The sequence below is a fragment of the Massilia agri genome, from assembly GCF_024753255.1.
In the GTDB taxonomy this organism is placed as follows: Bacteria; Pseudomonadota; Gammaproteobacteria; order Burkholderiales; family Burkholderiaceae_D; genus Telluria; species Telluria agri.
Window position 1 is genome coordinate 1 of sequence record NZ_JANUHA010000025.1, and the last position, 56412, is coordinate 56412.

The 56412-nt window shown below is 66.0% G+C and carries 50 protein-coding genes and 3 tRNA genes; 17 read left to right on the forward strand and 36 right to left on the reverse strand.

All coding sequences use genetic code 11. The features are described 5' to 3' along the window. The first annotated feature begins 42 nt into the window (after positions 1 to 42). Both NX780_RS23025 and NX780_RS23030 read left to right on the forward strand, forming a co-directional pair. Complete coding sequence (locus NX780_RS23025; protein ID WP_258830228.1) at positions 43 to 660, forward strand: hypothetical protein; 618 nt, start codon at positions 43 to 45, stop codon at positions 658 to 660. A gap of 138 nt (positions 661 to 798) precedes the next feature. Further along, positions 799 to 1047: a hypothetical protein gene (locus NX780_RS23030; RefSeq protein ID WP_258830229.1), complete on the forward strand. Its 249-nt coding sequence runs from the start codon at positions 799 to 801 to the stop codon at positions 1045 to 1047. Between the two features lie 34 nt (positions 1048 to 1081). On the opposite strand, the gene NX780_RS23035 is transcribed toward NX780_RS23030, so the two are convergent. The 5 genes from NX780_RS23035 to NX780_RS23055 form a co-directional block, all read right to left on the reverse strand. Next, positions 1082 to 2215, reverse strand: coding sequence for a PA0069 family radical SAM protein (locus NX780_RS23035; protein WP_258830274.1), 1134 nt, complete (start codon positions 2213 to 2215; stop codon positions 1082 to 1084). Between the two features lie 106 nt (positions 2216 to 2321). Continuing rightward, positions 2322 to 2939 carry a tRNA-uridine aminocarboxypropyltransferase gene (locus tag NX780_RS23040; protein WP_258830230.1) on the reverse strand — a complete coding sequence of 206 codons (618 nt, stop codon included), beginning with the start codon at positions 2937 to 2939 and terminating at the stop codon, positions 2322 to 2324. Further along, entirely contained in the window at positions 2936 to 4306 is a 1371-nt protein-coding gene (locus NX780_RS23045) for an efflux transporter outer membrane subunit (RefSeq protein WP_258830231.1), read from the reverse strand. Before NX780_RS23045 ends, NX780_RS23040 begins: the two co-directional genes overlap by 4 nt. Beyond that, entirely contained in the window at positions 4303 to 5388 is a 1086-nt protein-coding gene (locus NX780_RS23050) for an HlyD family secretion protein (RefSeq protein ID WP_258830232.1), read from the reverse strand. The genes NX780_RS23045 and NX780_RS23050 overlap by 4 nt, the downstream gene beginning before the upstream one ends. A 5-nt stretch (positions 5389 to 5393) precedes the next feature. Then, positions 5394 to 7064: an MFS transporter gene (locus tag NX780_RS23055; protein ID WP_258830233.1), complete on the reverse strand. Its 1671-nt coding sequence runs from the start codon at positions 7062 to 7064 to the stop codon at positions 5394 to 5396. A gap of 233 nt (positions 7065 to 7297) precedes the next feature. On the opposite strand from NX780_RS23055, the gene NX780_RS23060 reads away from it, so the two are divergent. After that, positions 7298 to 8551, forward strand: a complete 1254-nt coding sequence (locus NX780_RS23060) for a dienelactone hydrolase family protein (protein ID WP_258830234.1) — start codon at positions 7298 to 7300, stop codon at positions 8549 to 8551. 121 nt (positions 8552 to 8672) lie between these two features. Here the strand turns inward: NX780_RS23060 and modC are convergent, their stop codons facing one another. The 3 genes from modC to modA are packed head-to-tail and all read right to left on the reverse strand — an operon-like array spanning position 8673 to position 11176. After that, positions 8673 to 9755 carry a molybdenum ABC transporter ATP-binding protein gene (gene modC / locus NX780_RS23065; RefSeq protein ID WP_258830235.1) on the reverse strand — a complete coding sequence of 361 codons (1083 nt, stop codon included), beginning with the start codon at positions 9753 to 9755 and terminating at the stop codon, positions 8673 to 8675. Next, positions 9752 to 10435: a molybdate ABC transporter permease subunit gene (gene modB, locus NX780_RS23070; protein ID WP_258830236.1), complete on the reverse strand. Its 684-nt coding sequence runs from the start codon at positions 10433 to 10435 to the stop codon at positions 9752 to 9754. Before modB ends, modC begins: the two co-directional genes overlap by 4 nt. 3 nt (positions 10436 to 10438) lie before the next feature. Continuing rightward, positions 10439 to 11176: a molybdate ABC transporter substrate-binding protein gene (gene modA, locus NX780_RS23075; protein WP_258830237.1), complete on the reverse strand. Its 738-nt coding sequence runs from the start codon at positions 11174 to 11176 to the stop codon at positions 10439 to 10441. 108 nt (positions 11177 to 11284) lie between these two features. Here modA and NX780_RS23080 point away from each other — a divergent pair, with 108 nt between their 5' ends. From NX780_RS23080 to NX780_RS23090, 3 genes are all read left to right on the forward strand, one after another. Further along, positions 11285 to 12031 (forward strand): TOBE domain-containing protein, encoded by a 747-nt coding sequence (locus NX780_RS23080; protein WP_258830238.1) that lies wholly within the window; start codon positions 11285 to 11287, stop codon positions 12029 to 12031. A 123-nt stretch (positions 12032 to 12154) separates the two neighbouring features. Further along, positions 12155 to 13801, forward strand: coding sequence for a diguanylate cyclase (locus NX780_RS23085; protein ID WP_258830239.1), 1647 nt, complete (start codon positions 12155 to 12157; stop codon positions 13799 to 13801). Positions 13802 to 13967: 166 nt separating this feature from the next. Further along, the gene (locus tag NX780_RS23090; protein WP_258830240.1) at positions 13968 to 15155 is read left to right on the forward strand and encodes an esterase/lipase family protein; all 1188 of its coding nucleotides are present in this window, start codon (positions 13968 to 13970) and stop codon (positions 15153 to 15155) included. A gap of 15 nt (positions 15156 to 15170) precedes the next feature. Here NX780_RS23090 and NX780_RS23095 read toward each other — a convergent pair whose 3' ends face one another. Continuing rightward, positions 15171 to 17075, reverse strand: coding sequence for a hybrid sensor histidine kinase/response regulator (locus tag NX780_RS23095; protein ID WP_258830241.1), 1905 nt, complete (start codon positions 17073 to 17075; stop codon positions 15171 to 15173). Positions 17076 to 17261: 186 nt separating this feature from the next. Between NX780_RS23095 and NX780_RS23100 the strand changes: the two genes are divergently transcribed. Further along, entirely contained in the window at positions 17262 to 19508 is a 2247-nt protein-coding gene (locus NX780_RS23100; protein ID WP_258830242.1) for an ATP-binding protein, read from the forward strand. A gap of 12 nt (positions 19509 to 19520) precedes the next feature. Next, on the forward strand, positions 19521 to 19976 hold the full coding sequence (locus tag NX780_RS23105; protein ID WP_258830243.1) for a response regulator: 456 nt from the start codon (positions 19521 to 19523) through the stop codon (positions 19974 to 19976). On the opposite strand, the gene NX780_RS23110 is transcribed toward NX780_RS23105, so the two are convergent. Beyond that, on the reverse strand, positions 19958 to 21604 hold the full coding sequence (locus NX780_RS23110; protein WP_258830244.1) for a response regulator: 1647 nt from the start codon (positions 21602 to 21604) through the stop codon (positions 19958 to 19960). The genes NX780_RS23105 and NX780_RS23110 overlap by 19 nt on opposite strands. Positions 21605 to 21759: 155 nt before the next feature. Between NX780_RS23110 and NX780_RS23115 the strand changes: the two genes are divergently transcribed. From NX780_RS23115 to NX780_RS23135, 5 genes are read left to right on the forward strand one after another with little or no spacing between them, the layout of a single operon-like run. Further along, on the forward strand, positions 21760 to 22095 hold the full coding sequence (locus NX780_RS23115; RefSeq protein ID WP_258830245.1) for a hypothetical protein: 336 nt from the start codon (positions 21760 to 21762) through the stop codon (positions 22093 to 22095). Positions 22096 to 22137: 42 nt separating this feature from the next. Continuing rightward, complete coding sequence (locus NX780_RS23120) at positions 22138 to 22512, forward strand: metalloregulator ArsR/SmtB family transcription factor (RefSeq protein ID WP_370663645.1); 375 nt, start codon at positions 22138 to 22140, stop codon at positions 22510 to 22512. Further along, positions 22502 to 22933: a YeeE/YedE family protein gene (locus NX780_RS23125; protein ID WP_258830246.1), complete on the forward strand. Its 432-nt coding sequence runs from the start codon at positions 22502 to 22504 to the stop codon at positions 22931 to 22933. The genes NX780_RS23120 and NX780_RS23125 overlap by 11 nt, the downstream gene beginning before the upstream one ends. Continuing rightward, the gene (locus NX780_RS23130; RefSeq protein WP_258830247.1) at positions 22930 to 23355 is read left to right on the forward strand and encodes a DUF6691 family protein; all 426 of its coding nucleotides are present in this window, start codon (positions 22930 to 22932) and stop codon (positions 23353 to 23355) included. Before NX780_RS23125 ends, NX780_RS23130 begins: the two co-directional genes overlap by 4 nt. Before the next feature lie 51 nt (positions 23356 to 23406). Then, positions 23407 to 24927 carry an amidase gene (locus NX780_RS23135; RefSeq protein WP_258830248.1) on the forward strand — a complete coding sequence of 507 codons (1521 nt, stop codon included), beginning with the start codon at positions 23407 to 23409 and terminating at the stop codon, positions 24925 to 24927. Between the two features lie 39 nt (positions 24928 to 24966). On the opposite strand, the gene NX780_RS23140 is transcribed toward NX780_RS23135, so the two are convergent. Beyond that, positions 24967 to 25042, reverse strand: a tRNA-Asn gene (locus tag NX780_RS23140). 124 nt (positions 25043 to 25166) lie between these two features. On the opposite strand from NX780_RS23140, the gene purT reads away from it, so the two are divergent. From purT to NX780_RS23155, 3 genes are all read left to right on the forward strand, one after another. Continuing rightward, positions 25167 to 26375, forward strand: a complete 1209-nt coding sequence (purT, locus tag NX780_RS23145; RefSeq protein ID WP_258830249.1) for a formate-dependent phosphoribosylglycinamide formyltransferase — start codon at positions 25167 to 25169, stop codon at positions 26373 to 26375. Between the two features lie 99 nt (positions 26376 to 26474). Then, a complete protein-coding gene (locus NX780_RS23150; RefSeq protein WP_258830250.1) occupies positions 26475 to 28595 on the forward strand; it encodes a TonB-dependent siderophore receptor in 2121 nt (706 codons plus the stop codon). A 13-nt stretch (positions 28596 to 28608) separates the two neighbouring features. Next, positions 28609 to 29751: a PepSY-associated TM helix domain-containing protein gene (locus NX780_RS23155; protein WP_258830251.1), complete on the forward strand. Its 1143-nt coding sequence runs from the start codon at positions 28609 to 28611 to the stop codon at positions 29749 to 29751. Between the two features lie 52 nt (positions 29752 to 29803). Here the strand turns inward: NX780_RS23155 and NX780_RS23160 are convergent. The 4 genes from NX780_RS23160 to NX780_RS23175 form a co-directional block, all read right to left on the reverse strand. Next, positions 29804 to 29879, reverse strand: a tRNA-Asn gene (locus NX780_RS23160). A gap of 68 nt (positions 29880 to 29947) precedes the next feature. Further along, positions 29948 to 30706 carry an alpha/beta fold hydrolase gene (locus NX780_RS23165; RefSeq protein WP_258830252.1) on the reverse strand — a complete coding sequence of 253 codons (759 nt, stop codon included), beginning with the start codon at positions 30704 to 30706 and terminating at the stop codon, positions 29948 to 29950. 122 nt (positions 30707 to 30828) lie between these two features. Next, a tRNA-Asn gene (locus tag NX780_RS23170) sits at positions 30829 to 30904 on the reverse strand. 115 nt (positions 30905 to 31019) lie between these two features. Further along, a complete protein-coding gene (locus NX780_RS23175) occupies positions 31020 to 32231 on the reverse strand; it encodes an amino acid aminotransferase (protein ID WP_258830253.1) in 1212 nt (403 codons plus the stop codon). A gap of 105 nt (positions 32232 to 32336) precedes the next feature. Between NX780_RS23175 and uvrB the strand changes: the two genes are divergently transcribed. Further along, entirely contained in the window at positions 32337 to 34433 is a 2097-nt protein-coding gene (uvrB, locus tag NX780_RS23180) for an excinuclease ABC subunit UvrB (protein WP_258830254.1), read from the forward strand. 115 nt (positions 34434 to 34548) lie between these two features. Here the strand turns inward: uvrB and NX780_RS23185 are convergent, their stop codons facing one another. The 21 genes from NX780_RS23185 to ndk all read right to left on the reverse strand — a co-directional run bounded on the left by NX780_RS23185 (position 34549) and on the right by ndk (position 56336). After that, on the reverse strand, positions 34549 to 35301 hold the full coding sequence (locus NX780_RS23185) for a DUF6090 family protein (protein WP_258830255.1): 753 nt from the start codon (positions 35299 to 35301) through the stop codon (positions 34549 to 34551). Between the two features lie 75 nt (positions 35302 to 35376). Then, the gene (locus tag NX780_RS23190) at positions 35377 to 35841 is read right to left on the reverse strand and encodes an RES family NAD+ phosphorylase (RefSeq protein WP_258830256.1); all 465 of its coding nucleotides are present in this window, start codon (positions 35839 to 35841) and stop codon (positions 35377 to 35379) included. Positions 35842 to 35914: 73 nt separating this feature from the next. Beyond that, positions 35915 to 37930 (reverse strand): hybrid sensor histidine kinase/response regulator, encoded by a 2016-nt coding sequence (locus NX780_RS23195; RefSeq protein ID WP_258830257.1) that lies wholly within the window; start codon positions 37928 to 37930, stop codon positions 35915 to 35917. A gap of 91 nt (positions 37931 to 38021) precedes the next feature. Continuing rightward, on the reverse strand, positions 38022 to 38618 hold the full coding sequence (locus NX780_RS23200) for a MarC family protein (protein ID WP_258830258.1): 597 nt from the start codon (positions 38616 to 38618) through the stop codon (positions 38022 to 38024). A gap of 160 nt (positions 38619 to 38778) precedes the next feature. Then, the gene (locus tag NX780_RS23205) at positions 38779 to 39246 is read right to left on the reverse strand and encodes an Lrp/AsnC family transcriptional regulator (RefSeq protein WP_258830259.1); all 468 of its coding nucleotides are present in this window, start codon (positions 39244 to 39246) and stop codon (positions 38779 to 38781) included. 294 nt (positions 39247 to 39540) lie between these two features. Continuing rightward, complete coding sequence (locus tag NX780_RS23210) at positions 39541 to 40080, reverse strand: phosphoribosyltransferase (protein WP_258830260.1); 540 nt, start codon at positions 40078 to 40080, stop codon at positions 39541 to 39543. Positions 40081 to 40112: 32 nt separating this feature from the next. Continuing rightward, the gene (locus NX780_RS23215; RefSeq protein ID WP_258830261.1) at positions 40113 to 41429 is read right to left on the reverse strand and encodes an adenylosuccinate synthase; all 1317 of its coding nucleotides are present in this window, start codon (positions 41427 to 41429) and stop codon (positions 40113 to 40115) included. Between the two features lie 3 nt (positions 41430 to 41432). Next, positions 41433 to 42587, reverse strand: coding sequence for an ATP phosphoribosyltransferase regulatory subunit (locus tag NX780_RS23220; RefSeq protein WP_258830262.1), 1155 nt, complete (start codon positions 42585 to 42587; stop codon positions 41433 to 41435). Between the two features lie 304 nt (positions 42588 to 42891). Further along, entirely contained in the window at positions 42892 to 43764 is an 873-nt protein-coding gene (hflC, locus tag NX780_RS23225; protein ID WP_258830263.1) for a protease modulator HflC, read from the reverse strand. After that, positions 43764 to 45059 (reverse strand): FtsH protease activity modulator HflK, encoded by a 1296-nt coding sequence (gene hflK / locus NX780_RS23230; protein ID WP_258830264.1) that lies wholly within the window; start codon positions 45057 to 45059, stop codon positions 43764 to 43766. The genes hflC and hflK overlap by 1 nt, the downstream gene beginning before the upstream one ends. A 3-nt stretch (positions 45060 to 45062) precedes the next feature. Next, entirely contained in the window at positions 45063 to 46262 is a 1200-nt protein-coding gene (hflX, locus tag NX780_RS23235) for a GTPase HflX (RefSeq protein ID WP_258830276.1), read from the reverse strand. A gap of 32 nt (positions 46263 to 46294) precedes the next feature. Continuing rightward, on the reverse strand, positions 46295 to 46531 hold the full coding sequence (gene hfq, locus NX780_RS23240; protein WP_026354376.1) for an RNA chaperone Hfq: 237 nt from the start codon (positions 46529 to 46531) through the stop codon (positions 46295 to 46297). Between the two features lie 140 nt (positions 46532 to 46671). Then, positions 46672 to 48015, reverse strand: coding sequence for a ribosome biogenesis GTPase Der (gene der / locus NX780_RS23245; protein ID WP_258830265.1), 1344 nt, complete (start codon positions 48013 to 48015; stop codon positions 46672 to 46674). A gap of 9 nt (positions 48016 to 48024) precedes the next feature. After that, the gene (bamB, locus tag NX780_RS23250) at positions 48025 to 49197 is read right to left on the reverse strand and encodes an outer membrane protein assembly factor BamB (RefSeq protein WP_258830266.1); all 1173 of its coding nucleotides are present in this window, start codon (positions 49195 to 49197) and stop codon (positions 48025 to 48027) included. 85 nt (positions 49198 to 49282) lie between these two features. After that, a complete protein-coding gene (locus NX780_RS23255) occupies positions 49283 to 49960 on the reverse strand; it encodes a YfgM family protein (RefSeq protein ID WP_258830267.1) in 678 nt (225 codons plus the stop codon). 46 nt (positions 49961 to 50006) lie between these two features. Further along, on the reverse strand, positions 50007 to 51365 hold the full coding sequence (gene hisS, locus NX780_RS23260) for a histidine--tRNA ligase (protein ID WP_258830268.1): 1359 nt from the start codon (positions 51363 to 51365) through the stop codon (positions 50007 to 50009). Between the two features lie 139 nt (positions 51366 to 51504). Next, positions 51505 to 52782 (reverse strand): flavodoxin-dependent (E)-4-hydroxy-3-methylbut-2-enyl-diphosphate synthase, encoded by a 1278-nt coding sequence (gene ispG / locus NX780_RS23265; RefSeq protein WP_258830269.1) that lies wholly within the window; start codon positions 52780 to 52782, stop codon positions 51505 to 51507. A gap of 15 nt (positions 52783 to 52797) precedes the next feature. Then, entirely contained in the window at positions 52798 to 53802 is a 1005-nt protein-coding gene (locus NX780_RS23270; protein ID WP_258830270.1) for a RodZ domain-containing protein, read from the reverse strand. Positions 53803 to 53812: 10 nt separating this feature from the next. Next, positions 53813 to 54613 carry a type IV pilus biogenesis/stability protein PilW gene (pilW, locus tag NX780_RS23275; RefSeq protein WP_258830271.1) on the reverse strand — a complete coding sequence of 267 codons (801 nt, stop codon included), beginning with the start codon at positions 54611 to 54613 and terminating at the stop codon, positions 53813 to 53815. Further along, positions 54613 to 55782 (reverse strand): dual-specificity RNA methyltransferase RlmN, encoded by a 1170-nt coding sequence (rlmN, locus tag NX780_RS23280; protein WP_258830272.1) that lies wholly within the window; start codon positions 55780 to 55782, stop codon positions 54613 to 54615. Before rlmN ends, pilW begins: the two co-directional genes overlap by 1 nt. 128 nt (positions 55783 to 55910) lie before the next feature. Beyond that, positions 55911 to 56336, reverse strand: coding sequence for a nucleoside-diphosphate kinase (ndk, locus tag NX780_RS23285; RefSeq protein ID WP_224942622.1), 426 nt, complete (start codon positions 56334 to 56336; stop codon positions 55911 to 55913). Positions 56337 to 56412 lie beyond the last annotated feature (76 nt).

The following is a 56412-nucleotide window of genomic DNA, read 5'->3' on the forward strand; positions in this document are numbered from 1 at the left end:
AGACGCTGCACACTTTTGTGCACGTTTTTGCTAGCAGCAATCATGCATCGCTTCACGCACGCCCTGGCGGCGCTGGTACTGGCTGCGCCCGCCGCCCTCGCCTTCGCCGGCGACACGAACGCCTTCAGTAATCCGACGGCCGGCTTCGCACTGACCAAGCCCGCCGGCTGGCATTACCTCAGTGCGGCGCAGAACATGGACAACATCAAGCGGATGAAGCTCTGCGACGAGGAGTTTCACGCGATGATGAAGCAGTATGCCAGCGCGCCGCTGGTCGCGATGAGCAAATACCAGGAACCCTTCGAGGACGTCAATCCCAGCTTCAAGGTCAACCTCAAGACCTATGGCCAGCTGAAGGGCATCCCGGCGACGGAACTCATCAAGCTGATCCTGCCGCAGTTCCAGAAGACCTTCAGGGACTTCGTCCTGGTCCAGGCCCCGGTCGAGGTGCAGGTGGCAGGGATACAGTCGGCCTACGCCCGGATCGACTACACCATGGAATTGCCCGATGGCCGCAGCTTTCCCACTTCGTCCGAACTCTGGATCGTCCCGCGTGGAGACTATTTCTTCATGATCGGCGCGGGAACGCGGCAGGACGAAAAGACGGGTACGCGAGCGGAAATCCAGGGCATCCTCGACACCGTCAAGATCACACAATAGACATCGCCGCCGCGCCCTGCTGGAGAGGCTGAAGGCACGAGCGGCCGCTCATGAGCTGCTGCCAGCGCCGCCAGCCCTCTCCTCCCTGGTCCCAAGGCCGTACAATGGCGCCTGCCTTCCCACTTACAGAGCGTTCATATGGAAAACAAGGACCAGCGTTACCTCGTGCAGCAAAACAAAATCGCCGACGGCGAGAAAAAACCTCCCGTGTTTGCCAAGGTCATGCGCAGTAAGGAAGGCAAGTTCGAAGGCGTTTCCTTTATCAAGAACAAGGAAAAGGCCACGGTCATGACGGTCGCCGAGGCGCAGGAAGTCATCGACTGGGCTGCCAGCAAGAAGAGCAATGCCTCTGAGTACGCGACGAAAATCATCTGCCTGGGCCAGTAAGAACCTATCCCCGCAGCACCGGCCCAGACCCGTCTCAGAACAGATCCAGCTGCCCCGCCCCTTTCGCGCCTGACTTGCCGTTCTTCGTCTGCAACGCCGCCGGCACCACCAGCGGGCGCCGGAACTGGCTCGCATCGAGCCGGTCGAAGCGGCTACGCAACTTGCCAAGGCCCAGGCGTTCGACGGTCTTGGTGAAGCGCTGGTGGATCAGGTCGGCCCAGACGCCCTCTCCCTGCATGCGCTTGCCCCACTCGCTGTCATAATCCTTGCCGCCGCGCATATCGCGCACGCGGTTCATCACGCGCTGCGCACGCTCCGGGAAATGCGCCTCCAGCCACTGCTGGAACAGCGGATTGACCTCGAATGGCAGGCGCAGCACCACGTAATGCGCGCTGACTGCGCCGGCATCGCGCGCCGCTTCCAGGATGCGTTCGATCTCCGGTTCCGTAACGAAGGGGATGATCGGCGCCACGCTCACGCTGACCGGGATGCCCGCCTCGGTCAGGGTGCGGATGGTGCGCAGGCGCCGGGCCGGGGCCGCCGCGCGCGGTTCCAGCGTGCGCGCGATCTGGGGGTCGAGGGTGGTCAGGGTGATGGCGGCGCAGGCCTGCCCCTTCTCGGCCATCGGCGCGATCAGGTCGATGTCGCGCTCGATGAGGGAGGACTTGGTGATCAGGCCATAGGGATGCCGGCATTCCTTGAGCACTTCCAGCACCTGGCGCGTAAGACCCCGCTCGCGCTCGCAGGGTTGATAGGCGTCGGTGTTGACGCCAATGGCGATGTGCTCGGGCACATAGCCCGGCTTGGCGAGTTCGCGCCGCAGCAGCTCGGCCGCATTGACCTTGGCGAACAGGCGGCTTTCGAAATCGAGGCCGGGCGACAGGCCGAGATAGCTGTGGGTGGGGCGGGCGAAACAATAGATGCAGCCATGCTCGCAGCCGCGGTAGGGGTTCAGCGAGACGTTAAAGGGAATGTCGGGCGAACTGTTGCGCGAGAGGATGGTCTTGGCCAGCTCATCGCTGACGACGGTGCGGATACCCGTCGCTTCGTCCTCGTCACGCTCCCAGCCGTCGTCGAATTCCTCGCGGCCATTGACCTCGTAGCGACCCTGCAGATTGGACACGGCGCCCCGTCCCTTGCGCGCGGCGAGCGGGCGCGGGCCGAGCATGGGCTGCTCGTCCAGGCGTTCTCGTTCGGTCGGATGTTGGCGGTCGGGCACGTCTGCTCCAGTACTGTACATTTATACAGTATATTACGCCGCTCACATCCGGAATTCAAGTGGACCGGACGTGCGGCATGAAGGCAGCCTGCTGTTCCACAAAGCCAGCGAAGGCATCGAACAGGGGATGGAACTTTTCCGCATTCCTCTCCAGCTGGGCCAGCGCCAGGGCGGCGGCTTCCAGCGACGAAAGCTGGTGCGGTGCGTGGGCCTTGCGGATGCGGTAGCCGGACGGCGACACGTCGAGCAAGGCCAGGCGCGGCAGGCGCTGGAGAAGCGGATTCAAATACAACATCTTGCGGCTCTTGCGCCAGGTGGCGTCGAGCACCACCAGGCGCAGCGCCTGCGCCGGCAGCGGGGTCAAGGGCGGCGGTGCGGGCAAGGCGGCATCCCCCGGGGTGTCCGGATACAGCAGCACGGGCGCGCGGCCATCCGCATGCAGCAGCGCCTCCAGTTCGGCCGTGTCAAATGCCTCCCCCACCGCCAGCGCGCTGCCGCTCACGCACAGGTGCAGCAGGCGCGCGCTGTTCTTGGCGTTCCCGACCTCCAGCGGATGCTGCAGCACCAGCAGGGCCGCTCCGGATTCGACCGGCCGGATCCACCGGCAGATGCAGTTCGAACCCGCACGCAGGCACACCGCGCAGCGCGCCCGTTTCACGATCGCTTCGCTCATGGCGCCGGCGTCCAGCCGCCACCCAGGGCGCGGTACAGGTCGACGTGGGCCGCAAGCAGGCCGGCGCGCAGCTGCAGGACATTGGTTTCGGCGCTGAAGGCGGTGCGCTGGGCGTCCAGCTCTTCGAGGTAGGAAGCGTAGCCGTTGGCGTAGCGGTTGCGCGCCACCCGCAGCACCTCGTTCGCCGCCCGGCTGCGCGCCTCGGCCTCCAAGAGCTGGCGCCGCAGGCCGTCGATGCCGGCCAGCGCATTCTCGGTCTCGGCAAAGCCGGCGCGCACCGCGTTCTCGTAGGCGAACAGGGCGCGGTCGCGCACGGTGGCGGCGATATCGGCCTGGGCGCGCAGGCGGCCCGCGTCGAAGATCGGCGCCAGCACGCTGCCGCCCACGCTCCACAGCTCCACCGGATCGCGCAGCAGGCGCGCGACGCTTCCTCCCTGCGCGCCGAGCGAGGCGCTGAAGCGGATCGACGGCAGCAGCTGGTCGCGCGCCGCGGCCAGGCTGGCATCGGAGGCAAGCACGAGGCGCTCGGCCTGGGCGATGTCGGGACGGCGGCGCAGCAGTTCCGACGGCAGCCCCGGCGCGGGCGCCGGCAGGCGCACCTCAAGCAGCGGCAGGCCGCGCGCCACCGGTCCGGGGCTGGCGCCCACCAGCAGGCTCAGTGCCTGTTCCTGCTGGGCGATGGCGCGCTCCAGCTGCGGCACCACCGCGGCGGTCGCGTGCAGCTCGGCCTCGGCTTGCGACATCTCCAGGCGCGAGCTGTAGCCGACCTCGAACTGGTGGCGCGCCAGCGCGAAGGAGCGCTCGCGCGAAGCCAGGGTTGCACGCGCCAGCGCCAGCTGGGCGTCCAGGCCGAGCAGGTTGAAGTAGCCGGATGCCGTGTTCGCGGCGATGGACAGCGCGGCCGCGTCCGAGGCAGCTTCCTGCGACAGCGCCTCGAAGCGGGCTGCGTCAAGCGTTGCCGCGATGCGGCCGAACAGGTCGAGTTCGTAGGAGGCCTGCACCGAGCCTGCCACCGACGTCACCTCCACCGGCTGGCCGAGCGGACCGATGGCGCGTGCACGGCTCGGACCGAACGACAGGTTCAAGGCAGGCAGGCTCGCGCTTTGGGCCACACGCACGCGCGCCCGGTATTCTTCCAGCCGGCTGCGCGCGATGCGCAGCTCCCCGTTATTGTCCAGCGCGCGGCGCACCAGGGCATCGAGCGCCGGGTCGCCGAAGGAGCGCCACCAGTTGCGCGCCACCACGCCCTCCCCGCCGGGTGCGGCCCGCCACGCAGCCGGGACCTGCAAGGTCGGCGCGGGCTTGTGATGGGGCGCCACCGAGCATCCCGCCACCAGCAGCAAGGTAAGCAGCCGCGCCGCCCTCATCGCGCTTCCCTGACCGCGGACGCGGTGTCGATCGTCGCCACCACCGACATGCCCGGCCGCAGGCGCTGGGCCAGCGGCTGGTTCGGGTCGATCCTGACACGCACCGGGATGCGCTGGGCGATCTTGACGAAGTTGCCGGTGGCGTTGTCCGGCGTGATGACCGAGAACTCGGAGCCCGTGGCCGGCGCGATGCGTTCGACGTGGCCGCGCAGTGTCGCATTGTTGAGCGCGTCGACCGTGAAGCTGACCGGCTGGCCGAGGCGCACGTCCGCCATCTGCGTTTCCTTCATGTTCGCGATGATCCAGAGCTGGGCCGGGACCAGCGCCGTCAGCTGGGCGCCGGCATTCACGAAAGCCCCCTGGCGCACCGTCACCTGCCCCAGCTGGCCGTCGCGCGGGGCCAGGATGCGGGTGTTCGACAGGTCGATCTCGGCCAGGCGTACCTGGGCCTCGGCGTTCGCGACCGCGGCCTCGAGCGAGGCGCGGTTCACGCCCACCGAACGCAAATTCGTGCGCGCGATCTCCAGCGCGGCGCGGGCCTGGTCGCGGCTCGCCACCGCCTGGGCGTTGGCCGCGCGTGCGGCGTCGCGTTCGCGCGCGGACAGCGAGCCGTCGGCGGCCAGCTCCTCCACGCGGCGCAGGTCGAGGGCCGTGCGGCGCGCCAGCGCTTCCGCACTGGCCAGCGTCGCCCGGTTCTGCTCGATGGTGGCCTGGGCGCCGCGGTTGGCCTGGGCGAAGTTCTCGAGCGCAGCAACGCGGTTCGCCAGCTCGGCGCGCGCCTGCTCCAGGCGCTGGGTCGGAATGCGATCGTCGATACGGATCAGGAGCTCGCCCTGCTTCACCTGCTGGAAGTCCTGTACCAGCACCTCGACCACGTAGCCGCTCAGCTGGGGGCTGATGATGGTCACCTGGCCGCGTACAAGTGCGTTCTCGGTGGCCTGCAAGGTACTGCGGAACGGCGGCAGCTTCCAGGCGTAGAGCACGACCAGCACGCCTGCAAGGGCGATGGCGCCGAACAGGGCGGCGCTGACGAGGATGCGGCGCGAACGTTTGTTGGCCGGGGACGGGGTCTGGTCTGGCATGGCGCTCAATCGGTGACGGGTTCGGGTGGTGGCGGCGCGCCCGGCGCGGGCGCGGCGGGTACGGGCTTGGGCGCGGCGAAGTACTGCAGCCAGACGGCGTGCAGGAAGATCCAGAGGGCGCTGGCGGCGGCGATCGCCGCCAGCACGAGGAAAACGTCGTTATAGGCCAGGATGTTGGCCTCGCGCGTGGCGCTGGCCGCCAGCGAAGCCGCGCCCTGGCGGGTGCGCGCGGCCGGGTCGGCGACCAGCTGGCCGACCGCGGCGGCGCCGGCCTGGATGCGGTTCGCGACCAGCGGATCGAGGCTGCTGAGGTGTTCGGTGATGATCGAGGAATGGTATTTCTCGCGCAGCACCTGGAAGGTGCCGACCAGCGAGGAGCCGAGCAGGCCGCCGAGGTTCTGGGTCAGGCCGAACAGCACCGAGAAACTGATCAGGTTGGCCGGGTTGGCGATCACGGTGCCGATCAGCGAGATCACCAGGGGGCCCAGGAACAGGGTGCCGCCGAAGGCAAGCAGGCTCTGGCTCAGGTACATCTGCTCGGGACGGGTCTGGTTGGTGGCGTGGGCGTCAATCCAGGCGCCGATCGCCATCAGGACCAGCGATATGACCTGCGGCGCCATCAGGTGGTTCACGTTGACGGTCAGCGCGGAAACCACGATGCCGGACACGGTGGCGCACAGCACGATGCCGTACAGGGTCTGCAGCTGGGTATTGTCCAGGCCCACGGAACGTAGAAAGCCAACGGCGCCCACGCTCTGCTCCGACAGCACGATGCGCACCAGGATCATCGACACCGCCAGGCGCACGATGTTGGCGCTCGTGAAAAAGCGGATGTTCAGCAGCGGGTTGGCGCGGTTGTGCTCCACGCAGAAGGCCGCCGCCAGCAACAGGATCGCGCCGGCCAGGGCCACGCCGATCCAGGGCTGCTCGAACCACCACAGCACGCGTCCGAAACTCAAGGCCGCGCACAGCAGCGCCATGCCGGGCGCGAACAGGGCGAAGGTGACGAAGTCCATCGGCCGGAAGGCCTGGAAGCGGTCGCCCGGCGGGAGCTTGAGCATCAGCACCGCGCCCAGCGAGACCAGGGCCAGTCCCAGCTCGAACATGTACAGCCCGCGCCACTCGGCGATCTGCAGCAGGTCGCCGGAAAAGAGATAGGCCAGCGGCAGCGCCAGCTGGGCCGTGCCGAGCGCCAGGGCCACGCCGCGCAGGCGCCATTGCTTCTTGAAGGCCTGCAGCACGTAGTACAGGCCGAGCGGCGAGATCGCCGCCGCCAGCATGCCGTGGGCGGCGCGCACCGCGATGGCCGAGCCGAGGTCGTTCACGAACAGGTGGGCGAAGGTCACCAGCGCATACAGCACCAGGAAGAACTCGGTGAACAGGCGCAGGCCGAACTGCTGGCGGAACTTCACCAGGAGCAGGTTCATCGAGGCGTTCGCCATGACGTAGGCGGCCGGCAGCCAGGCGGTTTCGGTGGAATAGGCGCCCAGCGTGCCCTGCAGGTTGACGAGGTTGACCGAGACCAGCGCATTGCCGAGGCCCCCGGTGATCGTGATCAGGATGCCCACGAAGAGGTAGGCAAAGCGCAGCGGCGTCGGATGGGCGGGCGTCGACGGCGAGCCTGGGAGCATCGGCTTTTCATCCGGCGCCCACTCGCGCGGCGCGTACTTGCTCATCCGGCCACTCCCTCCCTGTTCTTGTCACCTTCGCATGATAACCGGACAAGAAAAAGCACGTCGGCACGACTCGCAGGCGTTCAAGATGTGGTCACCTTGACACGCCACGAAAATTTACCTTCGGAATTGGCAAAACCGATATTGCTCTGTCGATTCAGCATACCTAGAATCAATTTGTGCCTCACGGAAATTGTTCCAGAACTGTTCAGGCACACAGTTTTGACAGAGTCGCCATGCACCCACGCCGTACGCTCCGCCAGCTCTTCGCCGCCACCCTTGCCGTCGCCGCCATGTACCCGGGCGTCGCCGTCCAGCAGGAGTTGCAACTCGACCATCGGATGAACGAACACATCGAGCAGGTGCCCGCCGGCCCGCAGGGGCGCGCCATGCTGGAAACCACCGTGTTCCAGCCGAACGGACCGGGCCCCTTCCCGCTCATCATCATCAACCACGGCAAGGACCCCGGCCGGCCAAATCTGCAGCCGCGCGACCGCTTCTACCACATGGCCACCGCCTTCGTGAAACGCGGCTATGCGGTGATGGTGCCGATGCGCCAGGGCTTCGCCAACTCCACCGGCCGCTACCGCGACTTCGGCTGCGACATGAAGGCCAACGGCTACACCCAGGCCGAGGACATCCTCTCCACCCTCGCCTACGCGCGCAAGCAGCCCTGGGTCGACGGCAACCGCATCGTCATCGCCGGCCAGTCCTACGGCGGCCTGGCGACCATCGCGGCCGGCACCAGGGATCTGCCGGGCGTGCGCGGCCTGATCAACTTCGCCGGCGGCCTGCGCGACGACAGCGACCGCTGCGCCTGGCGCTCGGCCCTGGTGACCGCCTTCGCCGACTACGGCACCAAGGCCAAGCTGCCGACCCTGTGGATGTATGGCGAGAACGATTCCCTGTTCGGCCCCGAGCTGGCGCAGCGCATGCACGCCGCCTTCGAGGGCGCGGGCGGCCGCGGCAAGCTGGTCGAATTCCCGGCCTTCAAGCGCGATTCGCACGGCATGCTGGCCAGCCGCGACGGCGAGAAGGTCTGGCTGAACGACACCATGGCCTTCCTGCAGCAGGTCGGCATGCCGACCAAGGTGATCCATGACGTGCCGCCGCCGCCGACCCCGGCCCGGACAAGCTACGCGAAGGTGGACGACGTCGAGGCCGTGCCCTTCCTGTCCGAGAACGGCCGCCGCGCCTACCAGGAATACCTGACCAAGTTGACCCCGCGCGCCTTCGCGGTCTCGCCGAGCGGCGCCTGGACCTGGGCCGAGGAAGGCGAAGACCCGGACGGCCGCGCCCTGGCCACCTGCACCGCCAAGAGCACCGAGCCGTGCCGCCTGTATTCGGTGGACGACTATGTGGTGTGGACGGGTGATCTCGACCAGGCGGAGGAAGCCGCGGTGACGGCATCCGTCACGCCGGCGCCGAAGGTGGATGCGGCGAATTCGGTGCCGACGACCTCGATCGGTAGCAACAAGGCCACGAACTGACGCGCTGACGAATTTGTAGGGTGGTCGGCTTTGCCGACCGCGCGTTCAAACAGTACGTGATCAGCAAGCATCGCATCCGTTCACGCGGTAGTGGAACGCGCGGTCGGCGAAGCCGACCACCCTACGAGAGCAATGCCACCGACTTGACCTGGGCCCACGCCCGGCTTCCCTGTTCGAGCTTCAGATCAAACAAGGCCCTGCGCGTAATCCGCGCCAGCAGCACCGTCTCCCCACACCTCAGCCTGAGCAGCACCTGCGAAGGATGGCTATCCACCGCGATCGACTCCACCACGCAGGGGAAGTGATTCTGGATGCTGGTATCCACCGGCTCGCGCGTGGTCAGGCTGACGTCGCGCGCCAGGATCCGCAGGCGCACCTGGCTTCCCACGTCGACGCCGCTGTCGCGCAGCCATAGCGAACCCCCGTCGAAGTCCACCCGGATCAGCTGCCACTGGGCGCTGCGCTCCGCAACCACGCCATGCACCAGCGCGCCCGCATCCTCCCCCATGGCCCCGGGCCCATCGAGGGCCAGCAACACATCGTCCACCGGCCCCGCCGCCCTGACGCTTCCCTGCTCCAGCATGACGACATGGTCCGCGAGCCGCGCCAGCTCGTCGGCGGAATGCGTCACGTAGAGCATGGGCAGCTCGAGCTCGAGGTGCATCTTCTCCAGCCAGGGCAGGATCTCCTGCCTGCGCGCGGCGTCGAGCGCGGCCAGGGGTTCGTCCAGCAGCAGCAGGCGCGGCATCGTGGCCAGGGCGCGCGCGATGGCCACGCGCTGGCGCTCGCCGCCAGACAGCTGGGCCACCTGCCTGCCGAGCAGGTGGCCGATGCCGAGCAGCTCGATCGCGTCCGCCAATGTGCGCGCCGCCTCGGGCGAAGGGATGCGCTTCCTGCCGAAGTCGAGGTTGCCCCGCACGTCCAGGTGGGCGAACAGGCTCGCCTCCTGGAATACGTAGCCGAGCGCGCGCCGGTGGGTCGGCACATAGACGCGCGCCGCATCGTCCTGCCAGGTTTCCTCGCCCACCTTGATGCGCGCTCCCCGCGCCTTTTCCAGTCCGGCGACGCAACGCAGGATGCTGGTCTTGCCGGAACCCGAAGGGCCGAACAGCACGGTGATGCCGCTGCCGGGCAGGCGCAGGTCGACGTCGAGCGTGAAATCGGCGCGCGGCAGTTGCAGGCGGACCTGCAGATCACGCGTCAAGGAAGCACCCGCGTATCGCTGCGGCGCAGGCTGGCCAGCACCAGCAGCACCACGAAACTGAACAGCAGCATGCCGCCCGCCAGCCAGTGGGCGGAGGCGTACTCCATCGCCTCCACATGGCCATAGATCTGGGTCGACACCACGCGCGTCGCGCCCGGGATGTTCCCGCCGATCATGAGCACCACACCGAACTCGCCGACCGTGTGCGCGAAGCTCAGGACGGCGGCGGTGATGATGCCGGTGCGCGCCTGCGGCAGGGCGACGGTGAAGAAGGCGTTCAGGGGCGAGGCGCGCAAGGTGGCCGCCACTTCCATCGGGCGCCGTCCCATCGCCTCAAAAGCGTGCTGCATGGGCTGGACGGCAAAGGGCAGTGAATAGACGATCGAACCGACCAGCAACCCGGTGAAGGTAAACGAGAGCACGCCCAGGCCGAGGGCCTGCGTGACCCGGCCGAGTGGACCTTCGGGGCCCATGGCCACCAGGAGGTAAAAGCCCAGCACCGACGGCGGCAGCACCAGCGGCATCGTCACCAGCGCGGAGACGGGCAGGCGCCATCGCGAGCGCGTGCTGGCCAGCCACCAGGCCAGCGGGGTCGCGATCAGCAGCAGGAGCAGCGTGGTCGAGGTGGCCAGTTCGACGGTCAGCCAGATGGCCTGCCAGGCCTCTTTCCCGATCGGCATGGTTCAGGTCTCGTAGCCGAAGCTGCGGATGACGGCCCTGGCCTTGCTGCCCTGCAGATAGCGCATCAGCGCGCTTGCTGCCGCATTGTCCTTGCCCTTGTCGAGCAGGATGGCGTCCTGGCGGATCGGAGCATGCATCGAGGCCGGCACGATCCACGCCGAGCCTTCCTTCAGCTTGCCCCCGGCATAGACCTGGGAGAGCGCGACGAAGCCCAGCGCCGCATTGCCGGTCGCGGCGAACTGCCAGGCCTGGGCGATGTTTTCGCCCTGAACGAACTTCGGACGCAGCGCCTCCAGCAGGCCCAGCTTGCGCACGGTCTCGATGGCGGCGGCGCCATAGGGTGCGAGCCTGGGGTCGGCGATGGCCAGCCGGTCGAAGCGTCCGCGCTTCAAGACCTCGCCCTGCGCATCGACGAAGCCGGCCTGCCGGCTCCACAGCGCCAGCCTGCCGACCGCATAGGTGAAGCGGCTGCCGCCCCGCCCTTCACGTTCGAGTCTTGCAGGGGTCTCGTCGTCGGCAGCCAGCAGCACCTCGAACGGTGCGCCGTGCCTGATCTGCGCATAGAACTTGCCGGTCGAGCCGAAGGACAGCACCGCCTTGTGGCCGGTCTCACGCGCGAACATCGGCGCGAGCTTTTCCATCGGCGCCGCGAAATTGGCGGCGACGGCGACCTGCACTTCGCCCGCCCATGCACCGAAGCAGATCGCCAGCCCCGCGGCCAGCATGCACCACTGTTTCATTGTCGGCTTCGCTACTCGGATTGGGAATAGCGCAACTCTAGCACAAATGGCGGCTCGCTATTCATCGACGGAATAGCGCAGGAGCGTCGCCCCTGCTACCATGGCACGATGAACAAGCAAACGCTCCCCCTCGACGAGGTGCTGGGTTTCCAGGCCGTGGACAAGCGCATCGACATCCTGCGCCGCGTCGGACAGGCCGGCTCCATCTCCGAAGCGGCGCGCGCCGCCGGCGTGAGCTACAAGGCGGCCTGGCAGGCGCTGGAGACGCTGGCCAACCTGGCCGGCACCGCCCTCGTCGAGAAGGCGGTGGGCGGCAGCGGCGGAGGCGGCGCGACGCTCACGCCGGCCGGGCAGCGCGTGCTGGACGCCGCGGACGAGATGGCGCGGGCACGCCGCCGTATCCTCGAGAGCGTCAAGCAAGGCGACGCCAGCGGCCGCGCCGCGCTGGCGTTGCGCACCAGCATGCGCAACCAGTTTCCCTGCACGGTGGGCACGATCGCGCGGCGTCAGGGGCAGGCGCGCGTGCAACTGCTGCTGGCCGATGGCGCCAGCCTGCATGCGCGGATCACCCGGGAGAGCGCGCAGTTGCTGGGCCTTAAGACCGGCATGGACGTGCTGGCCCTGTGCAAGGCGACGGCGGTAAAGGTCGCACGGTCCTCCGATGCGCAGCGGTCGGGCAACGAGCTCGCGGGAGAAGTCGTGCGTGCCAGCCGTGTGGCGGGCGGTGAAGTTACTCTGCGCATGCCGGGCGGTGTGCAGTTGGTCGGCTTCGGCGACGAAGCCTCGTGGAAGGCCGGCCAGAGGGCCCTTGCCTGGATCGACGAGGCGAGTGTGGTAATCGGCATACTTCATTGAAAGAATTATTGCATTCAAGCATTTGAGTTCTCGATGGATTCGCGTATGCTTCGTCAAATCCATCGATTTTTTCCATGTATGGCTGCACGACTCGACTCAAGCCTCAAACTCTTCGGTCTTATCATGATCGTTATCGTTGCCTGTCTGGCAACCCTGCCCTACATGAGCAGCCGGCAGGCCAACGACACCCTCGACGCACTCAAGACCGGCGCCAGCAAGGAGCGCGCCTATAACGCGGTATTGACCCTGTTGAAGGACGCGGAGACCGGGCAGCGCGGCTACCTTCTCGGCAGCGACGAGAGCTTCCTGGAGCCGTACAAGGCGGGCGTCGGCGGCATGCCCGCAGCCCTGGACGAACTGCGGCGCCTCGCCGCGCCCGAGGAGCGCGCTCTGGTGGAGAAAGTCGCGGCGCTGAGCGAGGCCAAGATCGCGGAAATGGCCGAGACCATCCGGCTCAAGAAATCCGGACAGGCGCAGGCGGCTGTCGACAGGGTCGCGAGCCAGCGCGGAAAGATACTGATGGATGAATTGCGTGTCTTGCTCGGCCGCCAACTGGGCGCGCTCGCCGAGCACCGCAGCCAGCTGCGCGAGGAAATTACGGCCGCACTGCGCTACAACATCGCCCTCGCCATCGGCGCGAGCCTTGCCTGCCTGGTCGTGATCGGCTCCGCCCTGTACATCGCGGCACGCAGCCTGCGCGAGCGTTCGGACGCCGCGCGCCAGGCCCAGACGCTGGCCGCCAGCAATGCCCTCCTGGCCGAGCAGGCGGCCGTGCGCGCCGAACGCCTGTCCCTCACCGCGCAGATGCTGCAGGCCCTCGACAGCGTCAAGAGTCCGCTGGAACTCGGACAGGTCCTGCCGGTCTTCTTGCGCCAGTTGCTGCCGGAGACTTCCGGCGCGGTCTATTTGTACCGGAATTCGCGCGACTTCCTCGAGCCGAAGGCACAGTGGGGCATGGGCGACACCGACATGGACCTGGTGACGCCAGACGACTGCTGGGGCCTGCGCCTCGGCCGGACCCACCGCGCCGCCAATGGACACGACCTGTGCTGCGCGCACGGCCACAGCGGAAGCGCCGCCGGGGTGCAGATCTGCGTGCCCATGATCTCGCAGGGTGAGGTGATCGGCCTCATGGTGCTGCACGCCCCGAGCCAGCAAGCTACGGGCGTCGAACCCGAGCTGGTCGCCACGGTGGCCGAGCAACTCGGCCTCGCGGTCAGCAACGTCAGCCTGCGCGAGAGCCTGCGCCAGCAATCGACCGTCGACCCCCTGACCGGCATGTATAACCGCCGCTTTTTCGACGAATCACTCAAGCGCGAACTGCTGCGCGCCAGGCGCACCCGGACCGCCTGCGCCGTGGTGATGGTCGACCTCGACCACTTCAAGCGCATCAACGACACTTACGGGCACGAGGGTGGCGATCTGATACTGAAGGCGGCCGCGCGCGTCCTGCTCGAACGAGTGCGCGCAAGCGATATCGCCAGCCGCTATGGCGGCGAAGAATTCGTGCTGCTGCTGCCCGATTGCAGTGCCGATGCAGCGCTCAAGTGTGCCGAACAGATCCGTCATGCACTCACCGGTCTCGCGATCCCCTATCTGGGCCAGACGATCTCGGTGACCGCCTCCCTCGGCGTTGCTGCGTGGCCCCAGCATGCGGATGGCGAACAGGAGCTGCTCAAGGCCGCGGACCTGGCGCTCTACGAAGCGAAGAAGAGCGGCCGCAACCGGGTCGTGGCCGCGCCGGCGCGCAGCGACGCCGCTTCGGCCTGAGGCACGCGCCGAGCAGGCGGCATCGGCAGGCCGCGCTTACCTGTCAAGCCTGCGACGCACTGTTTCTGTGCGTGAAGCTGCCCTGCCGCCAGGCTTTGCGATGCAGCGCAAACCGCATCCGGCCTTCAGCTCCGACAATGGCATCGAGCCCATTTTGGAGAAGCACATGGTTCGCAACCTACACGCCTGCATGGCCGCGCTGCTGGCGCTCGGCATGAGCGTGCCGGCTGCCGCGGCCAACAACGATCCCGTCATCCTGGTCCACGGCTTCCTCGGCTTCGGCCCCGACACGTTCGAGCACAGCGGCTTCAACTACTGGGGCGGCTACGGCGACATCGCCTCGCACATGCAGGTCTACCGCGGCCCGCGCACTGTGTTCGCGGCGGTGGTGGGCCCGGTCAGTTCCAACTGGGACCGCGCGGCCGATCTCTACGCCCAGATCAAGGGCGGCTGCGTCGACTACGGCGCCGCCCATGTACGCAAGCGCGGCCTGCCGGGGCAGCAGCAGAGGCCAAGCGGCAAGTGCTGGGCCGCCGACCCGAAGAACAATCCCGAGAACTACCCGCTCGCGCTCTATCCGGCATGGGACGCCGACCACCCGGTCCACTTCATCGGCCACAGCCAGGGCGGCACCACCATCCGCGCCCTGGTCGAGCTGCTCGAACACGGCTCGCCCGACGACGAAGGCGGCCACGAGCTGTTCAAGGGCGGCAAGGTGGGCTGGGTGCGCAGCGTGACGACCATCTCGACCCCGCACAACGGCACCACCTTCGCCGACGCCGTGCTGAATGTGACGCCGGCCCTGCAGACGCCGCTCGGCGACGTGCTCAAGAACCGCTGGGCCAATTGGGAGCTGTCACCCGACGGCGCGCGCGAGTTCAACGCCTGGGCGCGCACCTCGCCGCACATCTACTGGTATTCGGTGGGAACGGTGGCGACCGAGGCCGGCGCCTGGTGCTGCAACGCGACCGACCGGGTGATCGCGCCGATCCAGACCACCTATCACCAGTATCCGCGGCTCGACATGATCCCGGCGTTCAAGCCCATGGCCGGGGAATGGATCGTGCCCTCGGCCCTGCAGCGCGGCCTGGGCGGCTACACCCAGCAGACCACGGGCCGGGTGCGCATCGACAGCGACTGGTTTCCCAACGACGGAGTGGTCAACACCGTGAGCATGCGCTCACCCGCCGGGCATCCGGTGCGGGAGTTCGACGGCAAGTCGGTGAAAGGCTGCCGGAATTTCCTGGGGAACCAACAGGGTTATGACCATTTCGACATCCTGAACTGGCTGAACCCGGGGCCGTCGGCCAATCCGCTCTACGAACGGATCAGCGACATCATCTTCGCGCTCTGAGCCTGCCCGGCGTGTTCAGTGGACGCTGCGCAGGCTCCGCGCCAGGTCGGACAGGCGATAGGGCTTGCTGACGAAGGTGTAGTCCCCCAGCCGGCCCTGGTCCAGCTTGAGCACAGGCTGCGGGTAGCCCGAGGCCAGCATCACCTTGATGTTCGGGTAGTTCTCGCGCGTGAACTCGGCCAGCTCGATGCCGTTCGGGCCGTTCGGCATGACGATGTCGGTGAACAGGATGTCGACGTCGCGGCTGGCCAGTACGTTCATGGCGTCCTGGCCGTTGGCCGCGGTGATGACTTCGTAGCCCATGCTGATGAACAGGGCCGAGGCCACGTCCAGCAGGTCCGGCTCGTCTTCCACGATCAGCACGGCCTCGGTGTCGCCATGCGCCGCTTCGCGCTCGGCACTGCTCACGGCAGGCAGGTAGATCGTGATCGAGGTGCCCTCGCCCAGCGTGCTCTGGATGACCACCTCGCCGCCGGACTGCTTGATGAAACCGTAGACCTGCGACAGGCCCAGGCCCGTTCCCTTGCCGGTTTCCTTGGTCGTGTAGAAGGGCTCGAAGGCGCGCCGCACGGTCTCCTCGCTCATGCCGGTGCCGGTGTCGGTGACCGAGATGCACACATAGGGTCCCGGCGCCAGGCCGGCCACTTCGCCTTCGCGCAGCTCCACCGGCGCCGTGTCGAGCGTGAGGTGGCCGCCGTCCGGCATGGCGTCGCGCGCGTTGACCACGAGGTTGAGCAGCGCCGACTCGAAGCGCGCCGTGTCCACCACCGCGCTGCCGGCATGCGGGTCGAGGTTCATGTCGAATTCGATGCCGGAATGACCCGCGCGCCGCAGCACCGATTCGAAGCCGGAGATGATGCGGTTGATGCTGCGCGTTTCCGGCTGCAGCGGCTGCTGGCGCGCGAAGGCGAGCAGCTGCTGGGTGAGCGTGGCGCCGCGGTCGATGGCGCGCCGCATGCTGTCCAGGGTCTTGGCATCCGCCCCGGGCCGGGTCATGGTCAGCACTTCGATGCCGCTGGCCAGCACCGACAGCAGGTTGTTGAAGTCGTGCGCGATGCCGCCGGTGAGCTGGCCGATCGATTCCATCTTCTGCGACTGGAACAGGGCGCGCTGCGCCTGCTCCAGCGCCTCCTCGGCCTGCTTCTTTTCGGTGAGGTCGCGCGTGATCTTGGCGAAGCCCAGCAGCCGGCCTTGCTCGTCATGGATGGCGTCGATGACGACGTGGGCCCAGAAGCGCGTGCCGTCCTTGCGCACGCGCCAGGCCTCGGCCTCGTAGCGTCCCTCGCGGCGCGCCGCTTCCAGCGCCCGCTGCGGGCGGCCGCTCTCGCGGTCTTCATCGGTATAGAAGCGCGAAAAATGGCTGCCGACGATCTCGTCCTGGCTATAACCCTTGATGCGTTCGGCGCCGACGTTCCAGTTCGATACCGTGCCTTCCGGCGAGAGCATGTAGATCGCATAGTCGGTCACGCCCTGCACCAGCAGGCGGAAGCGCTGCTCGCTCTCGCGCAGCGCATCCTCGGCCTGCTTGCGCGCGGTGACGTCGCGGGTGATCTTGGCGTAGCCCAGCAGGTTGCCGTGCTCGTCGTAGATCGGGTCGATCACCACGTGGGCCCAGAAGCGGGTGCCGTCCTTGCGCACGCGCCAGCCTTCGGCTTCGAACTTGCCGTGCTCGAGGGCCTGCGCCAGGGCGCGCGCCGGCAGGCCGCTCGCCTGGTCTTCCGGCGTGTAGAAGCGCGAGAAATGCTGGAACAGGATTTCCTGCGGCTGGTAGCCCTTGAAACGCTGCGCGCCCGCGTTCCAGCTCTTGACGTGGCCGGCGGGGTCGAGCATGTAGATCGCGTAGTCGCTGATACCGGAAATGAGATACTGGAATCGCTGCTCGTCGGTAAGCGCGGGTGCGGCCGGGTGATGCGGGTTCATAAGCCTTGGACATTGGCGGGTCAGGTATGCAAGGATCGTATCATAGCGCTGCTCAGCAATACCTGACGCGCATTTGGCCCGTACAGGCAAGGCAATATTGGAATATCAGCCACGCGAGCGGCCAAAGTGCCGAATTTGACGTTACAATGCTGAATTGTATCTTTCCCCCGCCTTTCAGTTAGCAATATGACACAGGCCTCCACCGACCTCCTCGACCTGACCCATTGTGCGAACGAGCCGATCCGCACGCCGGGCAGCATCCAGCCGCACGGCTTCATGCTGACCCTGTCCGTGGCCCCAGGCGACGGCCTGGTGGTACGGCAGGCAAGCGCCAACCTCGAACGCTGGACCGGCATGCCGGCCAGGGAAGCGATCGGCCTGCCGCTTGCGCGCGTCATCGGCGAGGCGGCCATGGCGCGCCTGGCGCCGGAACTCGACGGCGAGTCCCAGGCCTCGCGCCCGGCCTACATCGGCACCATCACGCTGGGCAACGGCGCCCATTTCGACGTGCTGGCGCATGCCTGGGACGGCCTGGTGATCCTCGAGTGCGAGGGCGTGAACCGTCCCGGCGCGGCCGACTTCCGCCACCTGTATCCGCTGATCGGCGACTTCCTGCTGAAGGTGAACGGCTCGGCCTCGATCACCGCCCTGTCCGATCTGGCCGCGCGCCACGTGCGCGCCGTCACCGGCTACGGCCGCGTGCTGGTCTACCAGTTCGACACGGACGGCCACGGCAGGGTGCTGGCCGAGGCGAAGGAAGACGGCTACGAGTCCTACCTGGGCCAGCACTTCCCCGCCAGCGACATCCCGGCCCAGGCCCGCGCCCTGTACGCGCTGTCGCCGATCCGGCTGATCCAGGACGCCAACTACACGCCCGCCCCCTTGCTGCCCGAGCTGAACCCGGTCACCGGGCAGCGCAACGACCTGTCCTTCGCGGCCCTGCGCAGCGTCTCGCCGGTGCACCTGCAGTACATGCGCAATATGGGCACGCTGGCCTCGATGTCGGTCTCGCTGATCGTCAAGGGCAAGCTGTGGGGCCTGATCTCCTGCCACAACGCCGAGCCCTGCCCGGTGCCGGTCGAGAAGCGCACCGCCTGCGAGCAGCTGGGCCAGATCCTTGCCCTGTGCATCGAGTCGCGCGAGGATGCCGCCGAGCTGCAGTTCCGGCTGGAAGTGCGCCGCATCATGGTCGAGATGCTCGGCCACCTGACCAAGGGCGCCGATTTCATCGAAAACATGAGCGGCGTCTTCCCCGAGCTGCTGCGCTTCGGACGCGCCGGCGGGGTCGCCATCGTGGTCGACGAGCGCGTGCTTACCTATGGCGACACGCCCGACGAACCGGCCATCCGCGGCCTGGTCGACTGGCTCGCCCTGCAGGGGCACTCGGACGTGTTCCACACCGACCACCTGAAAGCGCTCTACCCGGCTGGCATCGACATGGTGCGCAACGCCAGCGGCCTGCTGGCCCTGCCGATCTCGCGCATCCACAAGCACTACCTGCTGTGGTTCCGTCCCGAGGTGGTGCAGACCATCGAGTGGGCCGGCAACCCGAACGGCAAGCAGGCGGCGCAGGGCGACCCGACCCAGCTCACGCCGCGCCTCTCCTTCGACGCCTGGCGCGAAACCATCCACGGCCGCAGCCTGCCCTGGCACGTGGCCGAGATCGAACTCACCATCGAGTTCCGCACCGCCCTGCTCGGGATCGCCCTGGAGCGCGCCGAGCAGATGGCGGAACTGGCCGAGGAACTGGGCCGCGCCAACAAGGAACTCGAAGCGTTTTCCTATTCGGTCTCGCACGACCTGCGCGCGCCCCTGCGCCACATCGTGGGATTCTCCGACCTCCTGATCGAATCGGCCGGTGCGGAAGACCCGGAGCGGCGCCAGCGCTTCCTCAAGAACATCAAGGAATCGGCCCGCCTGGCCGGCAAGCTGGTCGACGACCTGCTGTCCTTCTCGCAGATGGGCCGCGCCGCGCTGCGCCCGACCAAGGTCGACATGAACGACCTGGTCGCGGCCTGCATCGACAAGCTCGGCCTGGAGATCGGCCAGCGCAACGTCGACTGGCACATCGAGCCCCTGCCCGCCATCTGGGCCGACCCGACCTTCGTGCACCTGGCGGTATTCAACCTGCTGGCGAACGCGGTGAAGTTCACCGGCCAGCGCGACCCGGCCGTCATCACGATCACCTCGGAAGAGATAGGCGACGAGCTCGTGTTCCACATCGCCGACAACGGCGCCGGTTTCAATATGGAGTACGTCCACAAGCTGTTCGGCGTGTTCCAGCGCCTGCACCGCATGGAAGATTTCCAGGGCACCGGCATCGGCCTGGCCAACGTGCGCCGCATCGTCGAGCGCCACAATGGCCGCGTCTGGGCCACGTCCGTCCAGGGAGAAGGCGCCACCTTCTCCTTCAGCATTCCGAAACACCCCTAATTGAGGCATACGATGCTCAAGCCCATCCTGCTCGTCGAAGACAATCCACACGATCTCGAGCTGACACTCATCGCCCTGTCGAAAAGCCAGCTTGCCAACGAAGTCGTGATCGCACGCGATGGCGCAGAAGCACTCGACTACTTGCACCGCCGCGGCGAATACAAGGACCGCACTGTCGGCAACCCGGCGGTCGTATTGCTCGACCTGAAGCTGCCCAAGGTGGACGGATTGGAAGTCCTGCGAGAAATCCGTCATTCCGAGAGTCTCAAGAGCATGCCGGTTTGCATGCTGACTTCGTCGAAAGAAGAACAGGACGTGGTGCGCAGCTATGAGCTGGGCGTGAATGCCTATGTGGTCAAGCCGGTCGACTTCACGGAATTCCTGCGCGCAATCGCCGACCTCGGCGTCTTCTGGGCGGTCCTGAACGAACCGCCGCCCGGCTCGCGCCGTTACGTCAAGCCGAAGTGAGTCCGGCCTGATTGCAGGCCGGCGCCGGCGCCGGGATGGCGCTCGCCGCGGCGCAGCAGGTGGCGAATACGCGCGGCCAGCGCTTCCGGGTGATAGGGCTTCTGCAGCAGGTGCAGCGAGGCGTCCAGCGTCCCTTCGTGCACCAGTACGCCTTCCGCATAGCCTGATGTGTAGAGGATCTGCGTCCCCGGCAGCCGTTCGGCGACGATTTCTCCCAGCTGCAGGCTGCTGACCGGCCCCGGCATGATCACGTCGGTGAACACCAGGTCGATGTGGCGGCCGCTCTCGATGATCTCCAGCGCCTGCGCGGCGTGCTCCGCTTCGATCACGTCGTACCCCAGCGCAGACAGGATGCCGGCGGTCGATTCGCGCACGTCCTTCTCGTCCTCGACCACCAGGATGGTTTCCAGGCCGCCGGTGAGCTGGACGCTGTGCACCGTTTCGACCCGGGACGGCGTCGCATCGCTGCGCGGCAGGTAGATGCGCACGCTGGTGCCGCGCCCGACTTCGCTCGTCAGGACGATCTCGCCGCCGGACTGCTTCACGAAACCATAGGCCATCGACAGGCCGAGGCCCGTGCCCTGGCCCACCGGCTTGGTGGTGAAGAAGGGTTCGAAGGCGCGCTGCAGGATTTCCTTCGGCATGCCCTTGCCGGTATCGGCCACTTCGAGCATCACGTATTCGCCCGGCGGCACGTCAGGCGGCAAGTCGGGACCGGCGTTCATGGCGCGGATGGTCAGGGTGCCGCTGCCGGCCATGGCGTCGCGCGCATTGATGGCCAGGTTCAGCAGCACGTTGTTGAGCTGGTTCGGGTCGACCATGATGCTGCCCAGATCGGGGTCGATCTCGGTGACCACGCGCGCGCTGGGGCCCAGCACGCGGCGCATCATGTCGTCCATGTCGCGCAGCAGGTGGCCGGGATCGACCACCACCGACTGCAGGGGCTGGCGCCGCGCGAACGCCAGCAGGTGGGCGGCCAGCTTGGCGCCGCGCTCGACGCCGGTGAGCGCCATCTCGACCCGGGCTTTCGCGTTATCGTTCAGGTTGCCGACCAGTTTCAGCAGTTGGAGGTTGCCGCCGATGATCTGCAGGACGTTGTTGAAATCGTGGGCGACGCCGCCGGTGAGCTGGCCGATCGCCTCCATCTTCTGGGCCTGGTGCAGGGCCGACTGGCTGGCCGCGAGCTGCTCCTGACTCACGCGCAGCGAAGCGAAGGCAGCGTCGCGCTGGCGCCGCGCATTGCAGGCGCCGCTGTGGTAGCGCACGCGCGCCACCAGCTCGCGCGGGTCGGGCCACTTGACCAGGTAGTCGTTGGCGCCGACGGCGAAGGCGCGCGCCTTGATCTCCGGGTCGTCTTCGGACGAGAGGACGATGACGGGGATGTCTTCGGTATCGGGATGGGCGCGCAGGCGGGTGGTGACTTCGAAGCCGTCCAGGTCGGGCATGCGCAGGTCGACCAGCACCACCGTCGCGCGCACTTCGCGCGCCACCTGGACCGCCCGCGCCGGGCTCGATTCATAGCACAGGTTGTGACCGACGCAGCCTGTCAGTCCATGCGCGATGATGTCCTGCGAAAAAGGCTCGTCGTCGATGAGGAGAACGGAGCAGTCTGGGCGATCGTCAATCATTGCGGCAAGGGATCCTGAGACGTCACGATCTTGCAATTAGGTAAGCATTGATTCTACTACAATGTGCGGTTTTTAACACAATTGACGATCTCATCCCGTGCGCATGTATTGACGTGCTCCTTGCAAGATCGCGTATCCGCCGCCATCTTGGCCGCATGTCCAAGCGCCAGCGCCTCCCCGACCATCCGCCCGCCGACCCGGTGTCCGAATCGCCCTGCCCCCTGTGCGGCCGGGCGCTGGGCACGACCAACATCGACCGCCACCACCTGATTCCGAAGACCTTCAAGGGCAAGGAGCAGTTCCCGATCCACAAGATCTGCCACCGCAAGATCCACTCGGCCTTCACCGAACGCGAGCTGCTGCAGACCTATCACACCTGGGAAGCGCTGCGCGCCCACGAGGACATCCGCAATTTCATCGACTGGGTGGCGAAGAAGCCGCCCGGCTTCTACACCCGCACCTACACGGCCAACAAGAAAAAATCCCGCTAGCTTTCCCACCGCGGGCAACGGAAGGCGATACAATATACAATAATGTATATTGATGAATTCGCCTACACCACCATGCCTGCTCCCGATAGCGACCTGACCGGCCTGCACGCCGCCGCCGGCGCCGCCACCTCCCTGCTGAAATCGCTCGCCAACCGCGACCGCCTGCTCCTGCTGTGCCAGATGACGCAGGGCGAGTTCTCGGTCGGCAGCCTCGAAACCCTGACCGGCATCCGCCAGCCCACCCTGTCGCAACAGCTGACTGTGCTGCGCGAGGAGGGCCTGGTCGCCACCCGCCGCGAAGGCAAGCAGGTGTTCTACCGGATCGCCAGCCAGGAAGCGCTGGCGGTGCTGCAGCTGCTCTACACCCTGTACTGCCCGCGCGAGGTGGACGCCAGGGAGGCCGGCCATGCAGCTTGACTGGGCCAACTTCACGCCCTGGACCTCGCTCGCCGGCGGCCTCCTGATCGGCGCCGGCATCGCCCTGTTCGCCCTCCTCAATGGCCGCATCGCGGGCATCAGCGGCATCGTCGGCGGCCTGCTGCGCCCGAGCAAAGGCGAAACGGCATGGCGCATCGTCTTCCTGGCCGGCCTGGTCGGCGCGCCGCTCGTCTGGCGCCTGTTCGCCACCCTGCCCGAGGCGCGCGTCGATGCCGGCTACCCGCTGCTGGTGCTGGCCGGCCTGCTGGTCGGCGTCGGCACCCGCTACGGCTCCGGCTGCACCAGCGGCCACGGCATCTGCGGGCTGTCGCGCCGTTCACCGCGCTCGATCATGGCCACCGCCGCCTTCATGGCGACGGGTTTCATCACCGTCTGGCTCCTGCGCCACGCTTTCTCATGACACTTCTCTACGCCCTCCTCGCCGGCTTCGTCTTCGGCATCGGCCTGCTCCTGTCGGGACTGGCGAATCCGCACAAGGTGCTGGCCTTCCTCGACCTCGCCGGCAACTGGGACCCTTCGCTGCTGTTCGTGATGGGCGGCGCCCTGCTGGTTGCGGCGCCGGCCTTCGCACTCGCATCAAGGCGTGGCCGCGCGCTCGACGGCGGGCCGCTGCACCTGCCGGCCAGGGGCAAGGTCGACCGCCGCCTCGTGCTCGGCAGCCTGGTATTCGGCGCCGGCTGGGGCCTGGCCGGCTACTGCCCCGGCCCCGCCCTCGTCTCGCTGAGCTGGGGTGGACTCAAGCCCCTGCTGTTCGTGGCGGCGATGGTCGGCGGCATGGCCCTGTTCGAATTCATCGAGCGCCGCCGCCAGCCGAGCCCTTGACAAGCCCGGCGCGCCGGGCTCTCATCATGGCACCTCAACCAAAGGCTTGCCATGCACTTTCACGACTACCTGCACCACGACGCCACCTCGCTCGCCGACCTCGTCGCCCGCGGCGAGGTCAGCCCGCACGAATTGCTCGACACGGCGCTGGCGCGCCAGGCGCAGGTGCACGGCCAGGTGAATGCCGTGGTGCGGCTGATGGAAGAGCAGGCGCGCCGCCAGTTGCAAAGGCTATTACCCGGCCCCTTCGCGGGCGTGCCCTTCCTGCTGAAAGACACCCTGCAGGACTACGCCGGCCTGCCCACCACCAACGCCAGCCGCGCGATGCGCAAGCACGTGCCGACCGAGCATGCCAGCGTGGTGCGTCGCTATCTCGACGCCGGCCTCGTCGTCTTCGGCAAGACCAACCTGCCGGAGTTCGCGCTCAAGGGCGTGACCGATCCCGAACTCTTCGGCCGCACCAACAATCCCTGGAACCTCGCGCACACGCCGGGCGGCTCGAGCGGCGGCGCGGCGGCGGCCGTGGCGGCGGGCATCGTGCCGATGGCGGCCGGGAACGACGGCGGCGGCTCGATCCGCATTCCCGCCGCCTGCTGCGGCTTGTTCGGCCTGCGGCCTTCGCGCGGGCGGGTATCAAGCGGGCCGGATGTCGGCGAAGTCTGGTTCGGGGCCTCGAGCGAAGGCGTGCTCTCGCGCAGCGTGCGCGATTCGGCGCTGGCGCTCGACGTGCTGCAGGGCGCCGAGCCGGGCGATCCCTTCGTCATCGCGCCGCCCGCGGCGCCCTACGCGGAGCTGGTGCGGCGCGATCCCGGCCGGCTGCGCATCGGTTTTACGAGCGCCTCGCCGATCGGCACCGAGGTGCATCCGGAAGCGGTGGCGGCGGTCAAGCACGCGGCCGAACTGCTGCGCAAGCTGGGACACGAGGTCGAAGAGTCAGCGCCCGAGATCGACGGCGCGCTGCTTGCCACCGCCTACCTGCACGTCTACTTCGGCCAGGTGCCGTCCCTGGTCGCGCGCATGAAGGCGGCAGGCGCCAGCGGTGGCGAACCGGAACTGATGACGCGGCTCCTGATGACGCTCGGCAGCGCGCTCAAGGCGCCGGCGCTCACCACCCAGCTGGCGCAGTGGAACACCTTCGCGCGGGCGCTGGGCCGCTTCCACCAGCGCTACGACATGCTGCTCACGCCGACGCTGGCGCATCCGCCGGTGCGGCATGGGACCGGTGATCTGCCGGCGGGCCAGCAGGCGCTGCTTGGTTTCCTGCAGCGCACCGGCATGCTCGGCCTGCTGGCGCGGCTCGGGCTGCTCGACAGCACGGTCGAGCAGATCGCGCGCGACAACCTGCGCCATGTGCCGTTCACGCAGTTGTCGAATTTGACGGGAACGCCGTCGATGTCGGTGCCCCTCTACTGGACGCAGGATGGGCTGCCGCTGGGCGTGCAGTTCGTGGCGAAGTTCGGGGCGGAAGACAGGCTGCTGCAGCTGGCGCGGCAGCTGGAGGAGGCGCAGCCGTGGTTCGACCGGCTGCCGGCGATGACGCGGGAATCAGCCGTCGTCGCGGCAGCGGCGTAAAACAAAAAGGGCCGCGTTCTCACGCGGCCCTTCGTATTCTGGCTCCCCGACCTGGACTCGAACCAGGGACCTGCGGATTAACAGTCCGTCGCTCTACCGACTGAGCTATCAGGGAAAGGAGGCCGCATTATAGCGGCCGATTCCGGATTTGACCAGTGCTTCGCATAAACAGCCGCCCGCCAGCGCCATCGATGACGCTTTGCTATAGTTCGCACCTCCTCCAATCACCTGTAATTCCCATGACGACCGCACGCACTCTCGGCACGCCCCTCTCCCCTTCCGCCACCAAGGTCATGCTGCTCGGCTCGGGCGAGCTGGGCAAGGAAGTGATCATCGCCCTGCAGCGCCTGGGCGTGGAAACCATCGCGGTCGACCGCTATCCGAACGCCCCGGGCCACCAGGTCGCGCACCGCGCCCACGTGGTCGACATGACCAATGGCGAGGCCCTGTCCGCCCTGATCGCGCTCGAGAAGCCCGACCTGGTCGTGCCCGAGATCGAGGCCATCGCCACCGAGACCCTGGTCGCGCTGGAAGAAGCCGGCCGCATCACCTGCATCCCGACCGCGCGCGCGGCCCTGCTCACCATGAACCGCGAAGGCATCCGCCGCCTGGCCGCCGAGGAACTCGGCCTGCCGACCTCGCCCTACCGCTTCGCCAGCAGCCTGGAAGAACTGGAACAGGCCTGCGCCGAAGTCGGCTTCCCCTGCGTGGTCAAGCCGGTGATGTCCTCGTCCGGCAAGGGCCAGTCCAAGCTCGACGCGGCTGGCGATGTGGCGCAGGCCTGGGAATACGCCGCCAGCGGCAGCCGGGTCGACGCCGGCCGCGTGATCGCGGAAGGCTTCATCGACTTCGACTACGAGATCACGCTGCTGACGGTGCGCTCGCTGGGCAGCAAGGGCGAGATCGAGACCAGTTTCTGCGAGCCGATCGGCCACAAGCAGGTGCAGGGCGACTACGTCGAATCCTGGCAGCCGCACCTGATGACCCCGGCGGCCCTGGCAAGCGCGCGCGACATCGCCGGCAAGGTCACCGCCAACCTGGGCGGCTGCGGCGTGTTCGGCGTCGAGCTCTTCGTGAAGGGCGACATGGTGTGGTTCTCGGAAGTGAGCCCGCGTCCGCACGACACCGGCATGGTGACGATGGCGAGCCAGGTGCAGAGCGAGTTCGAACTGCACGCCAAGGCCATCCTCGGCCTGCCGGTCGACGTCTCGCTGCGCGCACCGGGCGCCTCGGCCGTGATCTACGGCCAGCATGAAGCGGCAGGCATTGCCTTCGAAGGCGTGGCCGATGCGCTGCGCGTGCCGGGCGCCGAGCTGCGCCTGTTCGGCAAGCCGGAATCCTTCGCGCGGCGCCGCATGGGCGTGGCGCTGGCGACGGCTGTCGACGCCGACACCGCGCGCCAGCGTGCGCTGGAAGCGGCGTCACGCGTGAAACCGGTCATCCGTTAAGAAAACGGGGGGCGGCGCGGCCGCCCCTGTCGGGTTGACTTATTTTTCTGCTGAATTGATAATCGTTCTCATTATCATTCGCTTTAAGAATAAGAAACCATGTCGACCTCTACCGTCATGCGACGCAGCCTGCTGGCCCTGCTCGTTCTGTCCACCCTCCCTCCCCTCGCCAGCGCCCAGGATTCCCCTGACACTGCGCAAGTCCACGTGACCGCCACCGGCTACCGCACCACCGGCACCAAGTCGGACCTGAAGCCGCTCGAGTCACCGATGAGCTACGAGATCTACGACAACGAACTGCTCGGCAGCCGCCAGGCCGACAGCGTCAACGAGGCGCTGCGCTACGTGCCCGGCGTGACGCCGGAAAGCCGCCCGACGGTGACGATCTTCGACCAGTACACGATCCGCGGCTTCGAGAGCTACCGCAACTACTACGACGGCCTGCCCCTGCAGTACGACACCCTCTGGAACCTGGTGCCGCAGGTGGACGCCTTCGCCACCGAAAGCGTCGAGATCCTGAAGGGTCCGACCTCGGTGCTCTACGGCTCCGCGCCGCCGGGCGGCATGGTGAACCAGACCGCCAAGCAGCCGCGCTCAGGTCTGAAAACCCCAGAGACCAATATCCGCGCCCGCATCGGCACCAACGCCCTGCGCGAGCTGGCCGTGGACAGCACCGGTCCGCTGTCGCGCGACGTCGACTACCGCGTGGTCGCCCTCGCGCGCGAACGCGACGGCCAGCAGGTGACGACCGAGGAAGAGCGCCGCCTGCTCAACCCCTCGCTCACCTGGCGCATCAGCCCGTCCACGCGCCTGAACCTGAACGTCTATTACCAGAACGATCCCGCCCTGATTCCGTCGACGCCGCTGCCGGCGCTCGGCACCCTGCAGCGTGCGCCGTATGGCTTCCTGCCGTCCGACACCTTCGCGGGCGACGCCAACTGGTCCGGCATGGAGCGTGAAGTGACGATGGCGGGCTGGAAGTTCGAACACGCCTTCAACGACAGCGTGAGCTTCCTGCAGAACTTCCGCTACACCAAGGCCGACGGATTCCAGAAGAACACCTACAACCGAGGTCTGCTGCCGGACAATCGCACCCTCACCCGCGCCGCCTACTTCACGGACGAGAAGATGAACGGCTGGGTGGTCGACAACCAGCTGGCATGGCGCGTGAACACCGGTGCCTTCACGCACCGCATCCTGGCGGGCGTCGACTACCAGAAGCTGCGCACGCGCGTGGGCTACGGCGACACGCTCACGACCGACACGCCGACAATCGACCTGGGCGCGCCGAACCACTATCTGTTCGACGTCTCCCGCCTGCCCTTCGACTTCTACACCGAACGCCACGCGATCCGCCAGTCGCAGCTGGGCTTCTACCTGCAGGACGAGGTGCGCGTGGGCGCCCTGACCCTGATCGGCGGCCTGCGCCGCGACCGCTACCGCAGCCTCGACGACAATGCCTCGACCTATGACGGCTTCCCTTCGACCAGCTCCACCGCCATCGCCCAGCGCAAGACCAGCGGCCGCATCGCCGCGATCTACCAGATCGGCAATGGCTTCGCGCCCTACATCAACTACTCGACTTCCTTCGAGCCGACGTCGGGCGTCGACTCCGTCACCGGCGCAGCCTTCAAGCCGACCACGGCGAAGCAGATCGAAGGCGGCATCAAGTACAAGTCGCCAGATAGCCGCACCCAGCTGACGGCGGCGGTCTTCGACATCCGCAAGCAGAACGTGGTCGTGAACACGCCGACCTTCAACCAGTACACGCAGAACGGAGAGGTGCGTTCGCGCGGCGCGGAGCTGTCGTGGAACCAGGCGCTCACCGACCAACTCGACTTCACGCTCGGCCTGACGAAGCTCGACATGGAAGTCACAAAGAACGAGCTCGACAAATCCCTGGTCGGCAAGACCCCGGTCTGGGTCGCCGACAAGCAGGCTTCGCTGTGGCTGAACTATTCGCCGATCGACGCACTCGATCTGAGCGCCGGCGTGCGCTACGTGGGCGAGAGCCAGATGGACGCGGCCAACACCGGCATGGTGCCTTCGTACACCGTGTTCGACGCCGCCGCGATGGTCAGGCTGAACAAGACCTGGCGCGTGGGCCTCACCGCCAGCAACTTGGGCGACAAGCGCTACGTCGGCGCCTGCTTCGACGCGAACAACTGCTGGATGGGCGCCGAGCGCAGCGTCGAGCTGACCCTGCACGCATCGTTCTGACCGGAGTCCTGCCATGAACTTCCGCGCCTGGTACCTCGTCCACAAGTGGACCAGCCTGGTCTCCACGCTGTTCCTCCTGATGTTGTGCGTGACCGGCCTACCCCTGATCTTCTCGCACGAGATCGCGCACCTCACGGGCGCCAGCGTCGAGCCGCCCAAGCTCGCCGCGGAGCCGGGCGCGCCGGCCAGCATCGACGCCATCGTCGCGGATGCGCAGAAGCGCCGCCCGCAGGACGTGCCGCAGTTCCTGGTGGCCGAAGCCGACGAGCCGGAACTGGTCTACGTGCGCATGGCCGAGAAGGTGGACTCGGAAGGCCTTACCGCCTTCTACACCTACGACACGCGCACCGGTGAGTTCCTCAGCGAATACCCGCTGGGCCAGGGCTTCATGGACCTGATGCTGCGACTGCATACCGACATGTACCTGGGCCTGGGCGGCACGCTCTTCCTCGGCTTCATGGGCCTGCTGCTGGGCGCTTCGATCGTGTCGGGCATCTACGTCTACGGCCCCTACATGAAGAAGCTGCGCTTCGGGACCGTCCGGCGCGACCGCGCGACCCGCCTGAAATGGCTGGACCAGCACAACCTGCTCGGCATGGTGACCTTGGTGTGGCTGCTGGTGGTGGGCATCACCGGCACCATCAATGCGCTGAACCGGCCGATCTTCGCGGCCTGGCAGGCGACCGAACTGGCGGCGCTGGCGGCGCCCTATCGCGACGTGCCGCCCGTGACGGGTTTCGTATCGGCCGACGCGGCAGTCAAGGCAGCGCGGCAGGCGCATCCGGATAAATCGCTCAGCTTCATGGCCTATCCGGGCAACGGCTTCGCCACCCCGCAGCATTTCGTGGCTTTCATGAACGGGAATACGCCGCTGACCTCGAAGCTGCTGTCGATCGCGGTGATCGATGCGCGCACGGCGCAGGTGGTGGCCAGCGGCGAGATGCCCTGGTACGTGTCGACATTGATGCTGTCGCAGCCGCTGCACTTCGGCGACTACGGCGGGATGGCGCTCAAGCTGCTGTGGGCGCTGCTGGATGTGCTCAGCATCGTGGTGCTGTGGAGCGGGCTGGTGCTGTGGTGGAAGCGGAGGAATGTGACGGCGGAGCAGAAGCTGGCGTCGTTGCAGGGAGCGCCAGTGGCCGTGGCAGCCGAGTGAACAGGCGCTGAAACGAAAAAGGCCGCATCTCACGATGCGGCCTTTTGAATTCTGGCTCCCCGACCTGGACTCGAACCAGGGACCTGCGGATTAACAGTCCGTCGCTCTACCGACTGAGCTATCAGGGATTAGAGGCCGTATTATAGCAGCGCTTTTCGATTTCGCGAATACCTGAGCTAGCGAAAGGCAACATTACTTACCGAGGCACACGCGCGATGAGCTTCTTCAGCTCATCCAGCACCAGCTGCGGCTCCGTCATCTGCGGAAAGTGCGCACTCCCCTTCGCGATCACCCGCTCGCCCAGCGGCGACAGCCGCGCCAGCCCCTCCTGGTTGCGCGCACGCTCCTCAACCGAGGCAGTCGACACCATCCAGCGCGGCAGCCGCTTGCCACCCGACAGTACGGTGACCGGAATCGGCGGGAAAGCCGGCGCCTCCGCGATCTCGGCCACGGTCTCTTCCTCGTTGCTGATCTCGTCATTCGGATCCGGCGGCGACACGCGATCGAGCAGGCCCGCCACCGCGCGCTGCATGGCCGAGCGGTACTGCTTCAGGTTCGCCACGTCGTCGGGCGCCGTCGCCTCGAGGAAGAGCACGCCGCAGGTATCTTCGGAATACACGCGCGCAAACAGATTCGCATGCAGGCCACCGAAGGAATGCGCGACCAGCAGGAATGGCGGCTTCGCGCCGATCTCACGTAGCAGTCCACGCAACTGCATCACGACCGTGGTGCCCAGCTGCGCCTCCTTGGGGCGGGGACTCGCGCCAACGCCGGGCCGGTCATAGCTCACCACGGTGCCGAGCGACTCGATCTCGGGATACAGCTTGTGCCAGCCTTCCAGCGGCCCGCCCGAGCCATTGATCATCACGATGGTCGGGCTGCCCTCCCCGGAGAGCGAGAAGCGCAAGACCTGGCCACCGACGGCAATGCTTTTGCTCTTTGGTAAATGCTTCACGATGCGTCCTGATGAGATAAATGTTGCCAGCCTACTAGCTGTGCACGCCAACAGGCAAGTTCAAGATGCCACCGAAGCAAAAACAAAAAGGCCACATCTTGCGATGTGGCCTTCTGGAATTCTGGCTCCCCGACCTGGACTCGAACCAGGGACCTGCGGATTAACAGTCCGTCGCTCTACCGACTGAGCTATCAGGGAATTGATGACAGCATTATATGTTTGCAGTGACATGCTGTCAAATTCGAAGCATGCCGTGCAGCCATCTTTGCTGCTCTTCGGAATCGAGTTACCTCAGTTCCGAAGAGCCAAGATTTTAAAGAACTTTCGCGACGGCGTCAACGACGCGATCCAGATTGGTCGAGTTCAGCGCTGCCACGCAGATGCGGCCGGTGTCCACGGCGTAGATCGACTGTTCGCGCAGCTTGCCGACCTGCTCTTTCGTCAAGCCCGAGTACGAGAACATGCCCACCTGCTCGCGCACGAATTCGAAGTCGTGGCCCGGGGCCTTCTCTTTCAGCTTCTCGACCATCAGGTTGCGCATCTCCTTGATGCGCACGCGCATGCCTGCCAGTTCCTCTTCCCACAGCTGGCGCAGTTCCGGCGTCGAGAGCACCATCGCGACCACCTTGGCGGTATGGGTCGGCGGGTTCGAGTAGTTGGTGCGGATGACGCGCTTCAGTTGCGACAGCACGCGCGCCGCTTCTTCGGCGCTGGTCGCGACGATGGACAGCGCGCCCGCGCGCTCGCCGTACAGCGAGAACGATTTCGAGAACGAGTTCGACACCAGCAGCGGAATGCCCTTCTCGGCGAAGCGGCGCACCACGGCGCCGTCTTCGGCGATGCCGGCGCCGAAGCCCTGGTAGGCCATGTCGAGGAAGGGCACCAGGCCGCCGGCGATGACGGCATCGATCACCTGGGTCCACTGGTCCTGGCTCAGGTCGGCGCCGGTCGGGTTGTGGCAGCAGGCGTGCAGCACGACGATGGCGCCTTGCGGCATGTCTTTCAGTGCCGCCAGCATGCCCTCGAAATTCACGCCGTGGGTGGCCGCGTCGTAATAGGTGTAGTTGTTGACCACGAAGCCGGCGCTTTCGAACAGGGCGCGGTGGTTTTCCCAGCTCGGGTCGCTGATCCAGACCTCGGAATTCGGCGAGAAACGCTTGAGGAAATCGGCGCCCAGCTTGAGTGCGCCGGTGCCGCCCAGGGCCTGCACGGTGATCGCGCGCTTCTCTTGAATTACCGCGCTGTCGGCCCCAAATACCAGCTCTTGCACAGCTTTGTCGTACGCTGCCAGGCCTTCGATCGGCAGGTAGGTACGCGGAGCCGGCTGCTCCATCAGCTTCGCTTCCGCTTTCTGCACGCACTGCAGCAGAGGCACCTTGCCATTATCGTCATAGTAGACACCGACGCCCAGGTTGATCTTGGCCGGATTGGTGTCGGCGTTGAACGCTTCGGTGATGCCCAGGATCGGGTCGCGGGGCGCCATGTCGATGGCGCCGAAGAGGCTGGCGGAGGCTGTGGAAGTCATCGTGATAAACTGAGTTTGTCGGTGGGTTCGCAGCGGTTGTATAGACATAGACAGCAGTGCTGCACTGCGTCAAGTGGACTCCCATTCTAGCAAAGGTCTGAAAGTATGGCAGATTTATCCATCGCAAATGCCCCCGAGCCGACCGTGATCACTTACCCTGGGTCGCCCTTCAAGCTGCACCAGCCCTTCCCGCCCGCCGGCGACCAGCCGACCGCGATCGAAGGTCTCATCGAGGGCATCAACGACGGCCTGATGTACCAGACCCTGCTGGGTGTGACGGGCTCGGGCAAGACGTACACGATGGCGAACGTGATCGCGAAAGCGGGCCGTCCGGCCATCGTCTTCGCACCCAACAAAACGCTGGCGGCCCAGCTGTATGCGGAGTTCCGCGAATTCTTCCCGCAGAACGCGGTCGAGTATTTCGTCTCCTACTACGACTACTACCAGCCGGAAGCCTATGTGCCGCAGCGCGACCTGTTCATCGAAAAGGACTCGTCGATCAACGAGCACATCGAGCAGATGCGCCTGTCGTGCACGAAGTCGCTGATGGAGCGGCGCGACGTGGTCATCGTGGCCACCGTGTCCGCGATCTACGGTATCGGTAATCCGAACGAATACCATAAGATGATCCTGACCCTGCGCCACAAGGACAAGGTGGCACAGCGCGACATCATCGCGCGCCTGATCCAGATGCAGTACACGCGCAACGAGATGGACTTCTCGCGCGGCTCCTTCCGCGTGCGCGGCGACACCATCGACATCTTCCCGGCGGAGCACGCGGAACTGGCGATTCGCGTCGAGATGTTCGACGACGAGATCGAATCGCTGCAGCTGTTCGACCCGCTGACGGGCCGCGTGCGCCAGAAGATCCCGCGCTTCACGGTCTACCCGGGCTCGCACTACGTGACCCCGCGCAGCACGGTGCTGCGCGCGGTGGAATCGATCAAGGCCGAGCTGCGCGACCGCCTCGAATACTTCCGCAACGAAAACAAGCTGATCGAGGAACAGCGCCTCGAGCAGCGCACCCGTTTCGACCTCGAGATGCTGGCCGAGATCGGCTTCACCAAGGGCATCGAGAACTACTCGCGCCACCTGTCCGGCTCGATGCCGGGCGAACCGCCGCCGACCCTGATCGACTACCTGCCGAAGGACGCGATCATGTTCATGGACGAGTCGCACGTGATGATCGGCCAGCTCAACGCCATGTACAACGGCGACCGTTCGCGCAAGGTGAACCTGGTCGACTACGGCTTCCGCCTGCCTTCGGCGCTGGACAACCGGCCGCTGAAGTTCCAGGAGTTCGAGGGCAAGATGCGGCAGACCATCTTCGTCTCCGCGACGCCCGCCGAGTACGAGAAGGAAAAGGCCGACAACGTGGTCGAGCAGGTGGTGCGCCCCACCGGCCTGGTCGATCCGAAGGTCATCGTCAAGCCGGCGCGTTCGCAGGTGGAAGACCTGATGAGCGAGATCACCGACCGCATCGCCAGGGACGAGCGCGTGCTGGTGACAACGCTGACCAAGCGCATGGCCGAGCAGCTGACCGAATACCTGAGCGACCACGGCATCAAGGTGCGCTACCTGCACAGCGACATCGAGACCGTCGAGCGCGTGGAAATCCTGCGCGACCTGCGCCTCGGCACCTTCGACGTGGTGGTCGGCATCAACCTGCTGCGCGAGGGCCTGGACTTGCCGGAGGTGTCGCTGGTGGCGGTGCTGGACGCGGACAAGGAAGGCTTCCTGCGTTCCGAACGTAGCTTGATCCAGACCATCGGCCGCGCGGCGCGTAACCTGAACGGTGTCGCGATCCTCTACGCCGACCAGATGACGGACTCGATGAAGCGCGCGATCGACGAGACCGAGCGCCGCCGCGCCAAGCAGATCGCCTTCAACGAAGCGAACGGCATCACGCCGAAAGGTGTGCAGAAGAAGATCAAGGAGATGATCGACGGCGTCTACAGCAACGCCGCGCAGAAGGCCATGGTCGAAGGCGTCCGGGAAGATGCGGAAACGGCCAAGGTCGAGTCGATGAGCGAGAAGCAGATCAGCAAGGAGATCAAGCGCCTCGAGAAGCTCATGGTCGACCACGCCAAGAACCTCGAGTTCGAGAAGGCGGCGCAGGTGCGCGACCAGCTGCATGTGCTCAAACAGCAGGCCTTCGGGGCGCCGGGGGCGGACAACGTGGTGTCGATACTCGGCAAGTAAGAAGGTGCTTCTCGTAGGGTGGGCGGTCCTCCGCCCACGCGTTCAGGCAGCGCATGAACGGACGATACCTCTGCTCATCCGGGAGTTGAACGCGCGGTCGGCAGAGCCGACCACCCTACGCCTTCGTGGCCGTCGGCGTCGGCTGGTCCTTCAATTCGGGATACGCGGCTTCGATGGCCTTGACGATTGCCGTCGCCTGCTTGCGATAGCTCTCATAACGATCGAAAAGCTGTTCGGGCGCGATCATCTTTTTCACCAGGCGCTGACCTTTCGGCGACGTGAACAGCTTGAAGTGATCAGCCAGGCCGTCGCCTTCCAGCATCTCGTCCTGGTAGGCGCGCAGCTTGCCCTGCCTGGTTTCCCATCCGCCTTCCGACGAACGGATCTGGGGCAGCGCCATCTGGTACAGCTCGAAGATCTCGTCGAGCAGCGCCTGGTCTTCGATGTAGGCCATCTTGCCGCTGGAGCGGAACCCCTCGTAGCGGCTGGTGAACGGCCTGAAGTAATGGTTCGCATCGGACTCCGCGACGACCTTGGCGAACTTCTCGTCCGTCGGCATCTGCCTGGGATCGAGCGATGCCAGGTAGGTGAAGTTGGCGCTGAACCTGCGGTGATCCCGGATGAGCGTGTCGATCGACGCGATGTCGTTCTTCAGGTCCGTGCGCAGGCCGATGAGGAAGGCCTTCGCCTCCTGCTGCTGGTGGTGGTGCTCGCTCAGGCCGTGCAGCCAGATACTGAGCGTGACCGCGAACACGATCGTGAAGAATTCGATCGCGATCTCGCGCAGCTTGTGCTTGACGCTATGCTCCTTGCTCCCCGCCAGGCGAATGATGTTCTTGCCGTGCTTGATTACTTCCTGGTCTGCCATCTTCGATTCTTCAAGAAAATAAGATGGCGGGGACTATAAGCTATTCTTGGGCAAAGAGAAACATCTGCATGCGCTTCATGCAGGACGGTTGAACATCCGCGGATCGAAGCGGAACGAACGCGCGATGCTGAGCTTTACATCCGCATACGCCGGGTGCTCGGGATTGATGACCAGGTTCACGCCCTCCCCCACGATCACTGAGGGCACGCGCATGTAAAGGTGGTGGCACTTTTCCAGGAAGGACGTGCCGAAGCGCGCGGCGCTGCCGCCGTCGTCGAGGTCATCCCAGCCTTCCGGCAACTCCTCGCGCGCCACGTCCACGCCCAGTTCCGGATCGTCCGGCAGGTCGACCGCCACCAGCACCAGGTCGCGCTGGTCCGAATCCGTGTGCACGAATTTTTCGAGCACCGCCATCTCCGCCGTCATGGCCGTGTAGAGCGCCGCGCAGCCCTCGCTGTGCCAGTGCCCTCCGCTCTTGCGCGCCCCTTCGCAACTGCGATCGAGCGCCACGTCTTCTTCTGCGATTCTCCAGGTTCTCATGCGGCCGCATCTCCGATTGGTATTGGGACCAGCATACACCCGGGTCAAAGCCGGGGCGCGCACGGATGCGTGCTCAGCAGGCGGGGTCGCGCACCTGCGCGAGGATGCGCAGCAGTTCGGACAGGTCGGCCGGCTTGACCAGGTGGCGGTCGAAACCGGCCTCGTAGGCGCGGTCGCGGTCGTCGCTCTGGCCGTAGCCGGTCAGGGCCACCAGGGTCGCCTCCGCGGTCTCGGGCGAGGCGCGCAGGCGGCGCGCCAGTTCGTGGCCGTCGATGTCGGGCAGTCCGATATCGAGCAGCATGACTTCGGGCCGCTCGCGCAGCGCACGCGCGTAGCCGGTGGTGCCGTCGTACTCGACGCTCACCTGGTGGCCATGCGCCTCCAGCAAGGTGGCGAGCATCTGCGCCGCATCGGCGTTGTCGTCCACCACCAGCACGCGTACCGGCCCCGTGGCCGGGTGTGCCCTGCCGTCCGCGACCGCCATGGACGGGCCGTCCTGCAGCACCGGCAGGCGGATCGAGAACTCGCTGCCCTGGTTCAGGCCCGGGCTGCTTGCTCCCACCCGTCCGCCGTGCAGGGCCACCAGGCTTTTCACGAGGGCGAGGCCGATGCCGAGGCCACCCTGCGAGCGGTCGGGCGTGCGTTCGGCCTGCGTGAACAGGTCGAAAATATAGGGCAGCACCTGCGGGTCGATGCCCTGGCCGTTGTCGCACACGGCGATGACGGCTTCGTCGCCGTCGCGCCGCACGCGCAGGATGATGTGCCCGCCCGGCGGCGTGTACTTGGCGGCGTTGTTCAGGATGTTCGACACCACCTGCACCAGACGCGTGCGGTCGCCGCTCACGTGCAGCGGCTGCTTCGTCAGGTCGAGCGTCAGCTCGTGGCGCCGCGCATCCAGCAAGGGGCGTACCTGTTCGATGGCGCCATGCACGATGTCGGCCACGAGCAGCTCTTCCTTCTCGATGGTGGCGAGGCCCCGCGTGACGCGCGAGACATCGAGCAGGTCGTTCACCAGCGAGGTCATGTGTTCGGCCTGGCGCGCGATGATGTCGCTCGCGTGGCGCATGCGCTGCGGGTCCAGGTTCCCGCGCTGCAGGAGCTGGGCCGCGGTGGTGATCGGCGCCAGCGGGTTGCGCAGCTCGTGCGCCAGCATCGCCAGGAACTGGTCCTTCTGGCGGTTGGCGGCGCGCAGCTCGTCTTCCACGCGCTTCCTCACGGTGACGTCGCTGCCCTCCACGAAGATGCCCTCGACGTCGCCCTTCGGTCCGCGGATCGGCTGGTAGACGAAGTCGATGAAGCGCTCTTCCAGCGGGCCGCCGGGTGCGCGCTGCACGCGCAGGGGCACCGCATGGCCGACGAAGGGCTCGCCCGACTGGTAGACCTGGTCGAGCAGCTCGAAGAAGCCCTGTCCCGCCACCTCGGGAAGCGCTTCGCGCGCCGTCTTGCCGATCAGCTGGCGCCGGCCGATGAGCTGGAGGTAGGAATCATTGGTGATCTCGAAGACATGGTCCGGACCGCGCAACACGGCCAGGATGCCCGGCGCCTGCTCGAACAGGGTCATCAGGCGCTGGTTCTCTTCCTCGCGGTAGCGCTCGGCCAGCACCTCGCCGGTCATCTCGACGCAGGCGCAGAACATGCCCGCCACGTCGCCGTCCTCGTCGCGTACCGGGGAATATGAGAACCGGAACCAGGTGTCCTCGTCGTAGCCGTGGCGGTTCATGCGCAGCGGCAGGCGGTCCATATAGGTCGAGTCGCCCTTGAGGGCTCGCACGATCAGTGGGTGGATGTCGTCCCAGATCTCGCGCCAGATGTCATGGAAACGGCTGCCCAACGCCGCCGGATGCTTCTCGCCCAGGATCAGCGCATACGAGTCGTTGTACAGGAAGCCCAGCTCCGGCCCCCAGGCAACGAACATCGGGAACTTCGAATTGAGCATCAGGCCGACCGTGGTGCACAGGGCCTGCGGCCAGTTGCGCGGATGGCCGAGCGGCGACGTCGACCAGTCGTGCGCCCGCATCATCGCCCCCATCTGGCCGCCCCCGCTGAGGAAAGGCAGCCATTCGGAGGGGGTCGCGTGTTCGGTTTTCATGCTTCTGTGAGTGCGGCCTGTGCCGGTAGCTGTCATTTAGCCAAAAGTGTGCCAGAAACACGACGTTCACCACCACACCGCAGCGACAGCCTCACAGCGTCTTCACGAATTCGCGTATGCCGCCCAACAGCATCTCGACCGACATCGCCGTCAGGATCAGGCCCATCAGGCGCTCGAAGGCCGTCATGACCTGCGGGCCCAGCTTCTGCTGCAGGCGTTCGGCGCTCAGGAAGACGGCCAGCCAGACCACGCCCACTGCAGCCAACGCGGCAACGTGGACCATGGTGTCGACCAGGCTGCCCGAGCTGAACAGCAGCACGGTGGCCAGCGCCGAGGGGCCGGCCAGCGCGGGAATCGCCAGCGGCACGATGAAGGGTTCGCCATGCTCGCTGCGCCCGAGCACGCCGTCCGGATGCGGGAAGATCATGCGGATCGCGATCATCAGGAGAATCACGGCGCCGCCGATGCGCAGGGCGACCGGGCTCAGGTGCAGTGCCGCGAGGAAGTGCTGGCCGAAGAACATGAAGACCAGCAGCAGCAGGAAGGCAATCGCGCATTCGCGCACCACGATCTTGTTGCGGCGTTCGATCGGCACGTCCTTCAGCGCGGCGACGAAGATCGGGATATTGCCGAAGGGGTCGGTGACCAGGATGAGGAGGATGAAGGTCTGGAAGAAGCTTTGGGTCATGTTCTCGGTTCTTATTGTTGGGCTTGCCTAGACAGGCTGATGCATCTTACCAGAGGACGTAGGGTGGTCGGCTTCGCCGACCGCGCGTTCAACTCCCGCATGATCTGTTGCGCCGTTATTCATGATCTGGCTGAACGCGCGGACGGCAGAGCCGTCCACCCTACGGTTCGACGGAGTGCGTGCGTTTCAGGGTCCGCAACACGAAGGTCGAGCGGCTGTGCCTGATACCCGGGATTTTATAGAGGCGCTGGCGCAGGAAGCGCTCGTAACCCTCGGTACCGGCCACGGCCACCTTGATCAGGTAGTCGTAGTCGCCAGTGAGCAGGTTCGCTTCCATCACCTCGGGCAGCTTGGCCAGCTCTTCGCCGAAACGGATCAGCATGTCGTCGTCGTGGCGGTCCAGGGTCACCTCGATCAGGACCGTGTCCGGCAGGCCGAGGGCGCGCTGCGACAGGAGGGCGGCATAGCCTTCGATGAATCCGCCCTCCTCCAGTGCCCGCACGCGGTTCCAGCATGCCGTGGGCGACAGGTGCACGCTGACGGCTAGGTCCTGGTTGCTGATGCGCCCATCGGTGCGCAGAGTACGCAAGATCTTGCGGTCGATCTCATCCAGTTGACCGTCCTTCACGGCTGCCTCCGTCCCAGAATAGAAGATTTCACTACATTACCACGAAAACGTAGAAGACTCCTCTATATATCACCGAAGTCGGCGAAACTATGAAAGCACCTTTTTGCGCCCCGGCCTTACGATGGAAGGACTTTATCGAGTACTTCCCGCGCCGCCCCGAACCACCGCCACGACCGGTGCTGCATCGCGCGCCGCGGACGCCCCTTCACGAGAGAGGCCGCAGAAAGCAGAACGGGCAGGAAAGGTTCACACCTTCCCTGCCCGTTCTCTTTGCCTTTGCAGGCGTGAAGCGGATTACTTCTCGAACTTCTTCATCCACGCCGCCAGCTGGTGCGGACGCAGTCCGTCGTAGTCCTCGAACGGCTGGTGGATCCACGGATTGTGCGGCAGGTCCTGCAGGTGGTAGTCCGGCTTGAAGCTCGAGGTGCCTTTCACCCAGATGACGGCCGAACGCACTTCGGTGACGTCCGGGTAGTTCGTCTTCAGGTGCTCGCCGACCTTCTGCAGGGTGACGCCGGTGTCGGCCAGGTCATCGACCAGCAGGATGCGGCCGGCCAGCGGGCCCTTGGTCATCGTCATGTACTTGGCGATGTCCAGGTTGCCCTGCTTGGTACCGGCTTCTTCGCGGTAGGAGCTGGTCGACAGGATCGCCAGCGGCACGTCGAAGATGCGCGAGATCACGTCGCCCGGACGCACGCCGCCGCGCGCCAGGCACAGCACCATGTCGAACTTCCAGTTCGATTCGTACACTTGCAGCGCGAGGCGCTCGACCAGGCGGTTGTACTCGTCCCACGAAACCCAGAGGTCCTTGTCGGTCGATGCAGGGGTGTTCATTTCAGGTCAATCCTATCTTCTATTTTTATTGATCAGGCCGCGAACGGATGGCGCAGCACGATGGTTTCTTCGCGGTCCGGGCCGGTCGACACCATGTCGATCGGGATGCCGACCAGTTCTTCGATGCGCTTGATGTAGGCGCGGGCGTTGGCCGGCAGGTCTTCCATCGTCTTGGCGCCGACGGTGCTCTCCGTCCAGCCCGGCATTTCTTCGTAGACCGGCTGGCACAGCGCGGCTTCCTCGGCGCCGACCGGGAAGATATCGACGTCGCGGCCGTCGACCTTGTAGCCGGTGCACAGCTTGAGCGACTCGAGGCCGTCCAGCACGTCCAGCTTGGTCAGGCACATGCCGGTCACGCCGTTGATCTGGACCGAGCGGCGCAGCAGCGCGGCGTCGAACCAGCCGCAGCGGCGGGCGCGGCCGGTGACGGTGCCGAACTCGTGGCCCACGCGCGACAGGTGCTCGCCGACGCCCTGGTCGGTCGGCAGTTCGGCCGGGAACGGGCCCGAGCCGACGCGGGTGGTGTAGGCCTTGGTGATGCCCATGATGTAGTGCAGCATGCCCGGACCGACGCCGGCGCCGGCGGCGGCGTTGCCCGCCACGCAGTTCGACGAGGTGACGAAGGGATAGGTGCCGTGGTCGACGTCGAGCAGGGAACCTTGCGCGCCTTCGAACAGCAGGTTGCCGCCGGCCTTGTGCGCAGCGTACAGGGCCGAGGACACGTCGCCCACCATCGGACGCAGGCGCGGCACCAGGGCCATCGCGTCGTCGAAGGTCTGCTGGAAGTCGATCGCTTCGCCGCCCAGGTAGTTCACCAGCACGAAGTTGTGGTATTCCAGGTTTTCCTTGAGCTTCTCGGCGAAACGCTCTTCGTTGAGCATGTCGGCGATACGGATCGCGCGGCGCGCCACCTTGTCTTCATAGGCCGGGCCGATGCCCTTGCCGGTGGTGCCGATCTTGTTCTCGCCGCGCTTGGCTTCGCGTGCCTTGTCGATGGCGACGTGGTAAGGCAGGATGACCGGGCAGGCTTCCGAGATCTTCAGGCGCGAAGCGACTTCGACGCCGGCGGCTTGCAGCTTGTCGATCTCGCGCATCACGTCCGGGACGGACACGACGACGCCGTTGCCGATGTAGCAGGCCACGCCTTCGCGCATGATGCCCGACGGGATCAGCTGCAGCGCGGTCTTCTGGCCCTTGATCACGAGGGTGTGACCCGCGTTATGGCCGCCCTGGAAACGGACGACGCCGGCCGCATGGTCGGTCAGCCAGTCGACGATCTTGCCCTTACCTTCATCGCCCCACTGGGTGCCGATGACAACGACGTTCTTTGCCACGTTAGTATTTGACATCACTTAACCTAAGTTTTTGAGAATCCAATTTCCGTTTTCGAGGACGAGCACGCGGTCGCACTCGAACTCGTCCTGAACATTGTCGTGACCCGGCATGGACTGGATCACGACTTCGCCTGCCTTGCGCAGGTCAGCGATTTTTTCCTTCAGCTCCGGCGCATTGCCCCAGGGCGCGCGGATGGAATGCTTGCGCTCGGCCGTCGGCAGGAGCCGCGCCAGTTCGCGCAGGTCGAGCGAGAAGCCGGTCGCCGGACGCGCGCGTCCGAAGGCCTCGCCCACATGGTCGTAGCGGCCGCCGCGCGCCACCGCGTTCGGCAGGCCCGGCACGTAGAGCGCGAACATGGCGCCGCTTTCGTACTGGTAGCCGCGCAGGTCGGCCAGGTCGATCGCCACGTCCGCGCGCCCGATGGCGCCGGCAGCGAGCGCCGCCAGCTCGGCCAGCGCACGGGTGATGCCCGGCAGCGCCGGCAGCTCTTCTTTCGCACGCGCCAGCACCTCGACGTCGCCGTACAGGTGCGGCAGCGCCAGCAGCGCCTTGCGGGTGGCGGGTGCGTAATTCCGGGTGAACTCGTCCAGGCCCGGCGCATCCTTGGCGCGCAGCAGGCAGGTCAGTTGCGCTTCGTCGCGGCGCGCGGCCGGGTCTTCGGCGAGCAGGGCGCGCAGGATGCCGACGTGGCAGAGGTCAAGGCGCACTTCGTCGAAACCGGCCAGGGCCAGCGAGGCGAGCGCCAGTTCCTGGATCTCGGCGTCGGCTTCCAGGCCGGCGTGGCCATAGATCTCGCAGCCGATCTGGACCGGCTCGCGGGTGGCGTGCAGGCCCGAGGGGCGGGTGTGCAGCACGCTGCCGGCGTAGCACAGGCGGGTGACGGTGTCGCGGTTGAGCAGGTGGGCGTCGATGCGCGCCACCTGGGTGGTCATGTCGGCGCGCAGGCCCAGCAGGCGGCCGGAAATCTGGTCCACCACCTTGAAGGTGCGCAGCTCGGTGTCCTGCCCTGCCCCGGCCAGCAGCGACTCAACGTACTCGAGCAGCGGCGGCATCACCAGTTCATAGCCGTACAGGCGGAAGGTATCGAGCATCTTGCGGCGCAGATCCTCGATCTTGCGCGCCTCGGACGGCAAGACATCGGCGATATTTTCAGGCAGGAGCCAGTTCGGCATGGGCAGACAGCTAAGGAATTGTTTTCAAGAGCAACAGAACAAGCGCACAGACGTGCGGGCGCACGGTGCGAGCGCCGAATCGGCAATTTTACCCGAAAATGGGGAGACGTAGGACGGGGATGTTGGTTTGACAGCTCCGACGGGTTGCCAGAGTGCCATGTTGCAACAGTTGTATAGACGGATAACGTAGGGTGGTCGGCTTCGCCGACCGCGCGTTCAAGGACAGTATGCAGACCACGGAGCGGGCCGGGATACGTGGTTTGAACGCGCGGACGGCATAGCCAGCTAGGCGCCCCCGTCCACCCTACTTGGCGCCCGGCTGCCTGAAGTACTTGAAGAACTCCGAATTCGGATCCACCACCATCACGTCGCCGCGGTTCTTGAAGGTCGCGCGGTAGGCTTCCAGCGAGCGGTAGTACCTGGCGAATTCCGGGTTCTTGCCGAAGGATTCCGCATAGATCGCGGTCGCCTTCGCGTCACCGTCACCCTTGATCTTCTCGGCCTCGCGGAAGGCTTCGGCGATGATCACGGTGCGCTGGCGGTCTGCATCGGCGCGGATCTGTTCGGATTCGGCGGCGCCGGTCGAACGCAGTTCGTTGGCCACGCGCACGCGCTCGGCCTTCATGCGTTCGTACACCGAGTTATTGATCTGCTCGATGTAGTCGACGCGCTTGAGGCGCACGTCCACCACGCCGACGCCGATCTCCTTGGCTTCGGCCACGACCTTTTCCTTCACCGCATTCATGACGGCGCCGCGCTCGCCCGAGATCACTTCGCGCACGGTGCGCTTGGTGATTTCGTCGTTCAGGGCCGCCTTGATGATCTGCGACATGCGGTCGCGGGCGCGGCTTTCGTCGCCGCTGAAGGAGACGAAATACAGGCGCGGGTCGACGATGCGCCACTTGACGAAGGCATCCACCAGGATGTTCTTCTTCTCCGCCGTGATGAAGCGGTCGGCGTCGGGCGTATCGAGCGTGAGGATGCGCTTGTCCAGGTAGATCACGTTCTGGAACGGCGGCGGCAGCTTGAAGTGCAGGCCCGGCTCGGTGATCACGTCACGCACCTGGCCCAGGGCGAACACGATGGCGAAGCGGCGCTGGTCCACGACGAAGACGGTGGACGACAGCAGCATCAGGGCAATGAAGCCCGCCACAAATAAAGTTACGAGGCGGTTCATTAACGGCTCTCCCGATCACGTGAGGAATCGCGGCTGCGGCTGTCGCGATTGCGCACCGCATCCATGGCTTGCATGACGTCCGCCGGGGCGCCCGACTGCGGCACCGCCGGCACCTGCTGCGGGCCCGAACGGCTGCCCACGCCGTCGTTGCCGGCGTTCTGCTGCAGCAACTTGTCCAGCGGCAGGTAGATCATCGGATTGCCCGCGCGCGAATCCACCATCACCTTGCTGGTGCTGGAGAAGATCTGCTGCATGGTGTCGATGTACATGCGGTCGCGGGTGACTTGCGGGGCCTTCGCATAGGCGGCCACCACCTGGTCGAAGCGCGAGGCGTTGCCTAGCGCGTTCTCCACCACCATCGAGCGGTAGGCTTCGGCGTCCTGCTGCAGGCGGAAGGCCTGGCCGCGCGCCTGGGGGATCACCTGGTTGGCGTAGGCTTCGCCCTCGTTGCGGGCGCGGGCGCGGTCCTGGCCGGCCTTGACGGCGTCGTCGAAGGCTTCCTGCACCTGCTCCGGCGGCTGCACCGCCTGCATGGTCACGTTGGTGATCAGGGCGCCCAGGGCGTAGCGGTCGACGATCTGCTGCATCATCTGGTGCACGTCGGCGGCCACTTTCTCGCGGCCCTCGTAGAGCACGAAGTCCATCTTGCTCTTGCCCACCACTTCGCGGATGGCCGTTTCGGCGATCTGGCGCACGCTGTCGTCCTGGTCGCGGTTGTTGAACAGCCACTGGACCGGGTCTTTCAGGGTGTACTGGACCGCGAACTGGATGTCGATGATGTTCTCGTCATCCGTCAGCATCAGGGCTTCCTGCGGCTGTTTGTTGCGCACATTGGCACGGTAGCCGATCTCGGCGGTACGGATCTGCGAGACGTTGACGGTCTCGTGGGCCTGGATCGGATACGGCCAGCGCCAGTTGAAACCGGCGCCGGTCTTGTGGCTGAGCTTGCCGAAGGTGGTCACGACGCCGACCTGGCCTTCCTGGACGATGAAGGCGCCGCTCGCCAGCCAGATCAGGCCGACGATGACGGCCACGACGCCGGCGGTGATGCCGGCGCCGCTCGAGCCGCGGTAGGGACCGCCGCCGTCGCCGCCGCCATTGTTGCCATTGCCGCGCGCGCCGAACAGGCGGTTGAGGCGCGCATTGAAGTCGCGCCAGAGTTGATCGAGGTCCGGCGGGCCTTCACCCGGCCGGCGGCCCTCCTGGGCCTTGTGGTCACCCTGGGGTTTATGCCCCCAGCGTGGGTCGTTGAGCGACAGTTTGATGCCGCAACGCTTGAGTAAAGAAACGAGCATAGGCTAGTGGGGCCCGAATTGGGTGGAAGTTGGCATATTGTCGGCAGAACCGCCCAAGGAGCCGCCACCCGGCAGCTCGTCTTCGGCGAAGCCAGTGGCTTCGTCCTGCCCTTCGTTCGTATTGTTGTTGCCTCGCGCGGCCTTCGCTGCCTCGACGATGGCGTCGCGCAGCAAGTCCAGACCAGCGCCGCTATGGGCACTGATGAAAACGCGGCTGATCTTATCATACTCATCACGCTCGATCCCGGGCTCCAGCCCGGCCGCATCGATCTTGTTCCAGACCAGGATCTGGGGAACGTGATCGGCGCCGATCTCGCGCAGCACTTCGTTGACCTGCTCGATCTGCTCCATGCGTACCGGCGAATTGCCGTCGACCACGTGCAGCAGCAGGTCGGCGTGGATGGTCTCCTCCAGGGTGGCGCGGAACGCCGCCACCAGCTGGTGCGGCAGCTCGCGCACGAAGCCGACTGTGTCGGAGATCACCACCGACCCCACCTCGTCGCCCAGATACAGGCGGCGGCTGGTGGTGTCCAGGGTTGCGAACAGCTGGTTCGCAACATACACGCCGGCCTTGGTCAGCGTGTTGAACAGCGTCGACTTGCCGGCATTGGTATAGCCGACCAGCGAGACGGAAAAGGTCTGGTTGCGGCCGCGCTGGCGGCGCTGGGTCTCGTGCTGCTTGCGCAGCTTGGTCAGACGGGTGCGCAGCATCTTGACGCGCTCGCCGATGAGCCGGCGGTCGGTCTCGAGCTGGGTTTCACCGGGACCGCGCAGGCCGATACCGCCCTTCTGGCGTTCCAGGTGGGTCCAGCCGCGGATCAGGCGGGTGGCCAGGTGCTGCAGCTGCGCCAGCTCCACCTGCAGCTTGCCCTCGTGGCTCTGGGCGCGCTGGGCGAAGATGTCGAGGATCAGGCTGGTACGGTCGACCACCCGCACTTCCAGCCGGCGCTCGAGGTTGCGCTGCTGTGCCGGAGAAAGTGCGTGGTTGAAGATGACGATGTCGACCCCGTCCACCTTGCAGGCCATCTTGATTTCGTCGGCCTTGCCGCTGCCGACGAAATGGGCGGGATCGGGACTGCTGCGCTTGGCCGTGATCGTGGTGATCGGATCGGCGCCGGCGGAGCGCGCAAGCAGGGACAGCTCTTCCAGGCTGGCGGAAAAATCGCCAGTACCGAAGTCGATGCCGACCAGCGCTGCGCGCATGGAGGTGTTGCCGGGGGCGTCAGCCATCGGCCTTACTCGGCTTCGGAGTCGAGGTTAAGGTTGACGGCGCGAGCCGGGACGACGGTGGAAATGGCATGCTTGTAGACCATCTGGGTCACGGTATTACGAAGCAGGACGACGTACTGGTCGAAGGACTCGATATGGCCTTGCAGTTTGATGCCGTTGACCAGGTAGATGGAGACGGGGACGTGCTCCTTGCGCAAAGCGTTCAGGAATGGGTCTTGTAACAGTTGCCCTTTGTTGCTCATAACAGCTCCGTAATGTTGTTGTAGTTAAAAGTTTGTGGCGATTTGCCGATTTTCAAGTGCCTGGGCCACATTCCGCTGTGGCGAATGAAAGCCCTAAGCTACTGTAACCTGTTTCGCCAATTTTTGTCGTACTGCTACGCTTAACTCTGCTCCTTGGCAAATGGATTCTTCCCGGACTTGAACTCGATGCGCACCGGGGTGCCGACCAGGTTGAATGTGTCGCGGAAATGCTTTTCCAGGTAGCGCTTATAAGGGTCGCTGACGGCTTCCAGCGCATTGCCGTGAATGACGATGATGGGCGGGTTCTGGCCGCCCTGGTGAGCGTAGCGCATCTTCGGACGGACACTGCCCTTGCGCTTCGGCTCCTGCTTCTCGATCGCTTCCTGCAGCGCGCGCGTCAGGCGCGGGGTCGACAGGTTGGCGGTGGCGGCGGCGTAGGCCGAGTCCACCGACTTCATCAGCTGGCTGATGCCGGTGCCCTTCAGGGCCGAGACGAAGTGGGTCTTGGCGAACGACAGGAAATCCAGCTTGCGGTCGAGGTCCATCTTCACCTGGTCGCGCTGGTCCGACTGCAGGCCGTCCCATTTGTTGACGGCGACCACGAGCGCCCTGCCCGACTCCAGGATGAAGCCGGCGATGTGGGCGTCCTGCTCGGAAATATCCTGTTGAGCATCCAGGAGCAGGATGATCACGTTGGCGTCCGAGATCGACTGCATCGTCTTGATGACCGAGAACTTTTCGATGGCCTCGAAGATCTTGCCGCGGCGGCGGATGCCGGCGGTGTCGATCAGCGTGTACTTCTTGCCGTCGCGCTCGAAGGGCACTTCGATCGAGTCGCGGGTGGTGCCCGGCATGTCGAAGGCGATCACGCGCTGCTCGCCGACCAGGGTGTTGATCAGGGTCGACTTGCCCACGTTCGGGCGGCCGACGATGGCGATCTTGATGCCGTGGTCCGGGTGCTCCGGCTCGTTTTCCTCGTCCGGACGGTTTTCAAAAGCGAAGTCGAGCGCCTCGTTGACCAGGTCGTGCACGCCGTCGCCGTGGGCGGCCGAGATCACGTAGGGATCGCCCATGCCGAGTTCGTAGAAATCGGCGGTGACCGAGGTGTACTTCATGCCCTCGGACTTGTTGACCACGAGCATGACCTTGCGGCCCGTCTTGCGCAGGTAATCGGTGATGGTCTTGTCGTGCGGGGTCAGGCCCTGGCGGCCGTCGACGATGAACACGACGACGTCGGCTTCCGCCACCGCCTGGCGCGTCTGCTGCGCCATTTCGTGCATGATCCCCTCCTTGGCCACCGGTTCGAAACCGCCGGTGTCGATGACCAGGAAGGGGCGCTCGCCGATCCGGCCCTCGCCATAGTGGCGGTCGCGGGTGAGACCTGGGAGGTCGGCCACCAGCGCGTCGCGCGAACGGGTCAGGCGATTGAACAGGGTCGATTTCCCGACGTTGGGGCGACCTACGAGTGCGATTACCGGCTTCATGTATTTATTCTATTCGACCGCGATGGCGGTCACAGTTCCATTTTGTGTTTGAAAAATCAGGTGCGATCCGGCCACCACGGGGGTGCCGATGATCTGGCTGCCGTCGGTGGCGGCGCGCGCCAGGAAAGAGCCGTCTTCGCGCGACAGGAAGTGCACATAGCCCTGGTAGTCGCCGACGGCCACGGCGCGGCCGTAGGACACCGGGGTCGACAGGCGGCGGAAGGCCAGCTTGTCGTTCTTCCAGGCGTTCGCGCCCGTATCGCGGTTATAGGCGTACAGCGCGCCGTTCACGTCCGGGGCGAAGACGTAGAGCTGGTCGACGGCCACGCCGACGCTCGAGGACAGGTCGCGGGTCCAGCGCTGCGAGCCGCTCGCCGCTTCGAAGCAGCCCACGCGGCCCTGGTAGGACACGGCGCAGACGTCGGATTCGAACAGCACCGGGTTGCCGCCGATGTCGGTCACGCGCTCCAGTTCGGTGGCGCCGCGCGAGACACCCACTTCCAGGTCCCAGCGCGGCGCGCCGGTGGCCAGGATCAGGGCCGAGAGCTTGCCGGCCGGCTGGGCGACGATCACGTCGGTCCCCGTCGTCACCATGCCCGGCGCGGTGCGCAGGGTCAGCGGCGGCGAGGTGCGCTGGGTGGTCCACTTGGTCTGGCCGGTCTTGGCGTCGATGCCGACGATGCGGTTGTCCAGGCTGCGTGCGACGACGATGCCTTGTGCCACCACCGGCGAGGACAGCAGCTCGCTCGAGAGCTGGGCGTCCCACAGCTTCTTGCCGTCCATGTCGAAGGCCAGCAGCTTGCCCTTGTCGCCGCCGACGACGATCAGGTTGCCGTCGGTGCCGACGCCGCTGGAGAGCTCGGTGCCCGCCTTGATGCGCCACATCAGCTTGCCGGTGGCCGCTTCGACGCGGGCGATGTCGCCGCCGTTGCTGGCGACCACCACGGTGTTGCCGGCCAGCGCAGGCGAGAAGGTGAAGGCCCCGGCCTTGCCGATATCGAGCTTCCACGCGGTGCGCACGGCCATCGTGCCCTTCAGCTCGACGAGCGGGGCCGGCTGGTCGCCCTTCTCCTTGGACGAGAAAGGATTGAGCTTGCTGAGCGAGGACAGCTGCGGAACGCTCGAGCAGCCCGTCACCAGGGCCAGTACACCAACACCAACAAGTTTGCTGCTAATACGCATATTCTTTAACCTTGTTCCTGGACTGTAAAGGACGCAAAGCCCGCGCATACCTCAGCCGGCATGCGCGGGCCTTCAATCATGGGAGTTACGCGGCCGCTTTCGCTTCGCCGGCCTTCGCGTCTTTGTCCGCCGGCACGCTGCCGCCGATGGCTTCGAGCTTGACCTGGACCAGCTGGCGGCCCGGGTTTTCCTTCGCCATCGCGGCGTAGGCGGCGGTGTAGGCCTGGTGTGCTTCGGCCAGCTTGTTCTGCGCCACCAGCACGTCGCCCTTGCGGTCCGACACTTCGGCCGAGAAGGTCGCCGGATACTGCTCGTTCAGCAGCTTCATGGCCGCGTCATAGGACTTCTCGTCCAGCAGGACGCCGGCCAGGCGCAGCTTCGCGATGGCCTTGTACTCGTCGTTGCCGTGGTCGGCGGCCCACTGCAGCTGGGCCTTGGCGGTCTTCAGGTCGTTTGCCTCGAAGGCGGTCTTGGCGGCGCCCAGGGCGGCCATCTGCGCGTAGGCGGTGCCTTCGTACTTCTTCTGGATGTCGCCGGCGATGCGCTGGGCCTTGGCGTTGTCGTTCGCGGTCACGGCATTCTGCAGCTCGTCGTACAGCGCCGAGGCCTCGACGGCCTGGGTGCGCTTGTGCGAATTCCAGTAGTTGTAGCCGGCGTAGGAACCCAGCGCGATGATCAGCACCCACATGATGAGGTTGCCGAAGCGGGCCCAAAAGGCCTTGAAAGTCGCTATCTGTTCCTGTTCTTCGAGATCGTATGCCATGTTCTGCTCTGTTGTTCTGGTTGTGGGTGGATCGGTTGGGTACTGCTTACGGACGGTGGTGGTGGCCGTGTTCCGCGCAGTTCTCGTCGTCGCAGTCGTGATCGCCGCCGCCGATGATCTGGTCGACCACGTGGTCCACGAGCTCCTCGAAGGCGACGCTGGTCTGCTGCTGCTCGCCCGCTTCGCCGCGCATGGACTTCACCGCCGCCTGGCCCTTGGCCATCTCGTCTTCGCCGATGATGACGGCGAAGGCGGCGCCGCTGCCGTCGGCCTTCTTCATCTGGCTCTTGAAGCTGCCCGCGCCGGCCGGCGTTGCGCAATGTAACACAACATCCAGGCCGGCATCCCGCAGGCGCTCGGCCATGATGAAGGCCTGCAGCTGGGCCGCTTCGCCCTGGTGGACCATGTAGACGTCGCACTGCGCCGGGGCCTGCTGTTCGCCGAGGCCCTTCATCAGCTCGATGATGCGCTCCATGCCCATCGCGAAGCCGACCGCCGGCGTCGGCTTGCCGCCGAACTGCTCGATCAGCGGATCGTAGCGGCCGCCCGCGCAGATGGTGCCCTGCGAGCCCAGCTCGTCGGTGACCCATTCGAACACGGTGCGGTTGTAGTAGTCCAGGCCGCGCACCAGGCGCGGGTTGATGGTGTACTGCACGGCGTTGCGGTCGAGGATGTTCTTCAGGCCTTCTAGGTGTGCCAGCGATTCCTCGCCCAGGTAGTCCAGCAGCTTGGGCGCGCCGCCCACCATGTCCTGCATGGCAGGATTCTTGGTGTCGAGGATGCGCAGCGGATTGCTGTGCAGGCGGCGCTTGGCTTCCGCGTCGAGGATGTCCTCGTGCTTTTCCAGGTAGGCGATCAGGTCGGCGCGGTGGCGCAGGCGCTCGTCGGCGTTACCGATGGAGTTCAGTTCCAGGCGCACGTTCTGCAGGCCCAGGTCGTCCCACAGGCGGCGGCACAGCATGATCAGCTCGGCGTCGATGTCCGGGCCCGAGAAGCCCACGGCTTCGGCGCCGAACTGGAAGAACTGGCGGTAGCGGCCGCGCTGCGGACGCTCGTGGCGGAACATCGGGCCCTTGTACCACAGGCGCTTGGGGCCGTCGTAGACGAGGTTATGCTCGATGACGGCGCGCACGGCGCCGGCCGTGCCTTCCGGGCGCAGGGTCAGCTGGTCGCCGTTCATCGAATCCTCGAAGGAGTACATCTCCTTCTCGACGACGTCGGTGACGGCGCCGATGGCGCGCACGAACAGGGACGTATCCTCGACGATCGGGGTGACGATCTTCTGGTAGCCGTAGCTCTTGAGGATGGTCTCGGCGGTGTTCTCGAACAGCTCCCACATCGGTGCGTCTTGCGGGAGGATGTCGTTCATGCCTTTGACGGCGACGATTTTTTCTGGTTTGGACATGGCTATCTTTCTGTAGGGTGGTCGGCTCTGCCGACCGCGCGTTCAACTCACGGATGCGCTGTGGCAAAGCATGCCGGAGTTGAACGCGCGGAGTAAATTGGTCCAGTGGACCAATTTACGAGCCGTCCACCCAACGGTTCTATTCTGTCACCGCCTCGCGGCTGTAGTTCTTCTGTACGTAGTTCAGCACGATGGTCTTGAACTCCTCCACAATGCGCTCGCCGCGCAGGGTGGCGAATTTCTGGCCGTCGACGAAGACCGGCGCCGCCGGCGATTCGCCCGTGCCCGGCAGGCTGATGCCGATGTTCGCGTGCTTCGATTCGCCCGGGCCGTTGACGATGCAGCCCATGACGGCCACGTTCATCGCCTCCACGCCCGGATAGGTCTTTTTCCACTCCGGCATCTGCTCGCGCAGGAAGGTCTGGATATTGTCCGCCAGTTCCTGGAACACGGTCGAGGTCGTGCGGCCGCAGCCCGGGCAGGCGATCACCATCGGCGTGAACTTGCGCAGGCCCATGGTCTGCAGGATCTCCTGGCCGACCACGACTTCCTTCGAGCGGTCGCCGCCCGGCTCGGGGGTCAGCGAGATGCGGATGGTGTCGCCGATGCCTTCCTGCAGCAGCACCGACAGCGCCGCGGTCGAGGCGACGATGCCCTTGCTGCCCATGCCGGCCTCGGTCAGGCCCAGGTGCAGCGGGTAGTCGCAGCGGCGGGCCAGTTCGCGGTAGACCGCGATCAGGTCCTGCACGCCCGAGACCTTGCAGGAGAGGATGATCCTGTCGCGCGCCAGGCCCACTTCTTCGGCGCGCACGGCATTCTCGATCGCCGAGGTGATCAAGGCCTCGTACATCACGGCCTGGGCGCTCCACGGGTTCGCACGCGATGCGTTCTCGTCCATGATGCGGGCCAGCAGGGATTGATCCAGCGAACCCCAATTGACGCCGATGCGCACCGGCTTGTCGTATTTCGCCGCGATCTCGATCATCTGGGCGAACTGGGTGTCGCGCTTGGCGCCCTGCCCCACATTGCCCGGATTGATGCGGTATTTCGAGAGCGCCTGGGCGCATTCCGGATAGTCGCGCAGCAGCAGGTGGCCGTTGTAATGGAAGTCGCCCACCAGCGGCACGTCGATCTCCATGCGGTCGAGTTGCTCGCGGATGGCCGGCACGGCGGCGGCCGCTTCCGGGGTGTTCACGGTGATGCGGACGATTTCCGAACCGGCGCGCGCCAGTTCCTTGACCTGGATCGCGGTGCCGATCACGTCGGCCGTGTCCGTATTCGTCATCGACTGGACGACGACCGGCGCATCGCCGCCGACCCAGACCTTGCGCTGGCCGTGCGAGACCAGCACTTTCCGGCTGGCGCGGCGCGCCAGCGGGCCGGACGGTATGGGCTCTCCGATGCAGGATTGGTTCATGTTCGGTTCCATTGCTTACTTCAGGGAGACTTGCGCGAACTTCTTGCCCGGCGCTTCCTGCAGGCCGACAGCGGCGCCACGCAGGGTTGCCGTCACGCCGCCCGGATTCCCGACGGTCAGGGTGACCGGGCCGGCGAGGTCGATGGTCTCGGTGGAACCGGCCTTGACCTCGCGCCACAGCAGCGCCTTGCCGCCGCCGACCGGACGCACGCCGATCCAGGAGTCCTCGCGCACGTTCAGCACCAGCGTATTGCCGCCGGCGCCTGCGGGCGCTGCGGCGGCCGCTGCGGCCGGCACAGCTGCAGCTGCCGGCGCGGCGGACGGCGTCGCGGCGGGCGTGGTGACCGGGGCGGTTGCGGGCGCGGCGCCCGGCGGGGTCGCAGGCGCGACCGTCGTCGTGCCGGGTGCAGCCGGGGCAGTACCTTCGCTTGCCGGCGCCGGCACCGAGATCAGCGGAACGGACGGGCTCTGCAGCGTGTCAGGCGGCGTCGGCGCGGCGCCGTTCGGCGTCACCACCGGCGCTTCGAGCACGGTGCCGTCGGTCGCGCCTTGCGACGCAGGTTGCTGGCTGCCCGGGATCAGGCCGAAGTGCCACAGCGCGGCGCCGGCGGCGACCACGACCACCACGCCGGCGATCAGGCCGACCGGCACCTTGGTGCGCTTGCCGCCCACCGGGAAACGGCTTTCCGAGAACGAGGTCGGACGCTGTTCGCGGCGCACATTGCTGGCGCCCGCCTGCGCTTCGGCCGGCATGTTCATCTCGATCATGGCCACCAGTGGGGCGGCGTCGATCTTCAGGAGCTTGGCGTAGGCGCGCACGAAGCCGCGCGTCACGGCCGGGCTCGGCAGCGACGCGTAGTCGCCCGCTTCCAGCGCCACCACCTGGCGCGGCGCCAGCTTCAGCTGGTCCGCCACCTGCTCCACGCTCCAGCCCATCGCTTCGCGCTGGGATTGCAGGGTCTTGCCGGGGATGCCCGTGTCCTTGCCCGGGGTTGCCGGCTGGTCTGCATGCTCGTTCATGTTCCTCGTCTCACTCGTCAAAAGCGCCGCGCTCGAAAGCCGCATACTCGGGCGAACCGGGGAAGCGGCGCCGCAGCTGGGCTGCCAGGCTTGCTTCATGGGTCCGCTCACCCAGCTTGCGCTGCACGCGCAGCGCCAGCCACAGCGTGTCGGCCGACAGCGTGTCGAGTTTCGCTGTCTCGATCAGGCGGTTGATGAAAAAACCGGCGCGCGGGTAGGCGCGCCGCTCGAAATAGATCCGCGCCAGGCCGGCGTTGGTCGCCTGCAGGTCGGGGTTGTAGCGCAAGGCCTCGAGCAGGTAGCGCTCGGCGGCATCGAAATTCCGGTTGCGGATGCTGCACACGCCGGCGTTCACCAGCGCGCTCACCGGGGTCTGGTAGCTGCGGTTGCCCAGCGCGCGTTCGAACCAGGGCATGGCTTGGGTCGGCTTGTTCAGCGACTGGCACAGGAAGGTGCCGTAGTTGTTCGCCAGGTCCGGGTTGTTCGGCTGCAGGCGCAGGGCGTGCTGGTAATTGTCGTCGGCCAGCGGCAGCTGGCCCATCGCGGTATAGATCAGGGCGCGCAGGCCGTAGGCCTCGGCGTCGTCGGGATCGATGGCGATCGCCTGCTTGACCTCGTCGAGCGCCGTCTCGTACTGGGCATTCTGGTAGTAGCCGACCGCCAGCTGCAGGCGGATCGCGGCGCGCTTCTCGATCGCGGTCTGGTCGGACGCGGTCCTCAGCTCGCCACTGCCGCTCCCGCCATTGCTAGCGCATCCGCCCAGCAATGCCAAGGCGGTGATGAATGCCGCACAGCCGGCGAGGCGGCCCATCAGGAAGGGATCTCCACGATGCGCCCGAAGTCGGCGCCAAACTTCTTCTGGTATTCGGCCATCTTCTCCATGCGCTCGGCCACGCGGGTACGGTCCTTGACCTCCCCCGCCAGCTGGCCGCAGGCGGCGTCGATGTCGTCGCCGCGCGTCTTGCGCACGGTGGTCACGATGCCGGCGTTCATGAGGACTTCGGCGAAGGCCTTGATGCGCGGGTTCTTCGAGCGGGTCAGGCCCGATTCCGGGAAGGGATTGAACGGGATCAGGTTGAACTTGCAGTTCACGCCGACCACCGGGTCGTTCACCAGCGCGATCAGTTCGCGTGCGTGCTCGTCGGAATCGTTGAAGCCGTCGAGCATGCAGTATTCGAAGGTGATGAAGTCGCGCGGGGCGAATTCGAGGTAGCGCTTGCAGGCGGCCAGCAGCTCGCGCAGCGGGTATTTCTTGTTCAGCGGGACGAGGATGTCGCGCAGGGCGTCGTTCGACGCGTGCAGCGACACGGCCAGGGCCACGGGCACGTCCTGGGACAGCTTGTCGATGTTCGGGACCACGCCCGAGGTCGACAGGGTCACGCGGCGGCGCGACAGGCCGTAGGCGTTGTCGTCCAGCATCAGTTTGAGGGCGGTGACGGTCGGCTCGTAGTTCAGCAGCGGCTCGCCCATGCCCATCATGACCACGTTGGTGATCTGGCGCTCGCCTTTCGGGCCGGGCTCGATGCCCTTGGTACGGCGCAGCTCGAACTCGGCCATCCACAGCTGGCCGATGATTTCGGCCACGGTGAGGTTGCGGTTGAAGCCCTGCTTGCCGGTCGAGCAGAAGCGGCAGTTGACGGCGCAGCCGGCCTGGGTCGAGATGCACAGGGTGCCGCGGTTCTCTTCCGGGATGAACACGGTTTCCACGGCATTGCCGTTGCCGACGTCGACCAGCCACTTGCGGGTGCCGTCGCTCGAGGTATGGTCGCTGATGATGCCCGGCGCACGGATCTCGGCGCGGGTCTTGAGTTTTTCGCGCAGCGACTTGGCGAGATCCGTCATGTCGTCGAAGTTGCTCGCTCCGAACTGGTGGATCCAGCGCTGCAGTTGCTTGGCACGGAACGGCTTCTCACCCAGCTCGGCGCAGTAGGCGATGAGTTGCGCCGGATCGAAGTCCAGCAGGTTGGTGAGCGTCGTCATGGTGAAATCCTTTTGTTTCCGAAGCCGGCCGCGCCAGTCTTGAGACTGTGGGCGAGCGGCTTACTCATTTAAATTAGTCCGGGGGAAATCAACCGGGGCGCGCCCCGGACTGCGCTCCCCCTTACTAATTAACGCGAGTAGACGTTCAGTGCCGGGAAGAAGTAAGCGATTTCCACGGCAGCGGTTTCGGCAGCGTCCGAACCGTGCACGGCGTTGGCGTCGATCGAATCGGCGAAGTCGGCGCGGATGGTGCCGGCGTCAGCTTTCTTCGGATCGGTTGCGCCCATCAGGTCGCGGTTCTTCAGGATGGCGCCTTCGCCTTCGAGCACCTGGATCATGACCGGACCCGAGATCATGAAGTTGACCAGGTCCTTGAAGAACGGACGCGCAGCGTGCACGGCGTAGAAGCCTTCGGCTTCGGCTTGCGACAGCTGGGTCATGCGGGCAGCAACGATCTTCAGGCCAGCGCCTTCGAAGCGGCTATAGATTTGGCCGATCACGTTTTTTGCAACTGCGTCCGGTTTGATGATCGACAGGGTGCGTTCGATTGCCATGTAAAAACTCCAATAAAAAGAAAGGTTTGGATCAAGAACTTAAGTAGAATTTTGGAACTCAATCAACCTTTAATTT

What these genes read in the sequence shown, in the direction of transcription:
- NX780_RS23025 (WP_258830228.1), top strand. Translation starts at nt 43, where the DNA reads ATGCATCGCTTCACGCACGCCCTGGCGGCGCTGGTACTGGCTGCGCCC.
- NX780_RS23030 (WP_258830229.1), top strand. Translation starts at nt 799, where the DNA reads ATGGAAAACAAGGACCAGCGTTACCTCGTGCAGCAAAACAAAATCGCC.
- NX780_RS23035 (WP_258830274.1), bottom strand. Translation starts at nt 2,215, where the DNA reads ATGCTCGGCCCGCGCCCGCTCGCCGCGCGCAAGGGACGGGGCGCCGTG.
- NX780_RS23040 (WP_258830230.1), bottom strand. Translation starts at nt 2,939, where the DNA reads ATGAGCGAAGCGATCGTGAAACGGGCGCGCTGCGCGGTGTGCCTGCGT.
- NX780_RS23045 (WP_258830231.1), bottom strand. Translation starts at nt 4,306, where the DNA reads ATGAGGGCGGCGCGGCTGCTTACCTTGCTGCTGGTGGCGGGATGCTCG.
- NX780_RS23050 (WP_258830232.1), bottom strand. Translation starts at nt 5,388, where the DNA reads ATGCCAGACCAGACCCCGTCCCCGGCCAACAAACGTTCGCGCCGCATC.
- NX780_RS23055 (WP_258830233.1), bottom strand. Translation starts at nt 7,064, where the DNA reads ATGAGCAAGTACGCGCCGCGCGAGTGGGCGCCGGATGAAAAGCCGATG.
- NX780_RS23060 (WP_258830234.1), top strand. Translation starts at nt 7,298, where the DNA reads ATGCACCCACGCCGTACGCTCCGCCAGCTCTTCGCCGCCACCCTTGCC.
- modB (WP_258830236.1), bottom strand. Translation starts at nt 10,435, where the DNA reads ATGCCGATCGGGAAAGAGGCCTGGCAGGCCATCTGGCTGACCGTCGAA.
- modA (WP_258830237.1), bottom strand. Translation starts at nt 11,176, where the DNA reads ATGAAACAGTGGTGCATGCTGGCCGCGGGGCTGGCGATCTGCTTCGGT.
- NX780_RS23080 (WP_258830238.1), top strand. Translation starts at nt 11,285, where the DNA reads ATGAACAAGCAAACGCTCCCCCTCGACGAGGTGCTGGGTTTCCAGGCC.
- NX780_RS23085 (WP_258830239.1), top strand. Translation starts at nt 12,155, where the DNA reads ATGATCGTTATCGTTGCCTGTCTGGCAACCCTGCCCTACATGAGCAGC.
- NX780_RS23090 (WP_258830240.1), top strand. Translation starts at nt 13,968, where the DNA reads ATGGTTCGCAACCTACACGCCTGCATGGCCGCGCTGCTGGCGCTCGGC.
- NX780_RS23095 (WP_258830241.1), bottom strand. Translation starts at nt 17,075, where the DNA reads ATGAACCCGCATCACCCGGCCGCACCCGCGCTTACCGACGAGCAGCGA.
- NX780_RS23100 (WP_258830242.1), top strand. Translation starts at nt 17,262, where the DNA reads ATGACACAGGCCTCCACCGACCTCCTCGACCTGACCCATTGTGCGAAC.
- NX780_RS23105 (WP_258830243.1), top strand. Translation starts at nt 19,521, where the DNA reads ATGCTCAAGCCCATCCTGCTCGTCGAAGACAATCCACACGATCTCGAG.
- NX780_RS23110 (WP_258830244.1), bottom strand. Translation starts at nt 21,604, where the DNA reads ATGATTGACGATCGCCCAGACTGCTCCGTTCTCCTCATCGACGACGAG.
- NX780_RS23115 (WP_258830245.1), top strand. Translation starts at nt 21,760, where the DNA reads ATGTCCAAGCGCCAGCGCCTCCCCGACCATCCGCCCGCCGACCCGGTG.
- NX780_RS23120 (WP_370663645.1), top strand. Translation starts at nt 22,138, where the DNA reads ATGTATATTGATGAATTCGCCTACACCACCATGCCTGCTCCCGATAGC.
- NX780_RS23125 (WP_258830246.1), top strand. Translation starts at nt 22,502, where the DNA reads ATGCAGCTTGACTGGGCCAACTTCACGCCCTGGACCTCGCTCGCCGGC.
- NX780_RS23130 (WP_258830247.1), top strand. Translation starts at nt 22,930, where the DNA reads ATGACACTTCTCTACGCCCTCCTCGCCGGCTTCGTCTTCGGCATCGGC.
- NX780_RS23135 (WP_258830248.1), top strand. Translation starts at nt 23,407, where the DNA reads ATGCACTTTCACGACTACCTGCACCACGACGCCACCTCGCTCGCCGAC.
- purT (WP_258830249.1), top strand. Translation starts at nt 25,167, where the DNA reads ATGACGACCGCACGCACTCTCGGCACGCCCCTCTCCCCTTCCGCCACC.
- NX780_RS23150 (WP_258830250.1), top strand. Translation starts at nt 26,475, where the DNA reads ATGTCGACCTCTACCGTCATGCGACGCAGCCTGCTGGCCCTGCTCGTT.
- NX780_RS23155 (WP_258830251.1), top strand. Translation starts at nt 28,609, where the DNA reads ATGAACTTCCGCGCCTGGTACCTCGTCCACAAGTGGACCAGCCTGGTC.
- NX780_RS23175 (WP_258830253.1), bottom strand. Translation starts at nt 32,231, where the DNA reads ATGACTTCCACAGCCTCCGCCAGCCTCTTCGGCGCCATCGACATGGCG.
- uvrB (WP_258830254.1), top strand. Translation starts at nt 32,337, where the DNA reads ATGGCAGATTTATCCATCGCAAATGCCCCCGAGCCGACCGTGATCACT.
- NX780_RS23185 (WP_258830255.1), bottom strand. Translation starts at nt 35,301, where the DNA reads ATGGCAGACCAGGAAGTAATCAAGCACGGCAAGAACATCATTCGCCTG.
- NX780_RS23190 (WP_258830256.1), bottom strand. Translation starts at nt 35,841, where the DNA reads ATGAGAACCTGGAGAATCGCAGAAGAAGACGTGGCGCTCGATCGCAGT.
- NX780_RS23195 (WP_258830257.1), bottom strand. Translation starts at nt 37,930, where the DNA reads ATGAAAACCGAACACGCGACCCCCTCCGAATGGCTGCCTTTCCTCAGC.
- NX780_RS23200 (WP_258830258.1), bottom strand. Translation starts at nt 38,618, where the DNA reads ATGACCCAAAGCTTCTTCCAGACCTTCATCCTCCTCATCCTGGTCACC.
- NX780_RS23210 (WP_258830260.1), bottom strand. Translation starts at nt 40,080, where the DNA reads ATGAACACCCCTGCATCGACCGACAAGGACCTCTGGGTTTCGTGGGAC.
- NX780_RS23215 (WP_258830261.1), bottom strand. Translation starts at nt 41,429, where the DNA reads ATGTCAAATACTAACGTGGCAAAGAACGTCGTTGTCATCGGCACCCAG.
- NX780_RS23220 (WP_258830262.1), bottom strand. Translation starts at nt 42,587, where the DNA reads ATGCCGAACTGGCTCCTGCCTGAAAATATCGCCGATGTCTTGCCGTCC.
- hflC (WP_258830263.1), bottom strand. Translation starts at nt 43,764, where the DNA reads ATGAACCGCCTCGTAACTTTATTTGTGGCGGGCTTCATTGCCCTGATG.
- hflK (WP_258830264.1), bottom strand. Translation starts at nt 45,059, where the DNA reads ATGCTCGTTTCTTTACTCAAGCGTTGCGGCATCAAACTGTCGCTCAAC.
- hflX (WP_258830276.1), bottom strand. Translation starts at nt 46,262, where the DNA reads ATGCGCGCAGCGCTGGTCGGCATCGACTTCGGTACTGGCGATTTTTCC.
- hfq (WP_026354376.1), bottom strand. Translation starts at nt 46,531, where the DNA reads ATGAGCAACAAAGGGCAACTGTTACAAGACCCATTCCTGAACGCTTTG.
- der (WP_258830265.1), bottom strand. Translation starts at nt 48,015, where the DNA reads ATGAAGCCGGTAATCGCACTCGTAGGTCGCCCCAACGTCGGGAAATCG.
- bamB (WP_258830266.1), bottom strand. Translation starts at nt 49,197, where the DNA reads ATGCGTATTAGCAGCAAACTTGTTGGTGTTGGTGTACTGGCCCTGGTG.
- NX780_RS23255 (WP_258830267.1), bottom strand. Translation starts at nt 49,960, where the DNA reads ATGGCATACGATCTCGAAGAACAGGAACAGATAGCGACTTTCAAGGCC.
- hisS (WP_258830268.1), bottom strand. Translation starts at nt 51,365, where the DNA reads ATGTCCAAACCAGAAAAAATCGTCGCCGTCAAAGGCATGAACGACATC.
- ispG (WP_258830269.1), bottom strand. Translation starts at nt 52,782, where the DNA reads ATGAACCAATCCTGCATCGGAGAGCCCATACCGTCCGGCCCGCTGGCG.
- NX780_RS23270 (WP_258830270.1), bottom strand. Translation starts at nt 53,802, where the DNA reads ATGAACGAGCATGCAGACCAGCCGGCAACCCCGGGCAAGGACACGGGC.
- pilW (WP_258830271.1), bottom strand. Translation starts at nt 54,613, where the DNA reads ATGGGCCGCCTCGCCGGCTGTGCGGCATTCATCACCGCCTTGGCATTG.
- rlmN (WP_258830272.1), bottom strand. Translation starts at nt 55,782, where the DNA reads ATGACGACGCTCACCAACCTGCTGGACTTCGATCCGGCGCAACTCATC.
- ndk (WP_224942622.1), bottom strand. Translation starts at nt 56,336, where the DNA reads ATGGCAATCGAACGCACCCTGTCGATCATCAAACCGGACGCAGTTGCA.